The sequence below is a fragment of the Hahella sp. HN01 genome, from assembly GCF_018986435.1.
GTDB lineage: Bacteria > Pseudomonadota > Gammaproteobacteria > Pseudomonadales > Oleiphilaceae > Hahella.
This window is the reverse complement of record NZ_JAHMIN010000003.1, coordinates 1-57,671: the sequence shown is the minus strand read 5'-3', so window position 1 is coordinate 57,671 and position 57,671 is coordinate 1. Positions and strand designations below refer to the sequence as shown.

At 53.9% G+C, this 57,671-nt stretch carries 50 protein-coding genes and 1 other RNA gene (1 of these 51 running past the window's edge); 10 read left to right on the top strand and 41 right to left on the bottom strand.

Features of this window, described 5'->3' with window-relative positions; translation table 11 throughout:
• From hrpA to KP814_RS04065, 3 genes are all read right to left on the bottom strand, one after another.
• Positions 1-2,045, bottom strand: the 5' portion of a protein-coding gene (gene hrpA, locus KP814_RS04075; protein ID WP_216735552.1) for an ATP-dependent RNA helicase HrpA. The gene continues 1,828 nt to the left of window position 1, outside the view; 2,045 of the gene's 3,873 nt are visible here — the first part of the coding sequence; the start codon lies at positions 2,043-2,045; the stop codon falls past the left edge of the window.
• Positions 2,046-2,305: 260 nt separating this feature from the next.
• The gene (locus KP814_RS04070) at positions 2,306-2,695 is read right to left on the bottom strand and encodes a VanZ family protein (RefSeq protein WP_216735551.1); all 390 of its coding nucleotides are present in this window, start codon (positions 2,693-2,695) and stop codon (positions 2,306-2,308) included.
• A 101-nt stretch (positions 2,696-2,796) separates the two neighbouring features.
• Positions 2,797-4,485, bottom strand: coding sequence for a long-chain fatty acid--CoA ligase (locus tag KP814_RS04065; RefSeq protein WP_127971610.1), 1,689 nt, complete (start codon positions 4,483-4,485; stop codon positions 2,797-2,799).
• 617 nt (positions 4,486-5,102) lie between these two features.
• On the opposite strand from KP814_RS04065, the gene KP814_RS04060 reads away from it, so the two are divergent.
• Positions 5,103-6,029 carry an alpha/beta hydrolase gene (locus KP814_RS04060; RefSeq protein ID WP_216735550.1) on the top strand — a complete coding sequence of 309 codons (927 nt, stop codon included), beginning with the start codon at positions 5,103-5,105 and terminating at the stop codon, positions 6,027-6,029.
• Positions 6,030-6,140: 111 nt separating this feature from the next.
• Positions 6,141-6,620, top strand: coding sequence for a MaoC/PaaZ C-terminal domain-containing protein (locus KP814_RS04055; protein ID WP_216735549.1), 480 nt, complete (start codon positions 6,141-6,143; stop codon positions 6,618-6,620).
• Positions 6,621-6,718: 98 nt separating this feature from the next.
• On the opposite strand, the gene KP814_RS04050 is transcribed toward KP814_RS04055, so the two are convergent.
• From KP814_RS04050 to KP814_RS04000, 11 genes are all read right to left on the bottom strand, one after another.
• Positions 6,719-7,720 carry an AgmX/PglI C-terminal domain-containing protein gene (locus tag KP814_RS04050; protein ID WP_216735548.1) on the bottom strand — a complete coding sequence of 334 codons (1,002 nt, stop codon included), beginning with the start codon at positions 7,718-7,720 and terminating at the stop codon, positions 6,719-6,721.
• Between the two features lies 1 nt (position 7,721).
• Positions 7,722-8,219: a biopolymer transporter ExbD gene (locus KP814_RS04045; RefSeq protein ID WP_216735547.1), complete on the bottom strand. Its 498-nt coding sequence runs from the start codon at positions 8,217-8,219 to the stop codon at positions 7,722-7,724.
• A complete protein-coding gene (locus KP814_RS04040; RefSeq protein WP_216735546.1) occupies positions 8,216-8,731 on the bottom strand; it encodes a biopolymer transporter ExbD in 516 nt (171 codons plus the stop codon). The genes KP814_RS04045 and KP814_RS04040 overlap by 4 nt, the downstream gene beginning before the upstream one ends.
• Positions 8,732-8,740: 9 nt before the next feature.
• The gene (locus tag KP814_RS04035) at positions 8,741-9,409 is read right to left on the bottom strand and encodes a MotA/TolQ/ExbB proton channel family protein (protein ID WP_127971622.1); all 669 of its coding nucleotides are present in this window, start codon (positions 9,407-9,409) and stop codon (positions 8,741-8,743) included.
• 29 nt (positions 9,410-9,438) lie between these two features.
• The gene (locus KP814_RS04030; RefSeq protein ID WP_011396488.1) at positions 9,439-9,720 is read right to left on the bottom strand and encodes a hypothetical protein; all 282 of its coding nucleotides are present in this window, start codon (positions 9,718-9,720) and stop codon (positions 9,439-9,441) included.
• A gap of 11 nt (positions 9,721-9,731) precedes the next feature.
• The gene (locus KP814_RS04025) at positions 9,732-10,325 is read right to left on the bottom strand and encodes a tetratricopeptide repeat protein (RefSeq protein WP_216735545.1); all 594 of its coding nucleotides are present in this window, start codon (positions 10,323-10,325) and stop codon (positions 9,732-9,734) included.
• On the bottom strand, positions 10,303-13,104 hold the full coding sequence (locus KP814_RS04020) for a tetratricopeptide repeat protein (RefSeq protein WP_216735544.1): 2,802 nt from the start codon (positions 13,102-13,104) through the stop codon (positions 10,303-10,305). The genes KP814_RS04025 and KP814_RS04020 overlap by 23 nt, the downstream gene beginning before the upstream one ends.
• Positions 13,101-14,855 carry a lipopolysaccharide assembly protein LapB gene (locus KP814_RS04015; protein WP_216735543.1) on the bottom strand — a complete coding sequence of 585 codons (1,755 nt, stop codon included), beginning with the start codon at positions 14,853-14,855 and terminating at the stop codon, positions 13,101-13,103. The genes KP814_RS04020 and KP814_RS04015 overlap by 4 nt, the downstream gene beginning before the upstream one ends.
• A gap of 25 nt (positions 14,856-14,880) precedes the next feature.
• Entirely contained in the window at positions 14,881-15,405 is a 525-nt protein-coding gene (locus KP814_RS04010) for a hypothetical protein (protein ID WP_216735542.1), read from the bottom strand.
• A 253-nt stretch (positions 15,406-15,658) separates the two neighbouring features.
• Entirely contained in the window at positions 15,659-16,837 is a 1,179-nt protein-coding gene (locus tag KP814_RS04005; RefSeq protein ID WP_216735541.1) for a VWA domain-containing protein, read from the bottom strand.
• 54 nt (positions 16,838-16,891) lie between these two features.
• Positions 16,892-17,734: a MoxR family ATPase gene (locus KP814_RS04000; RefSeq protein ID WP_127971634.1), complete on the bottom strand. Its 843-nt coding sequence runs from the start codon at positions 17,732-17,734 to the stop codon at positions 16,892-16,894.
• 163 nt (positions 17,735-17,897) lie between these two features.
• On the opposite strand from KP814_RS04000, the gene cysK reads away from it, so the two are divergent.
• A complete protein-coding gene (cysK, locus tag KP814_RS03995) occupies positions 17,898-18,863 on the top strand; it encodes a cysteine synthase A (protein ID WP_216735540.1) in 966 nt (321 codons plus the stop codon).
• A gap of 66 nt (positions 18,864-18,929) precedes the next feature.
• Here the strand turns inward: cysK and KP814_RS03990 are convergent, their stop codons facing one another.
• The 11 genes from KP814_RS03990 to KP814_RS03940 form a co-directional block, all read right to left on the bottom strand.
• Positions 18,930-19,733 carry a class II glutamine amidotransferase gene (locus KP814_RS03990; protein ID WP_216735539.1) on the bottom strand — a complete coding sequence of 268 codons (804 nt, stop codon included), beginning with the start codon at positions 19,731-19,733 and terminating at the stop codon, positions 18,930-18,932.
• Positions 19,734-19,746: 13 nt separating this feature from the next.
• Positions 19,747-21,993 (bottom strand): vWA domain-containing protein, encoded by a 2,247-nt coding sequence (locus KP814_RS03985; RefSeq protein WP_216735538.1) that lies wholly within the window; start codon positions 21,991-21,993, stop codon positions 19,747-19,749.
• A 202-nt stretch (positions 21,994-22,195) separates the two neighbouring features.
• Positions 22,196-22,567: a hypothetical protein gene (locus KP814_RS03980; protein WP_216735537.1), complete on the bottom strand. Its 372-nt coding sequence runs from the start codon at positions 22,565-22,567 to the stop codon at positions 22,196-22,198.
• 36 nt (positions 22,568-22,603) lie between these two features.
• Positions 22,604-23,083: a YcgN family cysteine cluster protein gene (locus tag KP814_RS03975; RefSeq protein WP_371824029.1), complete on the bottom strand. Its 480-nt coding sequence runs from the start codon at positions 23,081-23,083 to the stop codon at positions 22,604-22,606.
• On the bottom strand, positions 23,040-23,360 hold the full coding sequence (locus tag KP814_RS03970) for a YcgL domain-containing protein (protein ID WP_216735536.1): 321 nt from the start codon (positions 23,358-23,360) through the stop codon (positions 23,040-23,042). The genes KP814_RS03975 and KP814_RS03970 overlap by 44 nt, the downstream gene beginning before the upstream one ends.
• A gap of 54 nt (positions 23,361-23,414) precedes the next feature.
• The gene (rnd, locus tag KP814_RS03965; protein WP_216735535.1) at positions 23,415-24,611 is read right to left on the bottom strand and encodes a ribonuclease D; all 1,197 of its coding nucleotides are present in this window, start codon (positions 24,609-24,611) and stop codon (positions 23,415-23,417) included.
• Positions 24,604-25,209: a recombination mediator RecR gene (recR, locus tag KP814_RS03960; protein ID WP_216735534.1), complete on the bottom strand. Its 606-nt coding sequence runs from the start codon at positions 25,207-25,209 to the stop codon at positions 24,604-24,606. Before recR ends, rnd begins: the two co-directional genes overlap by 8 nt.
• A gap of 20 nt (positions 25,210-25,229) precedes the next feature.
• Positions 25,230-25,556 (bottom strand): YbaB/EbfC family nucleoid-associated protein, encoded by a 327-nt coding sequence (locus KP814_RS03955; RefSeq protein WP_011396473.1) that lies wholly within the window; start codon positions 25,554-25,556, stop codon positions 25,230-25,232.
• A gap of 4 nt (positions 25,557-25,560) precedes the next feature.
• Positions 25,561-27,774, bottom strand: coding sequence for a DNA polymerase III subunit gamma/tau (gene dnaX, locus KP814_RS03950; protein ID WP_216735533.1), 2,214 nt, complete (start codon positions 27,772-27,774; stop codon positions 25,561-25,563).
• Positions 27,775-28,001: 227 nt separating this feature from the next.
• Positions 28,002-28,098, bottom strand: an RNA gene (gene ffs, locus KP814_RS03945) — signal recognition particle sRNA small type.
• Between the two features lie 104 nt (positions 28,099-28,202).
• On the bottom strand, positions 28,203-29,675 hold the full coding sequence (locus KP814_RS03940; RefSeq protein WP_127971652.1) for a RimK family protein: 1,473 nt from the start codon (positions 29,673-29,675) through the stop codon (positions 28,203-28,205).
• 220 nt (positions 29,676-29,895) lie between these two features.
• Here KP814_RS03940 and KP814_RS03935 point away from each other — a divergent pair, with 220 nt between their 5' ends.
• Both KP814_RS03935 and KP814_RS03930 read left to right on the top strand, forming a co-directional pair.
• Positions 29,896-30,999 carry a peptidase C39 family protein gene (locus KP814_RS03935; protein ID WP_253938151.1) on the top strand — a complete coding sequence of 368 codons (1,104 nt, stop codon included), beginning with the start codon at positions 29,896-29,898 and terminating at the stop codon, positions 30,997-30,999.
• A complete protein-coding gene (locus KP814_RS03930; protein ID WP_216735531.1) occupies positions 30,992-31,801 on the top strand; it encodes a TlyA family RNA methyltransferase in 810 nt (269 codons plus the stop codon). The genes KP814_RS03935 and KP814_RS03930 overlap by 8 nt, the downstream gene beginning before the upstream one ends.
• Before the next feature lie 60 nt (positions 31,802-31,861).
• Here KP814_RS03930 and KP814_RS03925 read toward each other — a convergent pair whose 3' ends face one another.
• The gene (locus tag KP814_RS03925) at positions 31,862-32,335 is read right to left on the bottom strand and encodes a YbjN domain-containing protein (protein WP_216735530.1); all 474 of its coding nucleotides are present in this window, start codon (positions 32,333-32,335) and stop codon (positions 31,862-31,864) included.
• A 225-nt stretch (positions 32,336-32,560) separates the two neighbouring features.
• Between KP814_RS03925 and KP814_RS03920 the strand changes: the two genes are divergently transcribed.
• Positions 32,561-32,740 carry a hypothetical protein gene (locus tag KP814_RS03920; RefSeq protein ID WP_011396467.1) on the top strand — a complete coding sequence of 60 codons (180 nt, stop codon included), beginning with the start codon at positions 32,561-32,563 and terminating at the stop codon, positions 32,738-32,740.
• 146 nt (positions 32,741-32,886) lie between these two features.
• On the top strand, positions 32,887-34,101 hold the full coding sequence (locus KP814_RS03915) for a lytic murein transglycosylase (protein WP_216735529.1): 1,215 nt from the start codon (positions 32,887-32,889) through the stop codon (positions 34,099-34,101).
• A gap of 93 nt (positions 34,102-34,194) precedes the next feature.
• Here KP814_RS03915 and KP814_RS03910 read toward each other — a convergent pair whose 3' ends face one another.
• The 11 genes from KP814_RS03910 to KP814_RS03860 are packed head-to-tail and all read right to left on the bottom strand — an operon-like array spanning position 34,195 to position 46,683.
• Positions 34,195-34,521, bottom strand: coding sequence for a hypothetical protein (locus KP814_RS03910; protein WP_216735528.1), 327 nt, complete (start codon positions 34,519-34,521; stop codon positions 34,195-34,197).
• Between the two features lie 11 nt (positions 34,522-34,532).
• Entirely contained in the window at positions 34,533-35,141 is a 609-nt protein-coding gene (locus KP814_RS33320) for a tetratricopeptide repeat protein (protein ID WP_216735527.1), read from the bottom strand.
• Complete coding sequence (locus KP814_RS03900; protein WP_216735526.1) at positions 35,125-38,016, bottom strand: tetratricopeptide repeat protein; 2,892 nt, start codon at positions 38,014-38,016, stop codon at positions 35,125-35,127. Before KP814_RS03900 ends, KP814_RS33320 begins: the two co-directional genes overlap by 17 nt.
• A complete protein-coding gene (locus KP814_RS03895) occupies positions 38,013-39,935 on the bottom strand; it encodes a lipopolysaccharide assembly protein LapB (RefSeq protein WP_216735525.1) in 1,923 nt (640 codons plus the stop codon). The genes KP814_RS03900 and KP814_RS03895 overlap by 4 nt, the downstream gene beginning before the upstream one ends.
• A gap of 37 nt (positions 39,936-39,972) precedes the next feature.
• Positions 39,973-40,569: an AraC family transcriptional regulator gene (locus tag KP814_RS03890; protein ID WP_216735524.1), complete on the bottom strand. Its 597-nt coding sequence runs from the start codon at positions 40,567-40,569 to the stop codon at positions 39,973-39,975.
• Between the two features lie 54 nt (positions 40,570-40,623).
• Positions 40,624-41,760: a DUF3570 domain-containing protein gene (locus KP814_RS03885; RefSeq protein WP_216735523.1), complete on the bottom strand. Its 1,137-nt coding sequence runs from the start codon at positions 41,758-41,760 to the stop codon at positions 40,624-40,626.
• 1 nt (position 41,761) lies between these two features.
• Positions 41,762-41,983: a DUF4266 domain-containing protein gene (locus tag KP814_RS03880; RefSeq protein WP_216735522.1), complete on the bottom strand. Its 222-nt coding sequence runs from the start codon at positions 41,981-41,983 to the stop codon at positions 41,762-41,764.
• Positions 41,984-41,990: 7 nt separating this feature from the next.
• Positions 41,991-42,500, bottom strand: coding sequence for a TlpA disulfide reductase family protein (locus KP814_RS03875; RefSeq protein ID WP_216735521.1), 510 nt, complete (start codon positions 42,498-42,500; stop codon positions 41,991-41,993).
• Between the two features lie 53 nt (positions 42,501-42,553).
• The gene (locus KP814_RS03870; protein ID WP_216735520.1) at positions 42,554-43,249 is read right to left on the bottom strand and encodes an outer membrane beta-barrel domain-containing protein; all 696 of its coding nucleotides are present in this window, start codon (positions 43,247-43,249) and stop codon (positions 42,554-42,556) included.
• Positions 43,219-43,965: an SH3 domain-containing protein gene (locus tag KP814_RS03865; RefSeq protein ID WP_216735519.1), complete on the bottom strand. Its 747-nt coding sequence runs from the start codon at positions 43,963-43,965 to the stop codon at positions 43,219-43,221. Before KP814_RS03865 ends, KP814_RS03870 begins: the two co-directional genes overlap by 31 nt.
• Before the next feature lie 6 nt (positions 43,966-43,971).
• Complete coding sequence (locus tag KP814_RS03860) at positions 43,972-46,683, bottom strand: hypothetical protein (protein WP_216735518.1); 2,712 nt, start codon at positions 46,681-46,683, stop codon at positions 43,972-43,974.
• A gap of 441 nt (positions 46,684-47,124) precedes the next feature.
• Here KP814_RS03860 and KP814_RS03855 point away from each other — a divergent pair, with 441 nt between their 5' ends.
• From KP814_RS03855 to KP814_RS03845, 3 genes are read left to right on the top strand one after another with little or no spacing between them, the layout of a single operon-like run.
• Complete coding sequence (locus KP814_RS03855) at positions 47,125-48,363, top strand: hypothetical protein (RefSeq protein WP_216735517.1); 1,239 nt, start codon at positions 47,125-47,127, stop codon at positions 48,361-48,363.
• Positions 48,364-48,421: 58 nt separating this feature from the next.
• Positions 48,422-50,893, top strand: a complete 2,472-nt coding sequence (locus KP814_RS03850) for a LamG domain-containing protein (RefSeq protein WP_216735707.1) — start codon at positions 48,422-48,424, stop codon at positions 50,891-50,893.
• A 45-nt stretch (positions 50,894-50,938) separates the two neighbouring features.
• On the top strand, positions 50,939-52,489 hold the full coding sequence (locus KP814_RS03845; RefSeq protein ID WP_216735516.1) for a general secretion pathway protein GspF: 1,551 nt from the start codon (positions 50,939-50,941) through the stop codon (positions 52,487-52,489).
• An 86-nt stretch (positions 52,490-52,575) separates the two neighbouring features.
• Here the strand turns inward: KP814_RS03845 and KP814_RS03840 are convergent, their stop codons facing one another.
• The 4 genes from KP814_RS03840 to KP814_RS03825 form a co-directional block, all read right to left on the bottom strand.
• A complete protein-coding gene (locus KP814_RS03840) occupies positions 52,576-53,568 on the bottom strand; it encodes an FAD:protein FMN transferase (RefSeq protein ID WP_216735515.1) in 993 nt (330 codons plus the stop codon).
• 184 nt (positions 53,569-53,752) lie between these two features.
• Positions 53,753-55,804, bottom strand: a complete 2,052-nt coding sequence (locus KP814_RS03835) for a methyl-accepting chemotaxis protein (protein ID WP_216735514.1) — start codon at positions 55,802-55,804, stop codon at positions 53,753-53,755.
• Positions 55,805-56,080: 276 nt separating this feature from the next.
• Positions 56,081-56,491: a hypothetical protein gene (locus KP814_RS03830; RefSeq protein ID WP_216735513.1), complete on the bottom strand. Its 411-nt coding sequence runs from the start codon at positions 56,489-56,491 to the stop codon at positions 56,081-56,083.
• A 620-nt stretch (positions 56,492-57,111) separates the two neighbouring features.
• Entirely contained in the window at positions 57,112-57,372 is a 261-nt protein-coding gene (locus tag KP814_RS03825; RefSeq protein ID WP_216735512.1) for a hypothetical protein, read from the bottom strand.
• Between the last annotated feature and the right edge of the window lie 299 nt (positions 57,373-57,671).

Below are 57,671 nucleotides of genomic sequence, written 5' to 3'. Positions count from 1 at the left end.
ATCCAGCCGGGCTCCATGCGAGCGACGGTGCGGGCGAACAGGCGACTGGTTTCCACCACTTCCGCCGACATAATCCAGTTCGGCGCCTTTTTCCGTACTTTCGACCCCGGAAAGATCACAAACTTGCGCTGACGAGGACCGGCGTACTCGCCCTTTTCGTCTTTCTGACCAATTTGGGTAATCAGCCCCGCCAATAGAGCCTGATGCAGTTCGTCATAAGCAGCGGGCTCCGTGTTTTCTTTGTAGCTTTGCTCATGGCAGAGCAACAACAGCTGGCGATGAGTGTCACGCCACTCGCGCATTCTCAGGAAAGACAGGAAGTTTTTCTTGCAGAAGTTGCGCAGTTGATTCGCGCTCAACTCCTGGCGCTGCGTCTCATAACCGTTCCACAGGTTCAGCAGGCTGACGAAGTCGGATTGCTCATCCGCCCATTGCGCATGCTTTTCATCCGCCGCCTGCTGGAATTCCATGGGACGCTCCCTTGGATCTTGCACCGCCAGGGCGGAAACAATAATCAGCATCTCTTTCAGGCAATGCCCTTCCGCAGCGGCCACCAGCATTCGCGCCAGACGAGGATCAATGGGGAAACGCGCCAGGGTCCGCCCTATCGCCGTCATCTGCCGTTGCGCGTTTACCGCGCCCAGCTCTTCCAGCAGCTTGTAGCCGTCATTGATATAACGCTTGTCCGGCTTCTGCATGAAAGGGAACTTCTGGATATCGCCCAGACGCAACGAAAGCATCTGCAGGATGACCGACGCCAGGTTGGTGCGCAGAATTTCCGGATCGGTGAAGGGGGCGCGACCGACGAAGTCCTCTTCCGAGTACAGCCGGAAACACACGCCCTCCGCCACACGACCGCAGCGACCTTTACGCTGCTCGGCGCTGGCCTGCGAAATCGCCTCTATCGGCAGTCGTTGCACTTTGGAGCGGTATGAATAGCGGCTGATACGCACCTGCCCCGGATCGATCACATAACGAATGCCCGGCACCGTAAGGGAGGTTTCCGCCACGTTGGTGGAGACGACAATGCGACGCCCGCCATGGGACTGGAAAATACGGTTCTGCTCCTGATTACTGAGTCGCGCGTACAGGGGAAGGATTTCCGTATTACGAAATTCTTCTTTACGCAATCTCTGCGCAGTCTCGCGAATCTCCCGCTCTCCAACCATGAATATCAGGATATCTCCGGGTGGTTTGCGCTGCTCACGCTCCATCTGCTCGATTTCCCGAATCACATGCACAACGCCATCCTGCAGACCGATATCCACCTCGTCGTCCATAGTGATCAAGGGACGGTAATGCAGCTCTACCGGATAAGTGCGGCCAGACACTTCCACCACAGGCGCTCCATTGAAGTGTTCGGAGAAGCGTTCCAGGTCAATCGTGGCGGAGGTGATGATGATTTTGAGGTCGGGCCGCTTGGGCAGGAGGTTTTTCAGATAACCGATCAGGAAGTCGATATTTAACGAGCGCTCATGGGCTTCATCGATAATGATCGTGTCGTAACGATTGAGGAAACGGTCATTCTGGGTTTCCGCCAGCAGTATGCCGTCGGTCATCAACTTCACCAACGTGCTGTCGTCGGTATGATCAGTAAAACGAACCTGATACCCCACCTGCTTACCAACTTCGCAGCTCAGCTCCTCGGCAATGCGGTTAGCGACGGAGCGCGCCGCCAGACGACGAGGCTGCGTGTGGCCGATCAAACCGTCCACGCCACGCCCCAGATCCAGACAGATTTTCGGCAACTGCGTGGTTTTACCGGAGCCGGTCTCACCGGCGATGATAACCACCTGATTTTCAGAAATGGCTTTTTTGATCTCTTCCAGCTTATCGACAACTGGCAGATTATCCGGATACCGCACTTGCGGCATCGCTTGCAGGCGCGTCGCCCGAATTTCCATAGAACGCAATGTCGCGCGCCAGAACTTTTCAACGTCCTTTTCCGCAACAGAACCCTTTGCGATTTCCCGCCATTGCCTCTGCAATCTAAAACGATCTTTGATTAACACCAGGGACGGGTCAAAACGAGACTCACTCGACATGTAATATACTTTTTAACCAATACTAATTCAGGATGCGGATGTTAGCGGGAAATGGGTTAATAGTTAAGCGGTAAATGGGATAGCGTAACCACGCAACAGCTTGAAATTCAGGCAGTCATACTCGTAATTTGCACTCAGAAAACTAACCACTGGCGCGACTATCCACGACATCAAGTTTCATTATTTTATTAATGACACCGGTTGTTCTCTTCACTCTTCATGAAGAATTTAAAACGTGCGGCGCAAAGCCCAATACAATATTAAGATTCAGCCGCCTTATTGGCGGACAGCAATAGGGTCACCCAGGAAAAAAACGCAATGCTGGCCACATCCGCCATGACATCGGTGATGTCCAGCGTGCGGGACGGAAAGAATGCCTGCGTCAACTCTTCCCCTATTGCGAATGTAAGCACGCAAAGCGCGCCGACATAGAGAGGAATCGGGCCCAGTTTCAGGTGTTTGGTTTTGAAGGCGAAGTTAGCGGCCAGGGTAAGAACTCCGAATAAGCAAAAGTGCCCCAGTTTATCGCCATAGGGAATGGATTGGACGAAGTCGAAGAAAATGCTCGCTCCACCAGTATCCGCCAGATAGATAATCCATAGAATAAACGCCAGAAACCCAAGGGCGAATAGACTGACCGCTTTCTGCATAATCAATTAACAACGCTCTACAACTGAAAGAACCCGCCTTTAATAACACAAAAAGCGGGCTCTCGCCCGCTTTTCAGCTTTCTTGAACTCGCTGCGCAGAGTTACGCCGCTTTGTCTTTCTGCTTTTTGATTTCCTCATCGCGCAGCTCCCGGCGCAGAATCTTACCGACATTGGTTTTCGGCAATTCATCGCGGAACTCGATGGTCTTGGGCACCTTGTAAGCGGTCAGGCGCTCGCGACAGAACTCTTTCAGCGCGCTTTCAGTCAGATTGGGATTGCTCTTCACAACGAACACTTTCACCACTTCGCCGCTTTTCAGGTCAGGCACGCCAATCGCCGCGCACTCAACCACATCCGGATGACTGGTGACTACATCTTCAATTTCGTTGGGATAGACGTTGAAACCAGACACCAGAATCATATCTTTCTTACGATCCACAATGCGCAGGTAGCCGTCGTTCTGCACCATGGCGATATCGCCGGTTTTCAGCCAGCCGTCTTCAGTCATGGTTTTGGCGGTCTCATCCGGACGCTGCCAGTAACCTTTCATGACCTGAGGGCCTTTAACGCACAGCTCGCCGACTTCCCCAACGGTAAGGTCTTTACCTTCGTCATCCATGATCTTCACCATGGTATTGGGAATCGGCAGACCGATAGTGCCGATTTGAATGGCGTTCATGGGGTTGATGGAAACCACCGGCGAGGTTTCTGTCATGCCGTAGCCTTCCGTCACATCACAACCCGTGACTTTCTTCCACATTTTCGCCGTATCGCTGGTCAGCGCCATGCCCCCTGCGGCAGTCACTTTCAGGGAAGTAAAATCCAGCTCCTGGAATTTTTCATTGTTGCAAAGCGCCACGAACAGCGTATTGATGCCCAGGAACGCTGTGAATTTCCATTTGCCCAGCTCTTTGATAAAGCCGTCGAAATCCCGCGGGTTGGGAATCAAAATACTGTGGTTGCCGGTATCCAGCATGACGCCGCAATTCATAGTGAATGAATAAATGTGATACAGCGGCAGCGGAGCAATGACGGTCTCGATGGCTTCACCCAGACGCACCGTCAATAACGGCTTCAATTGCGCCACATTGGAAACCAGGTTGCGGTGGGTCAACATCGCGCCTTTGGCGACGCCGGTCGTGCCGCCGGTGTACTGCAACACCGCGATATCTTCGGGGTTAACGTCCACAGGCTTGAAGGTGTAGCGCGCGCCCATGGACATGACTTTAGTAAACGGGACCGCGTTGGGAATATTATAGGGCGGCACCATTTTCTTGACGTACTTGATCGCCGCGTTCATCACCATGCGCTTAATAGGCGGGTGCATGTCTGGAATCTGCGCCACAATGACGTGCTCCACGCCGGTATGCGGAAGCACTTCCTGCGCCTGCGAAGCCATATTGGCCAGAACCACCAGCGCCTTGGCGCCGGAGTCGTTAAACTGATGCTCCATTTCCCGCGGGGTATAAAGCGGGTTAGTGTTAACCACGATCAGTCCCGCCCGCATGGCGCCGAAAACAGCGATCGGATATTGCAGCAGGTTAGGCATCTGGATAGCGATACGGTCGCCGGGCTTCAGGTTGGTTTCATTCTGCAGGTAGGCGGCGAATGCGCGCGTGTGCTTCTCCATTTCGCCATATGTCATGGTGGCGCCGACGGCGGTAAACGCAGGTTTGTCCGCGTATCGTTTACATGCCTGTTCGAACATGTCGACAACCGATTTGTATTTCCCCAATTCAACTTCGGATGGAACTCCGGGGGGATATTTATCCTTGAAAAAATTATCCATACCGCTATCTCCTGGCCAACGCTGTTAATAGGCAATCTGATTTATATTTGTAATTGTCTTCGGCAAACGGGACTGACTGAGAGATGACCGCGTCGCCCGAGGCGACGGCTTCAAGGATGACGGAGCAATGCCGCAGCTAACTCGACGCTTATGCGCCCGGCGCTCGAACCTGCGCCGTAACCCTTAAAATGAGTGAATTCCACTGCACAGAGCAACGTCGACTTCCGCACCCGGCGGTTTCGACGCACTCCACATTAGAAACTCTTACTCGCGATCATATATAAGCCAATCATCGAATCCCTGACGACCACTACCCCATTCTTACTTCTGTCATCGGGCGGCGCTATTTTCAGGAGAGTCACCCGGTCGGGTGATTACCCCATTAAGCCGGAACGGTATAGTGGGCTCGTTTTTTATAGTGCGCGATAGAATAGCAGCTTTATTTTGGCTTATGTAGACAAAAGTCTTACTTAATTATCGGAGTTTCCCTGGTTTCCCTGGGACAATACAGAGCGGAAATACCGCGACAATAATCGTTGACGCTGATGCTGACGGTAGCTAAATTGTTGCGAATCAGCGGATAAAACACTAATAAAATCCAATAACTAGCAAACATCATGCGCAACCTGGAAGATTTCCTGACCAGCACGGACGGCCATAAAATCGGGTACTACAGATGGATACCGGACTCCCCCGTCATACGCGGCGTTATTCAGATTTCCCACGGCATGGCGGAGCACGCCGGACGCTACCGAAATCTGGCTGAGCACTTCTGCGCCCAGGGCTACGCGGTCGTCGCGCATGATCACCGCGGTCATGGCCGCTCTATCGCCAACGGCCAGACCGGTCATTACGCTGATCGCGACGGCTGGGACAAAGTCGCCGCAGACCTGCTGTTTATGGCCAACCAGATAAAAAGCTGGCATCCAGACGTTCCGCATTTTCTCTTCGCCCACAGCATGGGGTCTTTTATCAGTCTGCAATGCCTGATCGTGCATCGTCCGCCCTTTCACGGCGTTATTCTTTCCGGCAGTAATTACGGCGCGCCATTGAAATATCTTGCGGCGGCGGCCATCGCCAGGGCGGAAAAGCTACGCTTGGGCGCGCGCAGCGCCAGTCGCCTGCTGGATCAGCTTTCATTCGGCTCATTCAATCATCGCTTCGCTCCTAATCGTACGGAATTCGACTGGCTTTCCCGCGACCCCGCCGAAGTGGACAACTACATCAAGGACCCATGGTGCGGCTTCATCTGCACAACCGCCACCTGGATCGCGATGCTGGATGGTCTGCGGCGCATTTTCACGTCCGCCAGCTTCTCCCGCATCAACCCCAATCTGCCTATCTATCTGATCGCGGGAGATAAAGATCCGGTTGGAGAGTTCGGCAAGGGGGTAAAAAGACTGGAGCGCCACTTACGCGAGGCAGGCGTACGCGACCTTAGCTGCACGCTCTACCCCGACGGACGCCATGAAATGCTCAACGAGATCAATCGCCAGCAAGTGCTGAACGACCTGTCCTCATGGGTGACCGCGCACACTCCGTAACAGACGCGTTAGAGAAATATGGATTACACTAATATATAAAGGAAAGTTAATCCCTGCGTCGCCACTCTCCGGCGTGCGTTGTCAGCAACCCAATCAAGTTATCAGTTCACTATGGACGCGCTAGAAAACATTACCTACGACGAACTTCATGTGGGCGACTCCGCCACTTACACCCGTACACTGACAGAGCAGGAAATCGTTCTGTTCGCCGCCGTTTCCGGTGATATCAATCCGGTGCATCTGGACGCCGAGTACGCGCAGTCCACCGTATTCAAGGAGAGAATCGGCCACGGCATGTGGTCCGGCGCATTGATTTCAGCGGCTTTGGCCACCGTTATTCCGGGTCCCGGCACCATTTACCTGGAACAGCACCTGAGCTTCAAGCGTCCGGTAAAGTTAAATGATGTCCTGACGGTCACCCTCACAGTAACGGAAAAGCTGTCGAAGAAACGGGTCGTGCTGGATTGCGCCATTCACAATCAAAATGGCGTATTGGTGGTGGAAGGTCAGGCGAAGGTCATCGCCCCAGATGAGAAAATTTCACTGGAAAGGCCCACACTACCGGCTATATCCATCAGCGGCGAACAGTGATTCGTTAATTAAGAGCGACCGGCTTCATCAAGTCCGCCGCTCAATTTTCTCCATAAAAAAAAGCGCCCACTCAGGGGCGCTTTTTTGTTTGCTCAGGCTTACAGCAAATCAATGGGATATCTGATCGCCTGTTTGCTTGCGTTGGATTTGGCGCCGAAGTTCAGCAGCCTCAAGTAAGAGCAGATTTTCTTTTCGAAGTCCTGATTATTCAGGTTACTCTCCACAATCTTGCACTGCGACACACTGCCATTTGCTTCCACTGTCAGCTCAGGCACCAAGGTTCCTTTAAGCGTTGGATCTTTGCGAAGCGCACGCTTATGCAAGGTAGACAGCTGCCCTTTGGCCGCATCAAAGACCTTCCTGATCTCCTCAGCGGAACGCGTTGTGCTACGCTGATTGCCAGAACCGGAGCCAGACGTTTTCTTGCTGGTGGAACCACCGCCGCCCGGCTGGGCTTTTTCCTGCACTTCCGTCACCTTACGCGAAGCCAGCGCCACCTGTTGGGTAGACTTATCCAGCTTGTTGGCGTCCACGCCCCCACTCCCTGAAGTGGAAACATTGTTCACCAACTTATCCGACGCCTTCTTGCTGATCGGAGTCGCCGTATACAGCGGCTGGTCTGACGCATCCGCCGTGTCCGCCAGCGCTCTCATATCAGAGAGCTGATCGCTCAGCGCCAACAAACCAGAGCTTTGCGCTTTCTCGCGCGCCTGATCTACCGTCTGCTGCTTGGGTTGCTCCGCCTTCGGCGTCACCTTTCTCTCAGGTTTCGGCTCAGGCTTGGGCTGCGGTTTGGGTTCTGGCTTTGGTTCGGGTTTCGGCTTGGGCTCTTCTTTCTTCTCTTCCTTTTTCTCCGGCTTCGGTTCCGGCTTTTTGATTTCCGGTTTTGGCAGTTCCCGTTTTTCAATCACTACCCGCGCCAGCTGGGGAGGCAACGCCTCCAACTCTTCACGGGACTTCTCGGGCAAATCAACCAACGGGATAATCACGCCCGCCACCAGCATAACCAACATGGCGAACGCGAGAATCAGAAAGAAACGATCTCGCTCCCTAGCGTCAACGTTCCACGGCAAAGGAGAGCCGGCGCGTGCTTTCACCATGCTAGGCCTCCTTCTCGGTAGTGCGTCTTACCGCCAGTGAGATACTGCTGTAGCCCGCTTCCACACAAGTGGACATGATTTTCTTCAGCAACTTATAAGGCAGCTCTTTATCCGCCATGATGGTGATTGGTCTGCCTTCAGGCGGCGCCGGCGTGTTGACGCGGGACACCTGATAGTCCAATTCCAGCTTGAGTCCGTTAATCAACAACGGGGCCTGATTAACCGCGGCGACAACCTTACTGACCACTCTGCCGCCGACAATAATGTCGTCATCCGTCACCGTGACGGTCAACTGATCAGTGGGCGGCTGGTCGGCAATGGACACGGGCAACTCTACAGCGCTGTTTTGCTGCAGCACCTGGACATCGGATGAATTCACCATCAGGAAGAACACCAGAATAGTGAATATATCCATCAGCGACACCAGATTCAGCGACGCTGTTTTATGCATTCTTCGGTAATGGCGTTGATAACGCTTGGCGCGGCCTGACTGCTTCATTGCGCGCCTCCTGCCGGAATGATCTCAGGCGCATCGGCAATGGAGATATCCGGGAACAACTCCGCGTTAACAACGCTGCCCGCCACAACGGTTTTGTAGGAACGCACCTTATCCATCACACTAACCAGTGTTTGATAGGACGTGCTTTCCTGAGGCAACAACGTGATATCTTTCTTATCTGGAGGGACCCGGGCTTTAATGTCCTGCATAGCCAATGCGAGCGTCTTATAATCGTGCTCGCCACCCGCCTGTTTCGGGATCTGCATGATGACCCCGCCCTTGTTATCCGCAATCACCAACTGCTCTTCCAGGATCATGACCTGCAATTGCAGCTGGTCTTTATTGTCCTGGGCGGAGTTGGCGGCGGACTCAGGGAAGTTCAGGTTCAGAACGCTGGTTTGAGAGAACACCAGATTGATCAGCAGCACCGGCACCAGGACGATCATGAGATTCATGAACGCCGTGATGTCCAGGTCAGCGACAGCCTCCGGACGACGGTGTTTACGACGCATCGGTCTGTCCTATGTTCTTTCTGGTGCGGCTTTCGCTACCGGGGCGGCCTGGGCTGGTTTCTCCGAAATCAGGTTCATGATCTTGATGCCAGCCATTTCAAAACTATCCACGATTTCGTTGGTTTTGGTTTGCAGGATGGCGTGCACCAGCAGTAAAGGAATCGCCGCGATCAAGCCGAATGCGGTGGTGTTCATCGCCACCGAAATACTCTTCGACAACAAGTTGGCCTTCTCCGCGGGGTCCGCGTTGGCGACCGCGGTAAAGGCGGCGATCAGACCGATGATGGTCCCCAAGAGTCCCAACAACGTGGAGACGTTGGCGAGCGTCGCCAGATATTGCGTACGCTTTTCCAGACGAGGCAGAACTTCCATCAACCCCTCTTCCATCGCGTATTCAATCTGATCCCGCGGCTGACGGTTCAGCAAACGGGTCAAACCCGCTTCCACGATGGTGGACATGGCGGTCTTGGATTGTTTGGCCTGCTTCAGCGCGTTGAGGTAATCCTTGCGCCCGATCATCATGATCAGTTTGTTGAAGTCCGCGCGGTTGCTCAACTTGGCGACGCTGAGATAGATATATCGTTCAACAGCGATTGCTACGCCGATCACGAGGACAATGGCGATGGGATACATGAAAACACCACCATCTTGAAAAAAGCGAACGACAGTCTCGAACATATCGCGCTGACTCCTTAATCACTTCTAGGTTATTGCTGGTCTAAATCGCCTATCTTAAGGTTTTTACGATAGTACAGACTTTGCCGAAACGCCTGTCTATCTAGCGGTCTGAGCGCGCCGTCCAATTCTTTTTCCGGCTCCGGAACTTCAATCGCCGGACTATCCGGCGTTCCCCAGGGCACCAGGTACAAGACTTTAGGTTGCTCCTGCTCGCCTCTCAACGCCGTTCCTTCGAGCTCGATCAACTCAGCCGCAAAACCTGCGTTACTGTAGAGACCGCAGAGGCATAAGGCAAGTATTTGAAATCTCATACCTTCTCCGCCTATTGGATACGCCGCTCAAGGTCGGCGATCCACATCGCCACTTGCTCGTCGGGAGCGGATCGAAGTTCCTGGCAGCGCTGGTAATGCTCCAACGCCCGCACGTAATCACCCAGATACATGTCGTAAAGTATAGCTATATTACGATGATAAACCGGCTCATTCGGCTCCGCCTTCAGCGCTCTTTCATAAAACGCCAAGGCATTCTCAAAATCACCCTCCTCCCGCGCTAAAACTGCCAACTGATTCAAAGCTCTGGCGTCTTTGGGGTTTACATCCAGCGCCTGAGCGTACCATGTCCTGGCGGACGGCAGATCGCCCTGCTTTTCCGCAATGACTCCCAGATTGAAATAAGGCGCGCTGAGACCCGGTTTATCGGCAATGACCTGCTTGAACAAATTCTCCGCCAAAGCGACCTGATTATTGTTTAACGCCGCCAGCGCCTGATCGTACTTCATCTGAGCCTGTTCTCCGGCAGGAGAGATATCAGCGGCAGCGTCCTTGCGCATCGGCGAACCCGCGCAACCAACCAGCAACAAGGCCGCCGTTAGCGCCAAACCTGTAACGCCGTGTTTATTGCAACGTTTGCGCGACATCCACCTTTACCTCTTGCTTGTCATATCTGGCGGGCATAATTTCCCGCAACGCCAGATAGCTTTTCTTAACCCACTCGTCGTAAACCCCTTGCTGGGTCCGGCTTGCATTGAGCTCGAGAAACTCAATGGCTTTTTCTTCAAAGGGAAACGCCTGCTCCTCCAACAGCAGGCTGTATTGCTCCCGCTCCAGATCACTCAGATTACCGGGGCGATTGGATTCCATAATGTCTCTACCCAACTGGCGATACACTTCGCCCATCATGTAAGTCGCCGCAGTGGCGTATTCGCTCACGCCATAACCGTTGATGCGATTGAGGCGTTGCATGACTTTTTTCAGCGCAGCTTGCTTGGCCGCCAACGACTTGCTCAACGGCAAGGTCAGGCGCACGTCGTCAAACGCCGCCTTTTCTTTTTGCGCCAGCGTCCAGCTGGCTTCCGCCGCCAAAGATCGACTCGCGGGAGTCCGATCTGCGCCGCCGCTCTCCTCAAACTGAATCAACTTCTCGCGCCATTGATCCGCTTGTTGCATCTGCGCGCTCTGGGAGTAGTAATCAATTAATGCGTCCCGCACCTGGATAGCGGTCTCGAACGGAGCCGGAAACTCGTTCGCATATTGCAGGTACACCTTGGCCGCCTGCTGCTCCCGACCCGCGTTTTCCATCAATTCCGCCGCCTGCAACAGCGCCTTGCGCTTACGTTCAGCGTCTTTTTCGCCCGCAGCGATACGCAGCAACTCATCCGCAGCGGATTCTGGACGCTGATGCTGTTGATAGGCGTAGACCAGTTTCTCGCCAATACCCGTCGTCAGCTTGTGGTCGGGATAGCGCTGACGGAAGTCATTCAACAGAGCAATGGCCTCTTTCCAGCGTCCAAGGTCAATCGCGCGCATGCCCGCATCGTACTGGGCGCTGACGCGCACCTGGGATTCCGGCGCTTCGTCGATGACTCTCTTGTATTCAATAAACGCCGCGGAGACCTCTCCACGCGCTTCCGCCTGCTCGCCCTGGCTGTAAATGCTGGCGGCGAAATTCTCCATCAGCACGTCATAATCCGGCGCCTTGCGGGAGCGCAACGACAGCGCCTGCCGGTAGGCGTGCTCGGAGTCCTGATATTGGCTCAATGCAAAAGCGGAGTGACCGGCGACGGTCCATGCCGCATTACGGGTCGCCTTATCATCTGTAAAAGAAGCCGTCTGGGTAGCGGCATCCAGGGCTGCGCCGTACTGCTCCATGGCGTAGAGTTCATTCGCCGCGAACAACAGGCTTTCTGTCGCGCGAGAATCCCGGGGGAAAGTTTTTGCAAACCGCAGCAGCGCATCCACACGGCGGCTGCGCAATGTAGCGTCTTCCTGATTAGCGTCCACTGCTTTGCTCAAAGCGTTAACGCCGGCATAGGCCGCCTCATGACGTTGAGGAAAGTCAGGATAGAAATAGCCCGCCTTGTCATAGGCCCGCACCGCAAACTCCCATTCCTCCAGCAGAAAATACGCTTCGCCCTGCAAGTAAAGCGCTTCAGCGGTTTTCCCTTCGGAGGGAAAGATCTCCTCCATACCGTCAAAATACGCCACCGCGTTCTGCAGGTGTGTACGACGCTCCACCCCTGCCGCCTTCAAACCGAGGGCGTATTCTCTTTGCCCCAGATCATCCAGATATTGATAGAGAGAGGGACGCAGGCGGGTTTTGGCGGTCTCTTGTTGTGAGTTCCAATAGTTCGACGACAGTCCCAGCTCACGAGTGAAACGGGCTTTCTCCTCCCATGCCAGCGAAGGCAGGCCGCCCTGGTCGTACGCGGCGATAATGCGGTCATGGAAGTCACTACGATCCGTAGCCGCCGGATAGGCGGCGATATAAGCCTGCGCGCTGGCGGCGGCGTCCTGATAGCGCTCGCGCTGCAGGTAGTAGTCGTATAGCGCCGCATACAGTTTAGGCGCCAAGGGACGATAATCGCCCAGTGCAATAGCCGCTTTCAGCGTTTCCGGCCCTTTACCGTAGCTGGCCATGATGCTGACGATGCGCAGGGCATCATCTCCCGCTTCACGAACGCCGGGCGCCATCTGCCCTGCAGGAGCGGAATTGGACTCCAAGTGAGACAACACTTGCAAAAAGGTCTGCAATGACGCGCTGAAGTTTTCCTGCTTAAACTGGGTCCAGCCCAGCATGTATCGAGCTTTGGAAGCCAGGTCGCCATCGCCGCGTTCCGCCAGCACCCTGCTGTATGCGGATTGCGCTTTGATATATTCGCCAGCGCTGTAGCGTAACTCGCCAATGCGGAACCACGCCTCGGTCGTATAACTTGAGCGCGGATACTGTCCTACCAATCGCTCCAGACTGGTCAGCGCTTTGTCGGTACGCCCCAGCATGCCGCAGGCGCGCGCCAACTGATAAAGAATACGATCGTTGTCTTTGTCTCCCGGTTGACGCTGCAACAGGGATTCGTAGCTCTCTATCGCGATACTCCATATTTCGTCGTCGATCAGCCCCTGGGGTTTGGCGTCGTAGAACAGCTCTTCCAGGTTGATCAGCCGATGCAGCGCCTTGATGCGCACTTCCGGATCGGAGGCTTCGCGGATCAGGCGACTGTATCGCAACGCCACCTCATTCAAAGGCGTTCGCGGCGCTACCCGATAGCTGAAGTCGATATAGGCGGGTTTCAGTTCGCCGATGGTCTTGTCCGCCTCGTCCTTCTCCACGATGACGATCGGCGCCAGCGTGTCCGCCAACGCCTTCAGGGGAATAAAGCCAAGAAGACTCACACTGAGCGCAAGGGCCGCGGCTCTCATAACACCCCCTCCCCGGCTGTCGCCGCATCTGGCGCAACAGGCTGCTTCTTACGCAGCTCCGCCACAGCCAAATCGTCATACAAATTCACCAACGCCAATTGGCTACGCACATGATAGCCGTCTATTTCGCGCCAGTGCTGCTGCAACAACTTGACCGCCAGTTGTGACAGTTTCTTATCATAATCGTTGATTTTCCCCGCCAGTTCTCGATGCATGGCGGAGAACTCTTTTTGCAGAGTTTCAACTTTGCGTAGTTGCGTCTTGTAGAGATCGCCGCCCTGGCGCAGGCCGCCCTGAACACTGACAAAATTATCCTTGAGTTGATTTAACTTCTCGTCCAGCTCGCGCAACGCCAGCAGTTGCAACGCCTTTTGATCGTCGGAAGCCTGGGCGGCGGACTTGGCCAGCGCATTGCGTTCCGACACCAGTTGATTGAGTTGTTGCGGACGCATTTTTGCAAGCGCTCCAGCGGCGCCCTGCTTCGCCTGACGCGCGCGGCGCTCCAGGGCGGCGGAGAAGATCTCCATGCGTTGCGCGCCATTTTGCAGCGACTGCAGTAAACCGTGCATTTGCAGCAATTCTTTGGCGAAGGGAAAGAAATCAGGCTTATCCATCAAATAATGAACAAAGGCGATCTTTGGCGTATTGGTGAGCAGATCCGTAGCCAGATACCATTCCACTTCGCCGTTCTGCAATGGCGCCTGCAGCAGCAAGTCCAACACGCCTTTAGCGTTGATTTCGGTCACGACTTCATCGACCTGACGCTTTTCTTTCTCATACACGGCGATGGCTTCCAGGTACGCGTCAATGGCGGTGGCTCGCAGCTTTTCCTGCTCATAACCATAGGCGATGGCCTGGAAGGTCTCCGCAACGCCGGAAGACGTGAGGGCGAATTTTTTAGCCCGATGCCAGGATTGAATAGCCGTGCGATAACGTCCCAGTCCCGCGAACGCCATGCCGTAGTCATAGATCGCCGCCGGCGCTCCCGGACCGGAAGCATGAACGTTTTTCAGGAACGACAGGGCTTTGTTGTAATCCTTGTCCAGCAAAGCGATATGGCCCGCCGCCAACAGGACACGATCACTCAACTCGCGCCCTTCATAACTGTCATCAGCCATGGCTGCAGCGACGCGAAGCGCGACCAACGCGCGAGAAGAATCAGGATCATCCGCGGCGTAATTCACTCCCAGGTTATAATAGCCATGCGCAGCCCACAGACTGCCCTGGGAGGCCTCACCAAGAACCTTGGCCGCCTCCTGCGGGCGCCGCAGTTGCAGGTAGCTGTTCGCCATATAGTAGAGGGCTTCGTCTTTGCGATCCCGGGCCATCCCTTTCATCGCTCCGGCGAACAACTCCACTGCCTCTCCCCACTCGCCATCGCGATAGGCGAGACGCCCCTTGATCATTTGCGCCTGCTGTTTAACCTCGGGTTCTCTGGCGGTAAATTGCAAATGCTCTAGGAGCGACTCCGCATTACGACGCATACCGAACTCCAGACCGGATTCGATGGCGAGAATATGGTTCAGGTTATGATATTGATTATCCACATGATTGGAGCCAAGGTGCTCGTTCTCCAACAGCACCAGGGATTGTAGAAAGTCATTCGTGTAGTAGTGAAACAGAGCTTCCCGGTGCAGTAATTCGTCGGCGGCTTCTTGCGCCCGCACAGCGCTGGCGAGCATGCACAGAGCATTCAGAATCAGCAGCAGGACGGACATTCGATGCATGGTTGGCGTTACATCCCCTTTCATGACGTTCGACCGTAATCAGCAGCGCCTAGCGCAGCTCTCTGATCAGAAAACGGGGCGTTCTGACGCCATCGCCCTGCACCCGCAATTCCAGGTATTTAGAGCCGTTTTCTTTATTGAAAGACAGTGTCGCCGCTTTTCTCAGGTATTTGTCGCCGGCGCTGCGTCCATTGAAAACCGCCACCGCCTTGTGCGCGCCCGCAGGCAGATTTCCCATAAACAGACGTTGCACGCCGCCGCGCTGCAATGCCTGCAGTTCACGTGCGGAGTAGAGGTAAGTGGTCGCCATGTCGCCGTCCAGAGTGAGCTCGACGGAATCCAGCTCAAAACCGACGTTTTCATCTACGGCCAGAAAAAACACCACTTGCGTGTCGATGGGATACAGGACTTCTTCCTGCAGTTTATATAGCTCGCGGTTGAGCTCGATGACGCGCTGCTTGAGGGCCTCCATATCCCGCTCGGTCGCGGCGCTATGAGCCTGGGAGGAAATGACGAATGTCAGTATGTGCAACGCTGTGATGATTATTCTTGGAATTATTCGCAAAGCCTTCATCCTCAATACCCTTGTGAGAGCCGAACTCTCGGGTGAACGCAGAAAGAGACGAAAGCCATGGTAGCACCGGGTCGCCGGCGATAGTGTGAACTCGATTCACCAAACTACACAAATGTTTACAAAACGAGACATGGTTAGCGTTCGCCACTGACGCCTGATTCGCCAGCGCAGCGCAATAAGGTAAGCAATAGAAGAGAAAGTAAGGAAAGAAGCGCCGTCCAGCAACGGCGCTTAGAAAAGATCCTGAGGGGAGCTACTTACTCAGGTACTTCATACCCTGCTCCAGCCCATCAATGGTGAGCGGATACATATGCTGGTTGACCAACTGACGGGTGATTTCCAACGAGCCGCCCATGCCCCAATAGTCTTTGGGATAGGGATTCAGCCAGATCACCTTGTCGAACTTATCCGTCACCCGTTGCATCCAGACCGCCCCGGCCTCTTCGTTCCAATGCTCAATACTGCCGCCGGGATGGGTGATCTCATAAGGCGCCATACTGGCGTCGCCCACAAAAATCACCCGGTAATCCGATGCGTATTTATGCAGAATATCCCAGGTTGGAATGGTTTCGCTGACGCGGCGGATATTGTTCTTCCACACGCCTTCATAAATGAAGTTGTGGAAGTAATAGTACTCCATGTGCTTGAACTCGCTGCGCGCGGCGGAGAACAGCTCCTCGCACACGCGAATATGCGGGTCCATGGAGCCGCCAATATCGAAAAACAGCAACACTTTTACAGAGTTATGGCGCTCCGGCACCATCTTGATATCCAGGTATCCGGCGTTATTGGCGGTGCTGCGGATAGTATCCGGCATGTCCAGCTCTTCCGCCGCGCCCTGACGGGCGAATTTGCGCAGACGACGCAACGCCACCTTGATATTGCGAATGCCAAGGGTGATGGAGTCGTCCAGATCTTTATAAGTACGCTGCTCCCAAACCTTCACCGCACGGCGATTGCGGGAGCCGTTCTGCCCGATGCGAATGCCTTCCGGGTTATAGCCGTTCGCTCCAAATGGCGACGTGCCGCCAGTCCCGATCCATTTATTGCCGCCCTGATGACGCTCTTTCTGCTCCTCAAGTCGCTTTTTGAACGCCTCGATCAGCTCTTCCAGGCCTCCCAGGGATTCAATCTTGGCCTTTTCCTCATCGGTGAGCTGCTTTTCAAATTCCGCCCGCAGCCAATCTTCGGGGATCAGCGCCTCCAACACCGCATTCAGGTCTTCCAGTCCTTTGAAGTAGACGCCGAAAGCCTGATCGAACTTGTCGTAGTGCTTTTCATCTTTTACCAGACAGGCGCGGCTCAGGTAATAAAAGTCATCCATATCCGCAAACGCCAGCCCCTGTTGCAGCGCCTCCAGCAGGTCGAGCAGCTCCCGTAAGGACGCCGGCACCTTGTTCTTGCGCAGCGTCAGGAAGAAATCAATCAACATATATGTGTCCTCCTTTGCTCGCGGACGCTGCATTGCGTCCGCTCATTGCTGCGATCAGCCTTTTCTGCGCGTCATGAACGCCAGTTTCTGCAAAAGGTGGACATCCTGCTCGTTCTTCACCAAGGCGCCGTACAAGGGAGGAATCGCCTGACTGGGATCGTGGTTGCGCAACACATCCTCTGGGAGATTGTCCGCCATCAGCAGTTTGAGCCAGTCTATCAACTCCGATGTAGATGGTTTCTTCTTCAACCCGGGCACTTTGCGCACGTCGAAGAAAACATCCAAGGCGTCCTTCACCAGCGAACGCTGAATGCCCGGGTAATGGACGTCGATGATCGACTCCATGGTGTCTTTGTCAGGGAAGTTGATGTAGTGGAAGAAGCAGCGACGCAAGAAAGCGTCTGGCAGCTCTTTTTCGTTGTTGCTGGTGATGATGACGATAGGCCGAGTAGTCGCACGGATTCGCTCCTGCGTCTCGTAAACGTAGAACTCCATTTTATCCAGCTCCAGCAACAGGTCGTTGGGGAACTCGATATCCGCTTTATCGATCTCATCGATCAGCAGCACGGACTGCTGCTCAGACTCAAACGCCTCCCACAACTTGCCTTTCTTGATGTAGTTGCGAATGTCGTGAACACGATCGTCGCCCAGCTGGGAGTCACGCAGGCGCGAGACCGCATCGTATTCATACAATCCTTGCTGGGCCTTGGTGGTGGACTTGATATGCCATTGAATCAGGGGCGCCCCCAGGGCTTCCGCCAGCTCTTCCGCCAGCATGGTCTTGCCTGTACCGGGTTCGCCTTTGATAAGAAGCGGCCGCTGCAATCGAATGGCCGCGTTGACCGCCAGCTGCAGATCGTCAGTGGCGACATAATTCTTGGTGCCGGAAAACTTCATGTGTGAAACCTTGTAAGTTGTGTGAATGCATAATTATTAGAGGAGTTATAAGCGGATATATTACCCGAAAACATTCAAATATTTCATGCCAGCCGCTAAGCTATCTCTCACGCTCGTATTGTTATGGCCGGGGAAATCTACTTAATCTGCAAGGAGATACGTAATGAACGTCTACGAAGACAACTCCATGTCCATCGGCAACACGCCGCTGGTGAAGCTGAATCGCGTCACCAAAGGCAATGTGTTCGCCAAAATTGAAGGCCGCAACCCGGCCTACTCTGTGAAATGCCGTATCGGCGCGAACATGGTATGGGATGCGGAGAAATCCGGTCGTCTCAAGCCAGGCATGACCCTGGTTGAGCCCACCAGCGGCAACACCGGTATTGCTCTCGCCTTTGTCGCCGCCGCACGGGGATATAAGCTGATTCTGACCATGCCCGCCACCATGAGCCTGGAGCGCCGTAAGGCGATGAAAGCGCTGGGCGCGGAAATTGTGCTGACCGAAGGCCCCAAGGGCATGAAAGGCGCGATCGAGAAGGCGTCGGAAATCGTCTCTCAGGACCCGCAGCAACACTTGATGCTGCAACAGTTCGACAACCCCGCCAACCCTGAAATTCATGAAAAGACCACCGGTCCGGAAATCTGGCGGGATCTGGAAGGCGCAATCGATGTCCTGGTCGCTGGCGTCGGCACCGGCGGCACCATTACCGGCGTCTCTCGCTACATCAAAAACACCATGGGCAAAAACATCACATCCGTGGCCGTGGAGCCCACTGCCTCCCCTGTGATCACTCAAACTATCAAAGGCCAGGAATTACAGCCCGCCCCTCACAAAATCCAGGGCATCGGCGCCGGCTTCGTACCGAAGAACCTGGATTTGGACATGGTGGATCTGGTTGAGCAAGTCACTAACGAAGAGGCCATGGAAATGGCTCATCGCCTGATGCGGGAAGAAGGCATCCTCTGCGGCATATCCTGCGGCGCCGCGGCGGCCGTTGCGGTTCGCTTGGCGGAGCGTGACGAGTTCAAGGACAAGAATATCGTGGTTATTCTGCCGGACAGCGCAGAACGCTACCTGTCCACGGCGTTATTCGACAACTTCTTTACTGAAGCGGAAAACGTGCAGTAGTTGGACAACGCCGGCCTTCGCGCCGGCGTTTGAGCTTTTACTCGCGGGATTCACTTTCATCTGCTTTTAAGTATCGGCGGGCTTCACCGCCCCTTCTTCGTACCATCTGGCGGCGACAGCGCCGTCCCGAAAAGCGATTAATTCCCCTGGGCGCATTTGTCGCCACTCTTCATCGACGGTCAGCGGCTCCGTGACAATCATGGTGACTTTGTCAGTGGGATTGGTGTGCTCTTCGAAGTTCACCCGAATCTCGCCGTCTTCCAAGGAAGCGCAGCCGAAGGGCGCCTGCCGGGTGATCCAGTACAATTTGGTGGAGCAATACGCGAACAGATACTCCGAGTTGGTGAACAGCATGTTGAACACGCCTCTCGACGTCAGCTCCAGACAATTCCGATACAGCCTTCCGCCCAGGCACTCCAGGCTGTTGAAGTCATTACAGCCGCTGGCGACGTCTTCCAGCAGCCAGCAAAACGCATGCTCGCTATCCGTCTCCCCCACCGGACGAAAACGTCCCAAAGGCAGGTCCTGATAGGATTTCAGTTGTCCGTTATGCGCAAAACACCAGTAATAGCCTCCCAGTTCACGGATAAAAGGGTGAGTGTTTTCCAGGCTGATGTCGCCGACATTAGCCTGCCGGATGTGGCTGATAACCGTACGGCTTTTAATGGGATACTGACTGATAAACCGCGCGATTTCTGAGGTAGCGCTGGGATTGGGATCACGGAACTCACGCAGCCCCTTGCCTTCATAAAAGGCGATGCCCCAGCCGTCTTTATGCGGGCCGGTCTGGCCGCCGCGAAACATCAGACCGGTCCAGGAAAAACAAATATCCGTCGGCGCATTCGCGCTCATTCCAAGAAGTTGGCACATGTTCAGAAGTTAACTACTTTTTGTCTTCGTCTTCCGATCCAGCGGGGAGGTCGTCAGTATCGGATATATCAAAATCTTCCAGGTTGAACTCATCATCCATATCCCTGGCTTTCTCATTGGAAGCCAGAATCTCGTCGGCGAGCGACTCTGCGTCCGTATCTTCAGCGTCGAATGAACTCATGGGCGGCTCGGCCTCCTCCTCTTTTTTCGGCTCCGCTGCTTCCTCCATGCCGAATTCCATGTCGTCCGCCTCATTCATCATAGAGGGTTCTTCAGCGACATCAATAGGCTGTTCCAACTGCTCTATCTCGTCTTCCAGATCATGCCCGGACTCTTCCAGGGAAGGAACGTCATCGGAATCATCCAGCTTGGTGGTCTCTACCGGCTCTCGAACTTCCTTTTCAATGCGGCGTTTGCGGTAGATCCAATAGCCGCCTCCTACCGCCAGCAACAGTAACGTGGCGCCGCTGGCTGCGATGATAATCCACAGCATGGCGTTGGAGCCCTTTTCCTCCACCGCCGCATCCTGCTGCTCCGTCGCCGCCTGATCCTGCATTTCCGGTGTAATCGGCGCTACGATGCTCTCTTCTTCGGGCTGCTTCGGAGGCTCTGGGGCTTTAACGGTTTCCTCCACCAGCGTCTCATTCATTTGTTCCACGCTGCTGTCGTTCACCAATGAGCGATATTCATTCGGCGACGCTTCCTGGCGAGGGAACTCCGCCATCACACTGTCAGGCTCGAAACGGAAAGCGGAGCCAGAACGGGTTTCCCCTTCCACCCTCAGCATGACTTCATATACGCCATCGCCCCGGGTAGCGTCGACTTCCAACTCCCAGCGCCCCGTTTCCGGGGTAAAGGGAATGGATTTAATCAGATTGCCGCCGTCCGGCCCTTTGATCTTGGCGATAATTGAGGTTTTCGCTTCGTTGATATTTGGACTGAGGGGACTAATGACAATTTTGTAGCGCGTATCCGCCCCAGCGCCGGTGGCCTCAAGATCCACCGCCATGGGCGCGTTCAGAGAGATCAGCTGCCGAGATTGCCGCTTGAATGTGCGACCATCGGCCTGCACCAGCACTTCGTACCTGCCGACTTGTTTGAGCTTGGTGATACTTTCACGAAAGACGCCATCGGCTGGAGGAGCGCCTTCTTTGGAAATCCGCTTGGTGCCGGATTTGTTGTCCTCTGTCCGAATGGTGACGTCCACCGCGACCAAGTCCAGAAAAGTCCGGTTTTGCACCAATTCGCCGTCTTCAAAAAAGCCGATCTTGAGCTCCAGCTGGTCTCCCGCGTAGAAGTTCGCCGGCAGCGGGTCCACCACCATTTTCAGATTGCTCACGACCGTCACCCGGCTGCCCGGGGCCAGCTCCGCGTCCAGCTTCCACTCCCCTTCCAGAGGCCGTTGTACGGTCACCAAATCGTAACCCGCCGCCTTGAACCACTTAACATAGTCAGGACGGTCTTTTTCAGTAAAGCGCTTGCCGGTAGGCTCGACAATGGCGGTTTCCGCATTTTCGCTGGCGCGAAACACCAGGGCGGTAAACTCTTCGATGCTGGAGTCCACATCAAATGCATTGTCTTCCAGAGGCACCTCTTCAGCCGGGGCCGCTCGCTCGAAGGCTTGCAGAAAGACGCGACTCAACTGATCAGACGTTTCCGCAATCGCGTTGATGCCATTACTGCCAATAGAAAGCCGTTGCAGCAGCATCTGATCCGCATTCTTGGATAGCGCAATGGTGTGAATTTTGGCGCCGAAGCTCGCGATTCTTTTCAGCACCTGAGTCAGAACGCGATCCCGCTCCGCGACGTTTTCCCCCGGCTTTTGCGAGATATCCACCACGCCGTCGGTGAGCAGAATGAAGTGCGTGTTGCTGTAATCCTTACCTTCTACAAAGTCCTCGGAAGCTTTCTCCAGCGCCGCGCCGATATTGGTATATAACGCCGTCGAGCTGATTTCCTTGGCTTTGTCCTTGGCCAAGCGACGCCAATTGGGATCGACGACCTGATGCGGGGCCAGCTCATTCACATACTGCCCGAATGTCCATACTCCCGCCGAATCGCCTACAGGCAACAGCTCCGTCACCAGATTAAGAGCCGGACGCCGCAGGTTTTTCGGGTCATTCTTTTTCATGCTGCCGGAAATATCGATGAGCACGCGCACATCCGCAGGCGGAGGCAACTCCATCTGCGCGGAGGCGACTCGCCACAGCATCAAGCTACAACACAGGCAAACGAGAATCTGGCGGAAAAGCAATATCATATTCGAGCGTATTCCAAGTTGGCGCAGGCGAATGAAGCCGCTCAGCAGCCGTCTCCGCTGGAAATATCGACCGCTGGCGGGCGCAGCGCGGCCGTGCCCGCGGCCATCCTTACTTCAAGTTATAGCAGGTTTTGTTGCAACAACAATAAAATACGCAGGAATTGCTTAAAAAAGCGAAGGGACTTAATTGATTTTTAAGTAATTATGTACGCCGTCTAGGCTTAGCTGGCGCGGGTTTGGCGGTAACGAAGAGCTTGCCAAGCACTACTTGCAGCGCGAACAGCAGACCGATGACGCACCAGGCGGCCAACATCAGCAGGCCGGCTTGCAAGGCGGCGTTGTCATCATGCTGGAGCCAGTTGTAGGCGGCGACAATATGGGCGGGCGCCCACAGGCCGTCTTTGGGAACGGACATCGCCGGCGTAAACAGCACCACCGCCAACAGGCTGCGCAGGAAGAGTTGCACGGGACGGGGACCACAACGATTGAACAACGGCATCATCAATGCGTATAAAGCCAGCGCCGCAACGAGATAAGCAACCCAACCGGCGATATAACCAAAATCTGTCAGCATAATTTTCTACTTTTCAATAACAGTTGCTTCAAGCGTTCAAATCATATCGATAAGAATCAGCTCTTCCCAATCATCCGGGTCGATATCGTCTTCGCTTATCGTTCTGTGCCGTACGGACTGACCCGCCGCTTCCACGGAGCACGCATCTCCGCTAATCAGAGGATGCCACGCTGGCAGCGTCTGGTTTTCAAAGCGAAGACGATAAGCGCAAGTCTTTGGCAGCCAGTCACTGATTTCGGGAAGATTTTCCGGCGAGATAATCAGGCAATCCGGGTTCTTCGATGCGCGCGCAGTATAGCAATTACACTGCACCCTTTCAGCATCCAGATAACGGCAGGCGACGGCGGTGAAGTAAAGCTCATCGCTTTCCTCATCCTGTAACTTGTGCAGGCAGCACTTGCCGCAGCCGTCGCATAGCGACTCCCATTGCGCGTGACTCAGCCCATCCAGTGGCTGCTCCCACCAGCGCGACTCAGTCATCCTGATCTTTGCGTCCCACAGCAGGACGTTGTTCACGCGCGCGCACCACATCCATCATGTAATCGTCCTGAACGGAGGGCATCTGCAGATAAAACCCTTTTTCATCGATGGCGCTCATGACTTCCGCCGCGTCCGCTCTGGCCAATGGCTTGTCTTTCGTCAGCAACAGATCAAAAACATGCTGCGGTTTGCCAAAAAGTTGCAGTAACGCTTCCGGCAATGCGCCGACGCCCTGTTTTTTATCCACATAGACATACATTTCCTCTTTCTTGGAGCTTCTGAAAATGGAAATCAGTCTGCGATCCGGAGTCATAACCTGTTTTTACCTCAATACCTAACTTCACGCTTTGCGCAATAATCTGGGGTCTTACGACGATTGCCGGGGCGGGACGGACTTGTCGTCCTGCAACCAGCGTTCAAGCGGCTCAGCGCAGATACGGCCGCGCCAGCCCTGCAGCAACTGCGGTTGCGTTCCCGCGCCGCCTTGGATATGCCAATACACAAACTCTTCCAGCAATCCCCGACTGGCGAGCAAGCCCACGTTGATGCGGTGCTCTCGCGCCAGCTTTTGCGTCAGTTTTTTTACTTTCTTCACCAAGTCCTGATATTCCCGCGGAATCGGCGGACGTATCATTTCAAACCCGGTCTCAGGCTCATCGCCGTCAGACTGCATATGCTCACGCACTATCCCCACCAGTTCCGCGCCGTAGCGACGCAGTCCAGCGCCCTGGATAGAGGTAATGTCCGTGAGCTGCCCCAGGCTTCGCGGCCGACGCTGAGCGATAGCGATCAACTCATCGTCAGGACAGATTTTCTTGCGTGGAATATCCCTTCCTCTCGCTTCCTGTTCGCGCCATGCCGCCAGCTTCGCCAGCAATTGCTGCGCGCCTTTGCGCAAACGCCATCCGCCACGCAGCTTCAAATAGTAACGCCCGACATCCTGAACCCCGGCGGCGGCCAAACGCATGGCCTCACCTTCCTCCAGCGCAATGTCATACTTGTCGGACTGTCGCAACCCTTCTTCCAGCTTCTGATAGAGCGGCCACAACACCACGACATCTTCCTGGGCGTATTGAATCTGCTTGTCTGTGAGCGGGCGCTGCGTCCAGTCTGAACGCGTGGCGTGCTTCTCAAGCTCAATCCCCAGATTCTGGCGCACCAGCGACTGCAAGCCTTCGTTCAGCTCACCATCCAGCAGCGCATTGGCGACCTGGGTGTCGATCATGCCGCAGGGCTGCGACAAGCCAACGCAGTTAAACAGCTCCAGATCCTCGCTGCAGGCATGCACCACTTTAAGTATGTCGCGGTTCTCGAACAGTCGACTGACTCCGCTCCAATCGGTGATTTTCAGCATATCCACCAGATACACGCACTGGCGATCATATAGCTGCAGCAGCGCCGGCGCGGGATAAAACGTGGTTCCACGGATAAATTCCGTATCCACCGCCAGCCAGTCGGTCTTTTCCAGGCGCTGCAGCGCGTCCTGCAACGCAGCGGGCGTGTCTATCCAGAGACTTTCATAATCCGGCGGATATATAGCGGAGAGTAGCGTATCGTTAGGCAAAAGGTTTTCGACCTTGCAGTGCGTGACTTAACGTGCCGCTGTCGATCATGCCCAGCTCCCCTCCAAGAGGAATGCCATGGGCGATTCGGGACACAGGAATGTTCAAGTCTTTGGCGATGTGGGCGATAAAATGCGCCGTCGCTTCGCCCTCCACGGTGGGATTGGTGGCCAGGATCAGCTCGCTGACGGCGCTTTCCTGCAATAGCTGCTTGAGCTTATCAACGCCAATGTCTTCGGGACCAATGCCGTCTATCGGCGACAAGTGCCCCATCAGCACGAAGTAACGGCCGCTATAGTCCGACGTCTGCTCGATCGCCAGCACGTCCGTCGGCGACTCCACTACGCAGAGAACGCGATCATCCCGTTTCGGGCTTTCGCAAATCGAACACAGGTCCGCCTCGCAAAAATTCTGGCAGCGGGAGCAACGTCTCACCCTGGTGAGCGCATCGCTGATGGCGATAGCCAGGTCCGCCGCTCGGCCCTGATCTCTTTCCAGCAGGTTAAGCGCCATGCGAGTGGCGGACTTCGCCCCCACGCCGGGAAGATACCGCAGACAACGGACCAACTGATCGATAGCAGGCGTCAGACTGGAAGACATATATGGATACTACCCCGTCATTAAAACGGCATTTTGAAATTAGGAGGAATGCCCAGACCTGCAGTCATGTTCGACATCTTATCCTGGTTGTTCTTTTCTACTTTACGCACGGCGTCATTCACCGCCGCCGCCAGCAGATCTTCCAGGATTTCTTTCTCTTCCTGCATCAAACTGGCGTCGATCTCCACTTTTTTCACATCATGGCGGCCATTCATGACAATTTTGATCAAACCGCCGCCGGACTCTCCGCTCACTTCCGCATTAGCCAGTTCTTCCTGGGCTTTCTGCATTTGTTCCTGAATCTTTTGGGCCTGTTTCATCAAGTCGCCCATGTTACCTTTAATCATATGTCTACTCCTGAAAAATAGGCTCAATACTGTTTTCGATGACCGCGGCGCCGAAGCGTCCCGCCATCATCTGAATATTGGGATCACTGCGAATGGCCGTCTCCGCCTGCTGTTGCAACTCAGCCCTGCGTCGCTCCGCATACTGCAGCGGCGTCAACCATTTCGATTCGCCGGCTGAAACTTCGATTTTAACCGCTTCGCCCAGGAATTCCGACACCGCCACGCGCAAGCGCTCACGTTGCGCCTCATTGAAAAAGTCGAGATGTTCGCGATCAATCGTGAATATGACCAGGCCCGGCGTCACCGCTTCCAGTGCGCAACGTTGCGCCAGGGTAGCGGTCATCCCGCTAATGGCGAGGCGTCTGACGGCATCCTTCCACACCATTCCCTGCATGGTCGGCTCGCCCTCCAATGGCGGCGTCAAAGGACCCGCTGGAGGTTTCTTGACGCTGGCCGGGACCACAACAGGAGGGGCTGAATTGATTGACTCAGCGACCCCGGGACTTGCCTGCGGACCCGGGCCAGATTCAGTTACTGGCTTTGGGTGCGGAGCTACTGCCTCCCTTGCCTGTTGTTTCTGCTGCGTCTGGGTTGGCGCAGTCGCCTGAGGACGCTCGCCATGGGGCTGAGGGGGCGTCGCTGGCGCACCATGATTTCCCGCATTGTCATAACCAGAGTCCTCCGGATAACCGGAAAAACCGTAATCCGCATCAGAAGGCCCCGGATCATCGGCAAAGTAGGCGTCGTAATCGTCAACTGGCGGCGGCTCCGCTTCAGAATGCCTGGAGGTTGACCGTTCCACAGGCGTTACAGGCGAATCATCAATGACTGGCGCATCCACCTGATTATGTGGTTCCGGTTTCGGCTGCTGCGACTCTTGTTGAGGGCTCCCCTGTCGGGCTGGCTCTTGTGGCGATGGCTCAGCGGGCGCTTCTGGGGCCTGCTGTTGCAGCTCCGGCTCCGGTTGTGGGGCCACAACGACTTTCTCCGGCTCTGGCGCAGCTTCTACGGCTGGTTGCGGCGCTGCCGCCGCCTCAGTCTGGGGTGGCCCGGGTTGAGCGCTTTCCTTATCGTCTTCAGCCGAGGCTGTCGCCGAAGCCGTGGACGGCGCTTGAATCTGCCTGGCTGATTTGATGTTGGGACGGAAGGCGATCATTCGCAACAAGGCCATCTCAAACCCGGTACGCGGGTCGGGCGCCAAGGCCAGATCTTTGCGCCCCATCAATGCAATCTGATAGTAAAGTTGAGTGTCTTCCGCCGTCAGCGTTTGCGCCAGCTCAGCGACCTGTTGTTGATCGCCAAAACTGTTATCGACGCCGCCAGGCACAGCTTGCTCCACCGCCACGCGATGCAGCAGTTCCGCCAACGCCTGCAACACATAAGCGTAATCCGGCGCGAACTGGGCCATATGATTGACTTGCGCCAGCATCGCAGCACAATCCTGAGCAGCGATTGTCCGCAGCAGGTCAATAACCACATGCTTCTCAATGGTCCCCAGCATTTCAATGACGTCTTTCGCCGCCAGCTTGCCATCGCCAAAAGCGATGGCCTGGTCAGTAAGACTCATAGCGTCGCGCATGCTGCCTTCCGCAGCGCGCGCCAGCTCCCACAAGGCCGCTTCTTCCGCAGGCACATTCTCCGCCTGCAACACATGGGTCAAGTGGCTGACAATACGTTGTGGCGACAGATTCTTGAGGTTGAACTGCAAACAGCGCGACAGAATCGTGACCGGCAGTTTCTGCGGGTCTGTGGTGGCCAGCAAAAATTTAACGTGAGGCGGCGGCTCTTCCAGGGTCTTCAACAGTGCGTTGAAACTGGAGTTGGAGAGCATGTGCACTTCGTCAATGAGATAGATTTTATAACGGCTGCGGGTGGGCGCGTACTGCACATTGTCGAGCAGCTCGCGCATGTCCTCGACCTTGGTGCGCGAGGCCGCGTCGATCTCGATAAGGTCGACGAATCTGCCTTCGGCGATTTCACGGCATACGCCACACTCTCCGCAAGGGATGGCGCTGACGCCTTGTTCGCAATTGAGGCATTTGGCGAAGATTCTCGCCACCGTGGTTTTACCCACACCGCGAGTGCCGGTAAATAGATACGCGTGGTGCAGACGGTCCTGATTCAGGGCGTTGGTCAGCGCTTTGAGTACATGCTCCTGCCCCGCCATTTCCGCGAAATTGCCGGGACGCCATTTTCTGGCTAGAACCTGATATGCCATGCCACTCCTATCGATTCATAGGGATTACGATATTGCTTCAACTTGCTCACCCGGCCCGCCATAGCCTGTACGGCGCTCTCTTTGGAAGAACTAAAATTCAAACGCATACATTAGCACGCAAGGGGTTTTCTGTCACCGAAACGACATTGCGCAGACGCAGGAAGACCGTTACAGGAAACGTGAAATTAACAGGAAAATTAGATATGGGAGGGAGGAGTTGGAGGTAGCCCTACCAGCCACACCCCGGCACACATATCCACCGCTGTGGCTGCTCCCTTCCGGGCCTGACCAGGTTCACGGTTTCTTGTTGCGAGGGGACCGGCAGAGCCACCATAGCAAGTCAAGAACAGCTGTTCTTCACAAGTGGCGCGCATCATAACAAAGTCAGATGGCGGGCTCAAGCACGAAAATGACAGAAATTCCGTCGCTTAGGAGTTGTGTTTCTTTTCTGCTCGACGAATGAACTCTTCGAGGATAATACGGTACAACTCATCCCCCAGATATTTATCCTCGACGCCAGACTCGATGCTCGGGTTATCGTTGACTTCAATCACCGCCGCGCGATTTCCCTTCTGCTTTACGTCCACGCCATACAAACCGTCGCCAATCAGCCCAGCGGCTTTTACCGCGGCATTCAACACCACTTTGGGCACTTCATACGTCGGCAATGTCGCCCAGGCGCCGGCGGCTGTCGAACCTTCACCGTGCTTGTAGATCTGCCAGTGGTTACGAGCCATGAAGTACTTACATGCGTAGAACGGCTTGCCGTTCAGCACCCCGATACGCCAGTCGTAATCCGTGTACATGAACTCTTGCGCCAGCAACAATGCGGATTGCTTGAACAGCGTCTGTGCTTTTTGCTCCAACTCTTCCGGCGACTCCACTTTCACAACGCCACGGGAAAACGAACCATCCGGAATCTTCAGCACCATAGGCAGACCCAGTTCCTGCGCCGCCGCCAACAATTGTTGCTTGTCGCCCTTGCTGACGATCAACGTCTTGGGCGTCGGCACTCGATTAGCCCGCAGCAAATCCGCCAGATAGACTTTGTTGGTGCAACGCATGATGGAAGTGGAGTCATCCATCACGATCAAGCCTTCCGCTTCCGCCTTTTTGGAGAATTTGAAAGTGTGATGATCAATCGCAGTCGTTTCGCGAATGAACAACATATCGTATTCAGGAATGCGCTGATAATCCTTGGGTTCAATCAGGTCCACCGCCACGCCAAGCTGTTTGCCTACTTTGGCCAACTTCTTCAGGGCGGCTTTGTCGCTGGGCGGCATTTCCTCTTTGGGATTGACCAATACCGCCATGTCATAGCGATATTTTTTGCGTTCCTTCGGCTTGCGCCACACCTTACGGCTGAAGGCATCCAGTGAGTTGGCGAACAGCGTCTGCTCCTGATCGTCGAAGCCTTTCGGGCTTACCGGACGCATAGCGGACAATTTCCAGCCGCCTTTCTGTTCGATTTCCACTTCCACCACCGGGCAAGGCAGCTTCTCGAACACCAGAGCGCCCAACGGCTCCAGATCCGGGTCACTGGTTTTACCGAAGAAGCAGCGGAAGGTCAGTTCCTGATCCGGCTTGTTAGCCAGCTTCTTCAGCGCCGACAACGCGGTGTCGTCATCCAGATCAAGAATCAGCGAATACAGGGAGCGCTTTTCAATCTCGTTCAACGTACGCACGGAAGGAATGACGTGGTGCCCACGCGCTTCAGCGAGCAATGAGCAATAATAGCCTTTGCTGAGATACTTGTAGCTGCGGCAAAGGTTGATCAGTCTGACGCGATCATTTTTGTTAATGGGTAGAGCCAGGTAGTCTTCAAATGATATTACGTCTTCACTTGGATAATAGGGGGTCCAATCCTTTAAAGACTCAACGACTATGTAAAGACGAGACATACGGCTTGGGGTTCCTCCGGGAGCTTGGGGATAGGGAGTTATAGCGCTATTAAATGACGAACGTTCATTTTAGACTTGCGCATCTTTGCTAAGTCTTGCTTAACTTAATTAGCCTGTCCACTACATATTTGACCTTACCCCCAACTATTTCAAAAGCATGAATAAAAACCAGCCACAAACTGTAATACGCTCTTTGGCGCCCCACTATCGGGAAGCCCACATGGAAGATCTCGATGAGCTGGTGGAGCTTGAAAAATCATGCTTTACCACGGACCGGCTCAGCCGCAGAAGCTTTCGCCATATGATCAAATCCGAGTCCGCCTCGGTAGTGCTTTGCGAAATGGAGGAGAAGCTGTGCGGCTATGCGATTACGTTATTCCATCGCGGCACCAGTCTCGCCCGCCTCTACTCTATCGCCATCGTACCTGAGTCGCGCGGCAAAGGCGTTGCGCGGGCGTTGATGGATATGGCTGAGCAGTCGGCGATCTCACGCCGCTGCATATTTATGCGCCTGGAAGTACGTACGGACAACCAGGAAGCGATCGGCCTATATAGAAAGCTGGGCTATCGTCAGTTTGGGGTTTATCACGATTATTACGAAGATCATCGGGACGCCTATCGTTTCCAGAAGCAGATCATCCGTTTTGCTCCGCTTAATCAAACGCTGCAGATTCCCTATTACAGCCAGAGCACGGATTTCACCTGCGGCCCCGCTTCGCTGATGATGGCCATGGCGACCCTGAATACCGAATACATTCCCCGCAACTGGGAAGAGATACAGATCTGGCGTGAAGCCACCACTATATTCATGACCTCCGGACACGGCGGATGCGGCCCTCACGGACTTGCGCTGGCGGCCAACAAACGAGGCTTCAAAGCGGAAATTTACGTCAACTACGAGGGGCCGTTGTTTCTCGAAGGCGTCAGACGCACCGAGAAAAAAGAGGTATTAAAACTGGTGCATAAAGATTTCATGCACCAGCTTGAAGAAACCGATGTGGTCATTCATAACACCGTGCTGACCCAGGAAATTCTGGAGCAGGAAATCAAACAAGGCAAACTGGCTTTGGTGTTGATCAGCACCTATCACTTCGACCAGAAAAAAGCGCCGCACTGGGTGATGATCAGCGCCGTCGACTCGGATTTCGTATATATTCACGACCCGGATGTGGATGAAGAGTCGCACCGGCTCGCCATCGACAACCAATATATTCCCATCGCCCGCGCCCAGTTCGATCGCATGTCCCAGTTTGGACAAAACCGTCTGCGTACGGGCGTAATTATTTCGCAACGCCCCAAACGCACAAGACGAAAAAATGCCTGATATTTCCGAACGCTTCTCCACTTCCCGCGCGCAAGCGAGCCGAATTGACAAACTACTGGTGGATCAGGGCTATTGCCGCTCGCGCAATCAGGCCAGGGAGCTGATCAGTCTTGGCAAAATCATGCTGCAAGTCGGCGCTGGCTGGGAGGCGGTGTCCAAACCCAGCCAGACGGTGCTTAGCGACGCCAGAATAAAGGTTCTCGATAACGAGCTGCAGGAATACGTTTCCCGTGGCGGCCTCAAACTGGCCGGCGCTATTACGCAGGTGGGCGCGGATTTTCAGGACAAAACGGTGCTGGACGTGGGCCAGTCCACCGGCGGATTTACGGATTGCTCACTCAAGCAAGGGGCCGCCTTGGTGGTCGGCGTGGAAGTGGGTCACGGACAGTTGACGCAGTCTTTGCGAGACCATCCTCAGGTCCGGGTATTTGAAGGGATCAACGCTAAAGATATTCCCCTCTCCCTGCTTGAATTGACGAGTAATAAAGCAGGCTATGACTTTGCGGTCATGGACCTGAGTTTCATTTCACAAACGCTGGTGCTGAAATCCGTCGCCGCCCTACTCGTCGATGGCGGCTCGTTGATCAGCCTGGTGAAGCCCCAGTTTGAAGTCGGCCCGACCGGCTTGGGTAAAGGCGGCATCGTGAAAGACGCAAGTCTTTATACTGAAGTGGAAGAGAAGATCAAAATGGCTTGCGCGGACGCAAGACTCAGAGTGATGGATTACTTTCCTAGCTCCATCACAGGGGGAGACGGTAATCGGGAGTTCTTCGTCTTCGCCCGCAAAGCGGCGAATTCCTGACGAGAGACAATGCAACCGCGCGCCTGCACCCGACCATGCCGGGACTGCGCGGAGAAAGGATCAATGCAGAGCGCGCTCCATCGGCGCAGGGGGCGCGCCAGCGTCCGCCGTGGCGACAAAGCCACAATCGAGAATTTCACGCAGAATATCCTGCTTGGCTTCCAGGGCGTTTCTTAAAAATACTCCCAACTGCTCTTTGGTGACGCCAGCGGATACCCACAGGGTATCGCACATAATCACGCGAGGTGCGCCATCATCCGCCAGGTCGGCGAACGTCTTGATATTGGCGTATGCGCCATTCAAACGCGGTAATTCAGCAACCAGATTCAACAAAGCGGACGCTCGCAACTCCACTTCGGTAGTAAAAATCAAACATTCCTGCTCCAGAAACACCCGACTTTCCAACACCCCTTCCTGACTTTGCAGGTCGGCGATGTGCACACCCTGGCACTGCCCGCAAAGGTAGTGATCAACTTCCAGGTCTTTTAGCCATTTAAGCAGGCTATCACTATTAATAAACTGAATATGGGGCATGTAAACACTACTCTTACGCTTAACGTGGTGGCCTTCAAAGCCGCGGATTATAAAGTAACCATCCCTATATGAGTAGACCTTAACAGCCTATATCGGCCCCCGGCCGCCGAATGACGACAACGGAACCCGGTTAATCAGCGAGCATTTTCATTGACGGGGTTTGGCGCCACGCGTCGCTTTCATTGATACAACTGCATTAAAGACAGTGATTCGGGGGATCAAACCATGAAACTTATCAAAATGCTGCAAAAACTCAGCGCCAAACCCGCTGAAGAAACTGAATCCAACTACAGCCGTAAAGCAGTCAAAGATGTTGATCCACGGGACCTGACCGGACAATGGGGTATGAGCGCGACCGACGCGCTGCAAGTCAACTTCGTCACCCGTGAGTGCGGTAAACGCTAATCAACTGATCGCATCTACATCGTCCTTATTCCTTTCTAAACAATATTTAACGGCCCGGCGCACGTCGCTCCGGGCCGCAGCTATTGACTCCCCCTGCGCCTCTTGCGAAAGTTTTGCTTTCCCCAGTTCCCGATGAAGGATGCTCTATGCCTGCAGTAACCCGGTTCTGCAAACAATCCCGTCTATTACTAATAACTCTTGGTCTTTCCCTGCCATTCACCGCCCACGCCGACTTCGCAGAATGCGTGGCGGGGCTGCAGGAAAAAGCGAAACAGGAAGGGATTTCCGAGAAGGTCGTCAACGAGGCTTTGGGCCAGGTCAAGCTCAGTGAACGCGTCATGGAACTGGACAGCAAGCAACCTGAGTTCATAGATACGTTCACTAATTACCTTAATCGCCGCGTTACGGATGAGCGGGTGAACAAAGGCCGTGAAATGCTGGCCAAACATCGCCCCCTGCTTGATCAGATAGCCAAAGAGACGGGCGTTCCCGCTCAATATCTGGTCGCATTCTGGGGATTGGAAACCAACTATGGCGGCTACACTGGCAAGATGCCCATTATGGACTCCCTCGCCACCCTCGCCTGCGACCCACGCCGCAGCGGCTATTTCACCAGCGAGTTAATAGCTGCGCTGAAAATCATCGAGAAAGGCGATGTGACCGTGGACAAAATGCTTGGCTCCTGGGCCGGCGCCATGGGCAACTTTCAGTTCATGCCTTCCGTTTATCTCCAGTACGCAACCGACAAAGACGGCGACGGCAAGCGCGACTTGTGGGGCAGCCTGCCTGACGCCGCTACATCCGCTGGCTTATTCCTGAATGGACTGGGATGGCAGAACGGCTTTAAATGGGGTCGCGAGGTCAAGCTGCCGGAAAAATTCGCCTATGGCGAAGCAGGGCTGAAGCGCAGCAAAACTCTGTCAGAATGGGGCAAGTTAGGCGTCCTGGATGCAGACGGGCGCAAAATGCCAGATCTGGACCTGCAAGCGTCGCTGCTTATTCCCGCCGGGCATCTTGGCCCCAAGTTTCTGGTTTACGATAACTTCAAAGTCATCATGCGCTGGAACCGCTCTGAATCCTACGCCATTGCAGTGGGCCACTTGGCCGACCGTATAGCCGGCGCAGGACGTTTGCGGCAAACACCGCCTGATCTGCCGCGCCTGCCTTTGACCGCCGTCGCCGACTTGCAACAGAAGCTCACCGATAAAGGCTTCGACGCGGGCAAACCTGACGGCATTATGGGACCGGCCACCCGGGATGCTATTCGCGCGTTTCAGGAAAAGCAGGGCATGATCGCCGATGGCTACCCCAACCCGGAGGTCCTGCAGGCGCTGGATATCAAACTTCAGTCGGAATCCTGAGCGAACGCCCGCCCAGCAATCATGGGCGGGCGCTTATCCGCTGACGCGGCGATTTGGAAATGAGGCGGGGTCAGCTTCCCACAAAACGCCAACTTACTTGGACGTTTCAGGCTGCGCAGCGGCTTCTTCTCTGAACATTTCGTAGTAATCCACCTGCCGCACAAATTCTTCGCGGTCAATCGGCTTCAATACTTCATCATTGATCAATGATGCGGCGGAGTCGCCCAAACCGGCGAGCTTACGAGGCTTCCTCCAAGGCACAATATAAAGCACCTGAGGCTGCTCCTGATTTCCACGCAATGTGGCGCCATCTACGGTAATGACTTCGGTCTCCGCCCGCGCTAACGGGCTGACAACCCAAGCCGCTGAGATAAGAGACAGACTGATAATAAAGTTCTTCGGCCGGGATTGACGGCTCATACCCCGCCCTCCTACTGTAAACGGCTCTGCAGATCCACAATCCAACGATTAACTTCATCGTCGGGCTGCGCCTGCAGGCTCTGATAAATCTGATATTGCTCCAACGCTTCCTGCAATTTACCCATGTATAAATCATAGGTAATCCCGAGATTTAGTCGGGCGGGCGCATAGGAGCCGTCAACGGCGATCGCCTTACGGTAGTACTCTTCCGCCTCTGCGAACTTACCCTGGCGACGGGCCAGATATCCCAACAGAGAGTATCCCTCGGGATTCAATCCGTTGACGCTGACCGCCTTCTCGAACATCGCCTGCGCCTGGTCAGGCGCATCTGTATTCATATAAATGATGCCCATATTGATGTATGGGCCGGACAGCTGGGGATAATCTTCACTCACCGCCTGAAATTTTTTCAGCGCGGAGCCGAAGTTACGGGCTTTTTGCTCACGCAACGCGGCTACGTACTGACTACGCGCACCCTCAGGAACCTGGGAAGCGTCAGCGCCGCCTGTCACCCCACCGCCAGACGGTTTCTGGGGCGAGCCGGAGCACGCCGCCAGCAACAGAGTTAATGCCAGACCACCAAGGCGAATACTGCTTTTACGACTAAAGAATGTTTTCACTGAACTCTGGAATCTCTTCTGATTTTTTATAGCGCGCAGGGAATAGCTTTTTCAGCGCCTCAAAGCTGTTTTTCACCCACTCATCGTAGGTTCCGCTCCAACTCCGTTGTGCGTTCGCCTCATGCAGTTCAATCGCGTTTTCCTCGAAGGGATACGCCTGCTCCTCCAGCAACAACTGGTATTGCTCCAATTCCAGTTCATTGAGATTGCGAGGACGCTCAGAGTCCAGCAGGTCGCGGCTGAGTTGAGAGTAGATCTCCCCCATGCGATAAGACGAGCGCGTGGTAAATTCCGCTATGCGATAGTTTGCTGTTTTCTTGTAAGCGGCCATCGCCCGCTTCATCGCCTCCTGCTTGGAGCGCAAAGAGTTTTGCAACGGCGCGGTCAGCTTGATGCTCTTGAACTGAATGAAAGCGTCATCCGCCAGCACGCTGGAGGATTTCGCCGCGAGATAGCGCATACGGTCAGAGCCTTTCGACCCGGCGGCGTCATAGCCTTGCACCACCTTCTGCAACCAGAAACGCTGCTTGATCGGATCATTCGCCTTAGCGTACAACTCGCTCAGCGTATAACCTGCTTCCGCCGCCATATCCGCCGGTTCAGGATAGCTGTTGGCGTAATCCCGGTAGGTGTCGATGGCTTTCTGGGTTTGCCCACTCTTCTCGTATAGCTCCGCTGACAACAGCAGCGACTCGCGTCGGGTTTCGCCGTCAGGATGGCTCTGCGATATCATCGCCAACTCCCCGGCTGCAGCGTCCCATTGCTCCGTATTGCGATAAGCCATCGCCAGTTTGGCGGGCACGTCCTTCGCCAGTTCATGTTTCGGATAACGCTGACGGAAGCTGTTCAGAACAGAAATCGCCCGATCCCATTGTCCCTGCTGCAGCATATAAGTAGCGGCGTCATAATCCGCATTCGCGCGCACCGACGCGGTAGGCGCCGCCTGTCCAACACGTAAAAATTGATCAATAGCGCCATTGACGTCATTGGCCGCCAACATCAGCTCGCCCTGTTTATAAATACTGGCGGCGAGCAGTTCGACGATCTCGCCGCGACGCTTATCGCTCGCCGGCATAAGCGCCAGCACGCGGGAATAGGATTTTTCCGCTTCCGCATACTGCTTGAGCTCAAACTGGCTGTGACTGATGATCAACCAGGCGCCTAACAAGGATGCATTGTCCGGCGGCGGCGTGCGTTGCGTCAGCCGTTGCGCCACATCGATCGCACGCGGGTAATCCTTCATGGCGAACAGCTTTTCCGCCGCCGAAGCCATTACAGCGCCCGCCCTGGGGTCAGACGCATAGGATTGGGCGAAACGAATCTGGCTTTCAATTTTGCGCAGCTCAATCTGCTCGCGCTCAGCTTCAGCGGAGCCTGACGCCAATTCATCAAAAGCAGTGATCGCCGCATAGCCCGCTTCCGCGCCTTTGGCGAAGCCCTTATATTCATACGCCGCCTTTTCGTAGGCGACGATCGCCTCTTCGTATCGCTGCACGGCGAATAAGGTTTCGCCGCGCAGGAACACCATTTGAGGCGCTTTCGGATCTTGTGGGAAGGTATCCACAAACTCCTGATAGTAGGCGGCCGCACTGGCGTACTCATCGCGCAAGGCGGAGCGCGCCTGCTGTGCGCTTATTTCCTTGCCATCCAACCCTTTCGCACGGCCATTACGGGCCGCAGCGACATTTCGATCCAGCGTTTGCGCCGCGGCATGATGGTGTGTAGCCAACTCGTCGATATACACGCGCAGTTTTTCCGCCGTGAAGGTTTTCACCTTCTCATCCTGCTGCCGCCAATAGAAGTCGCTGGTGACGCCGTAGTTCTTCACGAACGCCGCCTTTTCCGGCAACACAGAGCTGCCGAAGCCCGCGACGATGAGCGTTTGAATGACGCGCTCCTGGTAATAAGGCGACCATTTGCTGAGTGGATGCAGTTCGATAAAGCGGCGATAGACGGAAACCGCATCCGTATAACGCTCCTCTTTGACCAGCAGCTCGCCGTATTGCTGATAAATCAGGTGTTCATAACTACGCGCGCCGACTCTTGCAAACAGGCTCGTAACCGTATCCACCCCATCCAGATAATTGAAGGCGAAGCCCATTACCCGCAGTTGGTCCTCCACCAGAGTACGAGACTCTTTGGACAAGGCGTCCAGGTCGTCAGACTCCGGCATCACCAGATCCAGTACTTTGACAAAGCTGTCCAGAGAGGTTTCGTATTCTCCTTGCTTGAACAGGCTCCAGCCATGCATATAGAGCGCCTGTTGCTCAAAGCCGGTTTTAGCGCCGCCGCGAATGACCGACTCAAAAGCCCGCTGAGAGGCGTCATAGTCGCCATTGGTGAACAGTATCTCGCCGCGCCGGAATTGCGCTTCATGAAAGTAAGATGAGCGCGGGTACTCTTTCACCAAGCGGTTCAGCGCTTTGAAGGAATCATCGCGACGCCCTTCCAGATCATAGGCTTTCGCCAACTGATAGAGCACTTGGTCGTTTTCCGCCCGATTAGGGTATTTCTTCAACAGCCCTTCGTAAGCGGAGATGGCAACCGCGAAATACGCCGCGGAGCCTTCCGAGTAGTCCACCACTTCCTGAGTCACGGAAGACTCTTCGTTGCGGATCATTTGCAAATCCGCCAGTCGATATAGAATCTTGGTGCGGGTTTCAGGGTCTTCGACAACGGTCAATAAATCCGTGTAGTTGGCGATGACCTCATCAATATTGATGTTCACCGTTTCTTCGCCCTGATCCTCAATAATGGCGGGCTTCAAATCGGCGATCGTCGGCTGATCCGCAGCGCGGCGACTTTCCTCGGAACCGGAAAACAACGAGCAGCCGCTCACCACAACCGCGATGGCGGTTAACGTCAACGCCCTCATAAGCCGCCCCCTTCGCCGTCGAGAAGTTCATCGGACAAACGAGTACGCGCCAGTTTGGCGGACGTCATGTAATAGTTGACCTGATCTCTCTGCCGCAACAATTCATCTCTCGCCATGTCGCTGACAGTGGTTTTCGCCCGGGTAAGCGCGCGGCGCACCTGATCGTTCAATTCCAGCAAGCGGGGTTTGGCGCTATCCACTCTTTGCTCAAGCGTTTCCAACTGTTCTGACTTGGCGATGAGGTTGTTAATTCTCACACTGCGCAGAGAATATTCTTTCAGCGCCGTATCCAGCGCCGCCAGTTCCTGCTTGGCTTCCCAAAGCCGCTGGGGAAACTCTTCGCTGACGGTCCAGTTCAGGAAACCTTCCATACGACGCAATTTCTCTTCATATTCGGGTACATCTTCAGCCCAGTCGGGATCTTGGCGCATCAGTTCGATTGTGCGTCTGGAGCGTTCGATAATGGCTCTATAACCCAGCTGATCTTCTGTAAGGAAATAGGGACCATCGCCAGACGCCTCGCCCTCTGCGATGACCTGCGCCAACGCGTCGCGTTGGGCGCGAATGCGGTCAGCGTCCAGAGAGGTCATTTTTTCACGGGTTTCCCGAATACGCTCTTCCCGCGCAATCTTTCGGGTGTCAATCATCACGTCAAAGCTGTCCACTTTGCGCAACCATTCGTTCAAAGTGTTTTGCAGTATGGTCAGCTCACGCAGCTCTTTGAGCACGCGCTGGAATTCTTCCTGGGCGACCAGATGAGCCAAACTGTAAGTAGCCGGACGCACATCCAGACGTCCGTATTCATCTACGCGAATGTTGTCATCGTCCAGGCGGGTAATATGCAGCTCTGGATCGCCGCCAAATTCGAGACTGTCGAACAGACGATCTTCGTCCAGCTCAGCAATATTGGTTTCCAGCAGACGCAGGCTTTCCTGATATTGGGTGACGGCATTGGCGTATGCATTGAGCGCCTTCACTTTCTGCCCAAGCTGCTCATAGACATAGCCGATGGCGAAGTGAGATTCCTGAATGATGGGATTGGCGGCCTGCTTGCTGCTCAGGGTCTGTAGTGACTGGATCGCCAGACCGAACTCGCCTGAGTTGGAAGCCGCCAGGGCGTATCCGAACAGCGCCTGATCCGACCAGGGACCACTAATGCGCACCTTGCGAAACTCCGTCATGGCGCCGGCGTAATCGTTTTGCTCCATTCTGAGGACGCCGGTAGTGAGACTGATTCTGTCGCTCAACGCGTAAAATTCATTTGGGTCGTCCTCGTCCTGCGGCGTCGGCGCGCTAACGCTCGCCAATCGGCGCAGCGCCGCATCCAGATCGCCAGCCTTGCGTTGATTCAGAGCCAGGTTGTACTCCAGATAGGCGCGCCAGTAGGAGTCTTTCGGCAACGGCTGTAAAAATTCCTCCGCTGCGTTCAGATCCTCCAGCCCCAGTGCCGTTTGTCCCTGGAGGTAAAAATACTCTTCCAGCAGCTCCGAATCGGAATCCTCCAACAGTTCACGATCCACCCGCTGGAACGAAGACTTGGCGTTCTCCCATTTCCGCATCTGGTAATACACTTTACCAAGATAAAACCAGGCCTGGTTACGGACTTCCGGGGTCACCTTGCCTTCCAGCAGGTTTTCAAAAATACGCTTGGCTTCATCCACCATGCCGTAAGAAAGCAGCATGCCTCCTTTCAGCACCTGAGGATGGTCGCCATGATGGGTGATATTGTTACGCAGCTCACCGATCGATATATCCGTGAGCGCGCCGTAATAACGCTGCTGATAGAACTCGAACAGCACTTTACCGTACTGCAAATCCAGCGCCCGCTCAGGCTTTTTCTCATCCGCAGCGAAGACGCTTTGCCCCAGGCTCGCCAGGACGAGAAGAGACGGTATTGTTTTTCTAAGTATTCTTTTCATTGCCTCAGTGACTACCGGCTACCAGACACAGTTAAAGTTATTCCCATTCGACAACGGTGAATTCAGGTTGGTACTTCTTAGTCGAGTCGGTAATGCGCAACTCCAGCGTTTTGATGTCCGAGCCCTTCTCAAATTTTTGCGTAGCGCCGCGCTTATAATCGCGGTTATCGGGCCCTACTCCAGTGAAAAATGCGGTGATTTCATGTTCGCCGGTCTTAAGGTTGCCAATATGCAGGCGCTGCATGCCGCCCTTATACAGGGCCTTGGCCTGGCGCTGCGTATACAGGTGGCTGGCCACTGTTTCGCCATCGATTTTGACTTCCACTGCATCCAGCTGGAAAAACTCGCCAACGTCGACGGAAAGAAACACCACAAACTGCGTGCTGGCGGGAAACAGCAGGTCTTCCTCCAGAATGAACAGGTCGCGATTCAGTTCAATGGCTTTCTGTTTCAGTGACTGCACCTGATCCACGATAGGCGTATCGGGGTCCACGGCAGCCATGTCTGTGTCGTCCGCCATCTGCATCACATCAGCGGAAGCGGCGTCTTCTGCGCCCTCCTCCGCCCGCACCATGGCCGACAACAGCAGCAAAATCAGGAACAATGCATGGGCCAGGCTGTTTTTGTAATTCATACTTTCAATCCCAATTAAATTGATCGCATCCCGTAATGGATAACCTCACCGCTATCAGTAAGACGCGGTGACGAAGAAGCGAATGACGGTGGCGTCAAATTCGTACAAAGGTTCCTCTCCCGGCGCAAAACCGGTCCGCGTCACGTCGCGGAAATCCTCGTACGCGAATTTCATGTAGTCGACAAACAGGTTGATGCTGCCTTTTTCAATAAACGAAAAGCCTTTATTGAACTCATAGGTCAGACCCACGCCAACGCTGTCGCCGCTATAGGTGCTCAACTCTTTGTCGCGCCCCATAAAAGTACGAACATCCTCGCCTTCAAACAGGTCGTCATAAAACTCTGCTTTAGTTTGTTCGTAGTGACGAAACTTGAACTCGGTAATGAATTGATCGCCAAACGGGTGCACATAGGCCAACTCGTAGTTATAGCCCTTGATGTTCCATGAGTCGGAAAAATACCGAACCTCGCCTTTGACGGCCGCTCGATATGGCAGGTAATACATGCCCCGCAGCGCCACGGCGTTACTGGTGCGCGTTTGGGGATACTTTTCTATTCTGTACTCGTAGCCTTTGGGGCTGGTGGTGTCCAGGAAACGGTAAACCCGGTATGGGTTATTCAGGTAACCCTCATCCGTGATCGTTTCGATATCCAGGTTAAGCAAGGCGTTCTTGGTTAACACCTGACTGACCCCAAGACGATAATGCTGCCGGTCCACTTCCTCATCAAGGGATGGGTCCAGCTTGCTGCGCACATTATCCCAGCCTTTTGAGTAACCCATGGTCAGGGTGGTCAGGTCGCCGAAAAAATCCTGACTGATATTGAAGTGGATCGACTCGGCGTCAAAGTCATTTTCCTGGCTGTTGGTATAGGCGAAGCTCATGATGGACTTGTTGTACAGATAGTCCACGCCGAGACCAGCTTCTGTCCGCTCCTCCTCATAGGGCGTCGCTCGCGCCAATACGTCAACGGAAGCGGAGCTGACCGAGTCGACATAATAGTTCGCGCTCAACGAGACACTGGCGTCGAAGTTCTTTCTGACCAGAACGGAGGGGCCGTCAATTTCCATGCCCCCGCCTTCGTAGCGGTGGTACATGGCCTCCGCTTTCTCTTCCGGCAACACGGCGGCGCTGGCGGATAACGCCGTCGCCAACAAACTGAATATCGCTGCAATGCGGTGAAAGTTTTTCATATCAGTTACAGCCGCAGCCTCCGCCGGAGCCGCCTTCAGCGCCGCGCGCGCCTTCCCGGGCCTGATAAACGTGATGCATGTAAGAACCGGCGATACCGATGCGGCCAAAGCTCATGATCGGGTCAGCGAGGTTATTACGCTCATAAGGCATAACCCAGGGTTCGAGACTGCTGCAGCCTCCCAACAGCATGGGAGCCAGCAACAGGAATATCCACTTTTTCATTGTTATTTTACTCGCGAATCAGCGCTTTAACTTCTTTAACGTAATGATCTTCAGTACCTGGCTGGTAGCCTTTGTGCAGGTAACGCATGTTGCCGTTTCTATCCACAATGACCGTCGTCGGCATCGCCTTCACGTCGTACATGCGGCTGACCTTGTTCTGGTTATCGTAAAGAATCGGGAAAGAGACTTTGGTGTCTTTCAGGAACTCATTAGCCAGAGATGAATCCTCATCCACATTCACCGCAAAAATCGTGAAACCGAATTTTTCGTACTTTTTGTAAATGTCTTCCAGTATCGGCATTTCCTGACGACAGGGACCGCACCAGGAAGCCCAGAAGTTGATGAGCACCACTTGGCCGCGATACTCCTGCAGGCGCAGGTTCTTGCCGAGAGAGCTTTTCAGGGTAAAGTCACCCGCCGCGCCCTTGATCTCCGCAGCGTTCGCGCTGACGGTAAGAGTGCTGGCGGAAATCATCAGACAAAACGCCGCCACACTTTTAAAGAATTTGTTTTTCATAGCTCAGACTCCTCAAACTACTCTTTCTTCGACGCCGATTTCAGCGACCGTCATTAAAAGAAAACGGACAGACCCGTCGTCATTTCCAGGTTATGGGTTTTCTTATCCTCGCCCAGGATATCGGTATCGAAAATGTGGTCTCTCATGCCCAGATGCAGGGACAGCCAATCAGTGCCCAGCATCTGGAATCCCCAGCCGAAATTGGCCGTCAGACGATCATCGCCGGCGAACTGGGTGCTGCCCAATCCGCCCACGACATAAAAATTAGTATTGAAGGCGTACTTGCTGCCAAGGAATATTTCCCCCGGAAAAATGTTATACCCGAGAGAAAGGTTGTAATAGGTCAGGTCGCGCTCGTCGTCTTTCAGCAACTTGGCGGAGCCGCTCAGCTTTTCATAGCTGGTCTCGCTGGTGTCAGTGACGCCATAGTTAGCCTCAACGAACAGATCTTCATTGATATGGTAGGCCAGGCGGGCGCCAATCACGAAGTTAACGCCAAAGTCCTCTACACTCATCAATCCGGTAAATACGCCGACTTCAAAGTCTTCGGTGTCGATCAGATCTTCCTGCACGCGACGCGGCGTCACCTCCGGCTCGATCAGCGGCTTAACGGCGGTTTCAGACTCAGCGTCCACCTCCTCAGCCATTGCCTGCCCCGCTCCGACAGAAGCCATCGCACACGCCAATACCGCACTGGCGACAGGACGACGCCCGTCGTTTAGAAAAATACGCTTAATCCAATTTTCCATTCTTCTGCTTCTTCGTTTTCGTCGCGGTCAGTGAAGACCACGTAGTCTTTGTATTCCATACGGATAAAATAACGATTGGTCATGTACCATCTGACCCCAAGCCCGTAATGTACGGCTTCCTCAACCCTGTTGTCTTCATTCACCAGCGTTGCCTTCGGCTTAATAAATGCGGCGCCGGTTCCCAGCGTAAAGAAAGGAGAAATCCGCCAATGGGGAAAAGGCTGGTGCACGATATTCAGGTCCGCGATCATGATCTGGGAAAAATCCCCCAGGACTTGAGAGGCCCAGAGCTCCGTCGATAAATTGGGAGTGAACAGATAACCCACATACATGGAGTTCACCGCTGCGCCGCCAAAATCGCCGGTAGCGACCCCGCCTTCCCAGCTACGAGAGGAAAAGTCGTCAAAGCGGGGCTCTTTGAAAGCAACCTGCTCGCCGCTTCCATCCAGAGTCATTTCCATTTGCGCACGGCTGGCCCAGCCTTCCTGTCCCTTGGCGTTGCGCACTTTGAACCACTCGGTTTTCCGTTTGAGAATTTCAATCTGCTCGTCCTGCTCAACGACGAAAAACACCGGGTAGCCCCGGCCCGGTCCCGTACGGAACTCGAGATAGGGCTCGGCGACTTTTACAGTCTGATATTCGTCTTCAGCAAAACTTTTCAGTGAAAAGCAACAAAGGATAACCAACAAAACCGGGAATATTCTTACCGCTAACAAGTGTCTTTAATCCTGTGGAACGTCAAATGGGTTGTTGTAGTACTGCGCTCCAATATCCAGCCACTCGGATATCAACTTCAACTCGACCGGGTCAAGCCATCCTTCATGGCTTCCCCCTGTCTGGAAAGGCGCGAAAAAGCGAGTGCTGGCCACAGCTCCCTGCGGCGTCATTGAGCGATTGACGGCGACCGTAGTCGTCACAGGTATCGGATTGCCGTCAGTGTCAAGTTTCAGGCTGCCATCAGCATTAGTCTGAAATACTGGGTTACCCTGGTCATCCAAAACCGGAATTTGGCGATCCACAAGCGATCCTCCAACAATTTCCTGCTCGGAGTCGTTAAACAATAACTCGCGATATGACTTCAGATGGTCAGCCTCGTCAGTGGACGTCCCGTCGCTTAAATCAAGCTGCGCCGCAGGAACTTGCTGCAATTTAACATCCATAGGGTCAACATCTTGATGACAACTATTACAAGTATGATCAGCCAATACAGTCGTCCCATCATCATCCAATACTTGACGCACTTTCCCCCACAAAGGATGAATATGAGTCGCATAATTGATAACGACGCGGCACTTGGCGTCCTTTGGCGTCGCGCAAGCAGCCGATACTGGCGCAGTCGTCGCCAAGTCGGCATAGGCGTAACTGAAACTCTCCGCTTTTGCAGTAATATTAGCGTCGGTCCACTCATCGTCAAATACAATGTCTGGATTCAAGTAACGCAAACCGTTGATTCGGGCGAAGGTTTCCGCCATGGATTCACCCATATTGGCGAATAACGCAGGATCAGTGTTCAAAAATGGCGGTCCATCCGTAGGGGCGCCCACATTTACGGACGGCGCCTGCGCTCCCGGACGACCATGAGGCGCTTCGCTGTTGGCGGTGTGACAACCTAAGCACTCCAACGTCTCCCCCGGCCTCACTTGCAACCAGTTCTGATGGCGCGGACTGGTGCGTTTTCCGGCCTTGTCAACAATACTCACCGCAAACGCCACATTGGCGGGCACGGCGAACTTAACCGACCCATCCGGCTCGATGGGGACATATCCCAGTATCTCGCGCATTAATTGCCCTGCACTGGCGCCGAACGCGGTCCCGGGAACATCGGCGATATCACTGTCGGGCATAGAAACCGCTTTGACCACTCTCAGGAAACGGGCCGGTCGATTATCCGCTGACGTCTGCACCGGGTCGGCCATGGCGCCAATGCCGGCGGGCGTCGTGTCTGTTCCGTCAATGTCATAAACGCTGCGAATATGTACAACGCCATATCCCGCTTTGCCCAGATCGGATTCAGGTCCGTCGCCATCAGGGATAAAGTCCGCTCTGGTACGACTCTGCAGCACGACAGCATCAGTGTAATAAGTATCCTCGGTGGGGATGATAACGGGCAGCTGAGTGCCATCCACCGCATTGTAGATCCACAGACCATATAGAGGAGGCGCAGGCTGGTAGTCCGTGCTCTCCAGACGATCATTGGTGCAGGGAACAATATCATTATCCGCATCCAGCAAGCGGCACTGGCTCCAGCTCACTAACAGGCGCCCAGTGCCATCCCACATGGGATATGCTGAATTAAAGGTTCCAGCCAGCGTTTGCACTTCATCGTCAGTGGAAACGTCACTAGGCGTCAAAGCCGTCTGACCGTTGGTCAACACATCGCGATTTTCGTATGTAGGCTGGTCGTGCTCGGTAAAGTTCGCCGCATCAATGGCGACCAGCGCCCCGCCATACCGACTGCTCACATAGGGACGCAAACTCACCATGATGCGCCCATCCTCCAGCTCAACAGGCTTAAGAAACTGCACCGCCTCAGTGCTGGAGCCTGTGTCGTGGCTGTGGCGACCGTATAAATATTCAAATCCCGTCCCATCAGGATTAACCCGATAGAGATTCATGGAATTATTGCCGCCCATGTTGTCCCAGCGGGTAAATACTATTTTGCCGTCCTGGGTCACTATTGGGTCCAGATCACTGCTCTGGTTAAATGTGATCTGTTTGATTCCATCAGTATCCGGATCAATGACATGTAAAACCATTGCTGGATTGCCACGATCTTCATTCAATGCTTCAAACTGGGGTTTACCTTCGTCCAATAAAATCGCTTGCGACTGTCGTTGACGCGTTGAGGTAAACACAATGCGGCCGTCCGGCAAATAATGGGGGGCCATGTCATCTCCCGCTTCCGCGACATTGTCGGATGCGATAACCCTCTCCAGCGTCCCTGCAGCGACGTCATATTCCCAGATATTCCAGGTAGGCTGCTCATCTTCATCCGCATCTTCAATTTCCGGCGCCCGCATGGCGAATATAATTTTGGAGCCGTCAGAGGCCACATCAACATCCTTCACATCGTAAAGAAGTTGGCCTTCATCATTGAGGAACTCCGGCCCTTGAAACGCCTGAGAACTGATATCTCTCGCCGTCGCACTGGGGGACGCCTGGCTTCGGATGTACAGGACAGCTCCTGGACGAAACTCAATTGGAGTGCGGGCGTCCTGACTCACCAGAGCGCCGTCGTCATTACGAACAAGGGGACGTTTTACGTAAGCGATGGGAATATCTTGAACTACGGGGTCAGGGCCTTGATTAGCCCCGCCTATGCCGCCGCCGCAGGCCGCAAGCGCAGCGGATAATATAGATAGCGAGAATGCTCGGAGTAACAGGTGACCTCCGGGCGTAAGGGTATTATTGGGCGGCGTTTTTATCTTTTTCATAAGCATTCACAGTCAGTAATGCCAAATGGCCATCAGACCAATTATTTTAAATTAATGTTACAAGCCGGTGAGCTTAATTTATCCCCTGCCCGGCGCCAATACTTTCGGCGAATTCCATTCAAACGCTTGTTTAGTTATAAAACCTTGAGTAAATACTAAGTGGAAAATACTTAATATCCCTCCCTCCTGAATTATGTCTCGGACATTTATAGAAGCCAGGAGGGATTTGTAAGTTAGTGTAATACCGTGCGGGCCAGCACAAAACTCCGTTAGCCTCTTCTACTACACTATTTTATAAAGAATTATGACCAGTTCTGTGTATAGGCCATTTTTCATAGAACATATGAACATTTAATATTTGTCGTTTTATCAATTAATATTAATTATCACCTAACCATTCGTTTAAGCGCACTGCACGAGAGCTGCAGGAGAATATAAAATATGAGTAGTCTAACTCCCATAGATAATAAGCGCAGACAGGTTAAGCGTTGCGTTATATCTCTACTCTCACTGGCTATAACCCTATCTACTGCAGCAGAGGCAGGCCCCAGGGAACAGGCTAAGAGAATCCATGATCGTATCGCGGGGGTGCCGCCCAGCGAGGCGGTCCTTAACGACATGGCCAGCGATATAACCTCCGGCGACCCCATCGCCGCCGCCTATACCGCTATGGAAAACAAAAATTTTTACGACGTGACCCTGAAAAATATGGTTGCGCCCTGGACCAATGAAGCGCAGTCATTATTTGTTCCCTTGAACGACTATACCGCCACCGTCGTCGGTATGATTCGGGATGAAGATGTTCTGGGGATAGACTTTCGGGAAGTGCTTTACGGCAATCATCTGTATGTCGGCAAAAGCAGCTTGGGCGCCCCCGCCTATTCTTTAGCAAACAATGCCCATTATGAGTTTCTGGAAACCCAGCGCGTCAGCCTGAAAGACGACTTGGTGCACACCACTCAGTCGCTGCCTGCTGAAGCCACCGCCGGCGTTATGACGACCCGCGCGGCGGCCAAAGCTTTTTTCAGCGGCGGCACCAACCGCGCCATGTTCCGCTTCACTTTAATGAACCACCTGTGTAACGACCTTGAGCAGGTGAAAGACATAACGCGCGCGCCTGACCGCATCCGCCAGGACGTCTCTCGGAGCCCAGGCGGCGACAGCCGGATCTTTCTCAACAACTGCGTGGGCTGCCACAGTGGGATGGACCCGATGGCGCAGGCATTCGCCTACTATGAATATGAATACGATATGGACGCCGACCCCGATGGTGAAAACGGCGCGCTGGTGTACAACACGGAAGGCATGACCGATCCAGACACTGGCACCCGCGTACAAGGCAAGTACCATATCAACTCCACCACATTCCAATATGGCTACGTCACCCCAGACGATCATTGGGATAACTATTGGCGTGAAGGCCAGAACAGCCTGCTGGGCTGGGATAAAGGCCTGACCGGCTCCGGCCAGGGCGCAAAAAGCATGGGAATGGAGCTTGCTCATTCAGAAGCTTTCGCGCAATGCCAGGTAAAAAACGTCTTCCGCACAGTTTGCTTGCGGTCGCCGATCGATAGCGCAGACAGAGATCAAATCGGCGCTATGGTTTCTTCTTTCAAAGCCAGCGGCTACAAGATGAAGCGTGTATTCGCCGAGTCAGCCGCATATTGCATGGGCGAGTGAGGCGGTTTATCCGTCTCGCTAAACAAGAATTCTGAATCGGATTACGACTGTGAATACCATGAGCTCACTACAACAGCAGATAACAAGAGCGATCGCCGTACTGATCGCCGCTATCAGTATTCTGCTCAGCGGTTGCGGCGGCAATAGCGGAGCCTCCAACGAGAACTTACCCAACACGACGCGCCCGGGGCAAGGCAGCACTTATACTGGCCCGGCCCCGGCCACTGACGACGTACAACAGTTTAAACTCAGTCTGTGGGACAAACTTTCCCCGACTAACCGTTGCGGCGGCTGCCACACTACCGGCGGCCAATCCCCGATGTTCGTGCATAAGGACGACATCAACATCGCCTATTCCGAAGCCAATAGAATCGTCAACCTCAGCGATCCCTCCCAATCGCGCATGGTTTCAAAAGTGCGCGAGGGGCATAACTGCTGGGAGAGCAGCGTCGATTTTTGCGCCAACATCATCACCAAATATATCAGCGACTGGGCGGGCGGCGTTTCCGGCGACACCAAGACCATCGACTTGATCGCTCCGGCGGATAAAGAGCCAGGGCAAACCAAGAACTTCCCAAGCGACTCTGGACTGTTCAGCTCCACCGTATATCCACTGCTGACCACTAATTGCGCAGGCTGCCACCGTGAAAGCGCAGCCATTCCACAGTCGCCTTACTTTGCCAGCGCCGACGTGGATTCCGCATACGCAGCGGCGAAGAGCAAGATGGATCTGGGCACGCCCGCCAACTCTCGTTTCGTTGTGCGTCTGAGAGATGAATTCCACAACTGCTGGTCCGGCTCCTGCGCCAGCGACGCAGCCAAAATGCTGGAAGCTGTTGAGACCTTTTCCGGCAGCATTGACCCTGACCAGGTCGACCCTGACTTGGTCGCCAGCAAGGCGCTCAATCTGACCGATGGTCTGGCTGCGAACAGTGGCGGCCGTTATGAGCAGAATGTCATCGCTTTGTACGAATTCAAAACAGGCCAAGGCGTCACCGCTTATGACACTAGCGGCATCGAACCCACTTTGAACCTGACCCTAAGTAACGACGTCGAATGGGTCGGCGGCTGGGGCATCAAACTCAGCGGCGGGAAAGCGCAAGGGTCCACGACCAACAGCAAGAAATTACATGACCTGATCACTGCAACAGGCGAGTACTCCATCGAAGCATGGGTGGCTCCTGGCAATGTAACTCAGGAAGGTCCTGCGCGCATCGTCAGCTATTCCGCTGGCGTCAACGCTCGTAACTTCACTTTGGGACAGGTTCAGTACAGCTACAGCCTGCTGAATCGCACCAGCGAAACGGATCAAAACGGCGAGCCCGCACTTGTTACAGACGACGGCGACCAGGACCTGCAGGCGACATTGCAACATGTCGTAGCGACATACAGCCCCGCTAACGGTCGCCGCATCTATGTGAATGGAAAGTTCACTGGCGATGAGGATATGACTACCGCTGGCAACCTGAATGACTGGGACGACACCTTCGCCTTCGTATTAGGCAACGAGGCCTCAAACAATCGCCCCTGGGACGGCACTATCCGGATGGTGGCGATTCACAACCGCGCGCTGACGGAAACACAGATATCCCAGAACTTTGAGGCTGGCGTCGGACAGAAGTTTTATCTGCTGTTCGGCACTTCACACCTGATCGACGTCCCGCAGAGCTATGTGGTGTTCGAAGTCAGCCAGTTCGACAGTTACAGCTATCTGTTCAACGCGCCGTTCTTTATCAGCCTTGACCCGAACGCAGCGCCTTCAAGCATTCCCGTCAAAGGCATGCGCCTCGGCATGAACGGCCGCGAAGTCACCGTTGGTCAGGCCTACAAGAACATGAACATCACACTTAACGAAACCAGCTATACCCCTGGTAGCGGACAAGTCATGTCTGACAGAGGCACCATCATCGCGCTGGAGAAAGGGCCAGAGGAGGATGAGTTCTTCCTGACCTTCGAGCTGCTAGGGTCCAACAGTCACGTGTTTCTTGAAGCGGAACCAACGCCTCCTGGCGCTCCCGCCGATGGCGATCCGGTTCCCGAAATCGGTCTGCGTAACTTTGACGAAATTAACGCAACTATGTCCGCTATTACTGGCGTCAGCGCATCCTACCCTGGCGTCAGGACAACCTTTGAAACGGTGAAACAGCAGTTGCCTACCGTCGAGAATATCAATACGTTCCTGGCGTCGCATCAAATGGGGGTTACCCAGTTGGCGATCCAGTATTGCGACGCCCTGGTGGAGGACAACACGCTGCGTAGCGCCTTCTTCCCTGGCTTCGATTTCAACGCCAGCGCATCCAGCGCCTTCTCCGGCGCAGGAAGAGACCTGATCATTGACCCACTGTTGAATAAAGGCATGGGTGTAAACTTGGCGTCACAACCAGATGGCGCCGATGTGAGAGCCGAACTGAATCAGTTGATCGACAAACTGGTTGCATGCGGCGGCGGATGCTCCGCAGACAGAACCGAAACAGTTGTCAAAGCAAGTTGCGCCGCTGTATTGGGCAGCGCAGCAATGCTGGTGCAATAGAGTTTTACGATCAACGGCAAAAATTTCGATAGAGGTGGTTTTATCATGGCAAGAAGACGTGGACCTTACGGCCTCGACGAGCCGCTGTTTCACCCGGACCACAAGCGCCCGGTAACACGTAGGGACTTTATCGCCCAAGGCTTTATGGCTGGAACGGCTTCGGTGTTCGGTACATCCGTACTTGGCCTCTTCGCCAATCCGAGACAAGCGAACGCTGCGCTATCTTCAGATCTGGAGTCTCTAAAAGCGTCCTGCGGCATTGCCGTACAGGGCGCAGGGAAGATACCTTTTATCTGTTTCGATCTGGCTGGCGGAGCGAATATCTCTGGCTCCAACGTGCTGGTAGGGCAGCAGGGCGGCCAGATGGACTTCCTGAGCACGGCAGGCTACAGCAAACTCGGCTTGCCAGGGAATATGACTCCCGCGATTAGCGGATTCGTCAATCAAGAACTAGGGTTAGCTTTTCATTCCGATAGCGCATTTCTGCGTGGAATTCTGGAGAAAACTCAAGCTTCGACGCGCGCATTCATAGACGGTGCGGTTATTCCCGCACGTTCGGATAATGACACTGGCAACAACCCGCACAACCCGATGTACGGGATATACAATGCTGGCGCAGATGGCTCGTTGGTGTCTCTGATTGGCTCCAGCAGCTCGGATTCCGGCGGCAATTCCATGGCCCCGGCAATGCTGATGAACCCCAAAGTACGCCCCACCAAGGTCGACCGTCCCAGCGACGTGACGGGCCTGGTGGACGTAGGCGACTTGGTCGGCTTATTAGACCAGTCGGACGCTGTAGCGGTAATGGAGGCGATTTATCGCATCAGCGACAAGAAAACCGGCGTTGTCACCACCGATGAGGTCGTTAAAAAGCTGGTGGACTGCGGCTACCTGAAGAGCGCGGACTTAGCGGATCGTTTCGGCAACCCCGCCTCGTTGAACCCTGCGCTTGATACTGACATCGTCGGTCCTTCCGGCATATTTACCCAAGCGGAATTTGATAGTGACGGCGAGTTCAGAAAAACCGCATCAGTGATGAAAATGGTGCTGAACGGCTATGCCGGCGCCGGCACCATCACCATGGGTGGGTTTGACTATCACACTGGCGACCGCGCCACAGGGGAACGACGTGATCTGCGCGCCGGCCGCTGCATGGGCGCTTGTCTGGAATATGCTGCGCGCCTGGGTATGCCTCTGATGATGTATGTCTTCAGCGATGGCTCACTGGCCAGTAACGGTCGTATTGACGACTCCGTGGATGGACGAGGCAAAGGAGAATGGACTGGCGATAATTCTTCCACCGCCGCGTCCTTCTTCCTTGTATTCAATCCTGGTGTACGCCCAAAGCTGAAAAACAGTAGCGCCAATGTGCGTCAGATTGGCTACATGCGCGCAGACGCATCTGTGGAGACAGCTTCCAGCCCCGCCGCCAACAACGTCAATCTACTGGTTAATACAGTAGTGCTGAATTATATGGCGTTGCACAATGAGCAAGGTAACTTCGCAACCACTAAAGGTTTTGAACAGCACGGCCTGGGCGCCGATCTGGACAAACTAATACCTTTCGAAATGATTGTGAACGGTAAAATAGGCTAAGATCCACGTGGAAACTATAAAAAGGGCCCAATCAGGCCCTTTTTTTATGATTGACCCGTCCTGAATAGAGTTGACAATTCCAGCAGCTAGTCAGCCGTCGGCGGTTGCAGCTCCGATGAATAATGCATTTTGCGATTGCGATCGATAATAATCGCATCGATGCCCGGCAGCTTCTCAATCAACTCCAAGCCCTTTTCCGCGCCGAGAATGAAGACAGTTGTGGAAAGCGCATCCGTCGTCGTCGCGTCCGGGCCGATAATAGTGACGCTTTGGGATTCTTCCGCTGACTTTCCTGTTTTTGGGGAGATGATGTGATGAACCCGCACGCCATCGTGCATAAAGAAGCGTTCATAGTCTCCAGAAGTGGAGATGGCGGTATTTTCCAAAGGTATCAGGACTGCATTCTTATCTTCCAGGCGCGGATCTTTCACGCCAACAATCCAGGGTCGGCCATGTTTATCCCCCATTAGGCGACTGTCGCCACCGGCGCTCACCAGCGCATATTGAATGCCCAGCCCCGCCAGTTTTTCGATGGCCTTGTCTACCGCGTAGCCCTTGGCGATGCCGCCCAGATCAATGGTGACTCTCGGATCTTTAAAATGAATGCTGAGCGCCGCCGGGTCCATTTCTATCCATCGATAATTAATCGCCGGCAGATTTTCCTCTATCTGTCTGGCATCGGGCTCCAGCCCTTCGCGGTAGTTATAGTATTTGCCGATGGATGCGAAAGTGATATCAAAAGCCCCCCCGCTCAGCTCAGACACCCGCTGCGCTTTTTCAATCAGATGGAACAGCTCTGGCGTGATCACCACCGCCTGTTTAGCGGCAAGCCGGTTCACTTTGGATACTTCGCTACTGTCGATGTAGACGCTCATCAGCGCTTCAAGTCGATCAAACTCCTGATCCACTGCCGTAAACGCTTTTTCCGCCGCATCAGCGCCACCCTCGTCCACCCACACCTCAGCGCGAATTTTTGTCCCCATGCCATTCCAGTCTTTACTGAACCATTCGGCGGAAGCGAATTGAACAAAGGAAGTAAGCAGCAAGACGCCGCTTATCAGAGCAAGTGGTTTCTTCATGGATTAACTACCGAAGCGGATTTGTCGCAGAGGTATACCCCAGCCGGCAGTTAAATACAACCAGCCATCACAATGTCAAAAGGCTTTGTGATCACACACATAGACAAAAGGGGATGACGACAAAAACTCGCGCTGACGCCCCACTAAAAATAACCAGGATCTGACTGTGGGGCTTGAGCAAATTTTAGATGCGAAACTTGCGCACCAATTGCGTCAGCTGTTCACTCAGGTTGCTTAGACGCTCGCTGTTCTCCGCACTGCGATGGGCTTCCTTGTCGGTCTCCAGGCTTATCTCATCCACCAGCCGGATACGATCATTCACCCCATGGGCGAGTTGCATTTGAGCAGTCGCTGCAGTGCTGATTTCGCTGTTCATATTGCGCACTCTTTCAATGGCCTGCGCCATTTCGTCCAGATGCGCACCGGTGGCGCGCGCTTCTTCCACTGTGGCGTTGCCTTTCACCTGACTTTTATTCATAAAACTGATGGCTTTTTTCGAGCCTTCCTGCAGCTTCTCCGTCATCGCCTGAATATCAGCAGTGCTGTCCTGAGTCCGCGAGGCGAGAGAGCGCACTTCGTCCGCCACCACGGCAAAGCCTCTACCCTGCTCCCCCGCCCTTGCGGCTTCAATGGCGGCGTTTAGCGCGAGTAGATTGGTCTGCTCCGCAATGGAACGAATCACGCTGACAACGGAATCGATTTGCTCAATCTCAGAACCCAATTCCTTAATAATCTCCGCTCCCTGGCTAATGTCCGTCGCCAGTCCTTCAATGGACTCAATGGAGTCCACCACCAGATTTTTAGTTTTCTCGCCAATTTGATTAGCCTGCTCCGCGAGCAAGATCGAGTCTTCGGAAAACTTCGAAACGGTATCCACCGATTGCGACAGGGACTCCATATCTTCGCGCAACACTACTGACTCGTTACGCTGACGCTGACTGACGTCCGAGGTATTGTGGGCGCATTTGTCCAGTTCACTGATGTTATCTTTCATACTCGCACTGGCGGATTGGATGCTGACGATGACATCCTGAATCTTGCAGATAAACGCATTGAAGTAAGACGCCAGCACTGCGATCTCACCCTTGCTGCCGACCTCCACACGTTGCGTCAGATCGCCTTCCCCTTCGGCGATATCCATCACTCGCCGCGTAATAGCTTTGATAGGCTTGATCACCACGTTAAGAATAATGATCGACACCAATACAAAAGAAATCAGCGAGCCGATAGCGCCGAAACCAATGGCGCGATTCACCCCATCCACGACCTGATTAGTCTCCTCGCTGGATTGAGCGACCAGATCTCCGGTGATTTGGTTAATCCGGGTAATCGCCGCATTCATATCCGCGATGATCGCATCGCTGTCGTTGGCGAGCTTGATGGCCTGATCCCGATTATTGAGGCGCAGCAGGTAAGCGTTAAAGATGTCATTTTCCTCCTGCAACTTTTTGATCCAGCCGTTATATTCACGATAAATGTCCTCAATATCCGCCAGCGTCGCTTCATCCTCCACCATGCGCTTGAGAGTCTCTAACGTCGCTACGCCCTCTTTGACGCCATCGTCGAATTCCACCTGCAGCTTCTTCATTGCATTGCGGTCTTTTTCTGAGGTGTAGCGCGTCACCGCTATCTGCAGGCTCAAAATTGTTTGCTTTAAATTCTGCGCTTCGATCACCACCGGATAATCGCTTTCGAACATGTTGATAAGGGAAATCATATCCGCCAGCATTTTGGAAATTTTATCCCCTTCCGCCCTGAACGCAGCGAGAGCGGTAATATTGCGCTGCTCCAGCTCAATAGCGTCGGTCTGACTCTTGACGATGCTGTCCACCAACCTGTCCAGTTGGTTGCGATGATCAATCAGCAGATCCACTTGCTCCCGGGTGCTCGGCGACAGCTCCGCCAATAATGAAGCGTTCTCCATAAACCCGGGGGTAAGCGCCTTGATGGTCTCGTGTTTGGCGCGGATCTCGCTCGCCTGATTGACGGACAGAATATTATTCACGCCCTTGGTGGTGATCAGATAGTTAACCGCCAGTTCGTCGGCCAGGTCGCCGGAACGATTAACGTTTTCTATCAGGTGCGTAAACCGGTCCCGCACCGATGACATACCGCTCCAGGTAAAAGAAAAAGCGCCAGAGATTATCACCGCGGTGATTAGCAGCAACGCCGCGACGCGGAAGCCTATGCTATTGAAACGTAAGGAGAAGAAACGGGAAAAAGCGCCAACCGCCATAACTACCACCTACTAACGCCTGTCGAGCCCTTTAAAAGCATAGATCACAGGTCAAATATCAACCATTTTTAAGCTGTAACAGAATCTTAATAAGTGTTAGCGGCTTGATCCGCATCATAAAGTGCAGGCGCCGACGCCCGCGCTCAGGAAGCTAGTTATCAGCCAGTCAGGGAAAATAAGGAGGGAGTTTGCGGGCTCTAAATTTGGAGAGACATTAAAAAAGCGCCTCGATTGAGACGCCTTGCATGAGGTATGACGAGACTTGCTCGCGGGGGATCAATCCCCGCCCAGGTTGCGCAAAGAACGCAGGAACAAACCTAAACCGCCTACCGCCAGAACCAATATCACAATCAATTCAAAAGCAGTCATGGAGCGCATGCTGAAGTGGATGGAGGAAATAACGCCAAACACCAGCGCCGTCAGCGAGCCAATCGTCAGTATCCAGCCAAGAATGTTCTTCGCACTGAAAAAGATCAGGCCTACGCCGAACATGAATGGAATCATCACCATACCGGAGGTAATACCCCAGTGGCCGCCAAACGCATTGAAGCCGTATAAACGCATGCCCATGCCGAAACTTGATGAGACGACGATAGAGTTGAACAACATGTACAACCCGCCGCACAGCATGATTAATCCGACAAAAAACTGCCCTACTCCACCGGAGGTTCCGCCAGCGCCTTTCATTGTTCACTTACTCCTGCATCGTCATTAAATATCGCGCCATACGGCGCAAAAAGCTGGGCAACTATACAATAAGCGTAGCACTTAGGCATCATTCGTAGCCTGAAAAACACCGTCTCCGCACAGATTTCGGCGAAAAACTGAGGGGGTTTTCCACCGCAAGAACATGCACTTTTAAAGTAACCAGAACGATATCGGTCTATTACCTCTTCCTACGCGCCAAATTCCTAGCTGTCCCGGACTTCTCCCTCCCTGGTCTGACCCAGGCGATGTCGCAGGTAGAGTCGGCGGTCATCTGTTTATCTCGTTGGTTATCGGAGGTGAAGCCGCTTTGGATAGGAAGTCCAAAGCTGTTTTTGGAGATATCGGACATTTTATAGACACTGACCACGTTGAATTTACTCTCAAGATATTTCCGCGCCAGATCGTCAATAACGGAAGGTTGGTGTTGCACGATTTCCTGGGGGCAAGATCAAGATGACCACTTATAAAAAAACTTTCTTCTCCATGGATAACGTCTCCTTGTAAACAGTAGCTTCAAAAGGCCTCCTAGGGAACCTCTGAAAAACTATCTGCGTAACCATCAACCATAGATTTCACGAAAATATTTATCAAAGCCAAAATCAATAACCGTTCCAAGCTTTTCCGCAATTGGAGATTGCCAAATACTCAGTCCTGATGGCAGGAGAAAGGTTAGTTTTCTCCTTAAATATAACTTTAACATCGACTTTAACTATGGCTGATGTTGAACCACTAAACCTATCCCCAAAGGTCGGCTCATAACCCTTAATATTATCTATAACCTCACAGCATTTCGGGTTTAATGTGATAAACTGATCCACTCCCTGATAAAAAACAACATCATGCTCATCAACGTTATCCATACTCAACAAGCAACTTCCTTCCTCATCGTCACAAGTATAATTCATAATCACAGGCGGATAATTATTGAGCACATATTTTACAGCCAGCCTAATTCTTTCTTCATCTGAAAAGTAACGTTTTTCAGCATAACAGAACCCTGAATAGCTTAGTGTAGTGGTCTAATAGTCCCGGACACATTAATAAGAGACAATACCCGTCAACGATTAAGGTGTCAGCATGAGTCAGAAAAAGTCGTATAAACAGTATACAAAAGAGTTTAAAGAAGAGGCCGTTTCCTTGGTCCGCGACCAAGGTTATT

Excerpts from the sequence above, each read along its gene's own strand:
- KP814_RS04070 (WP_216735551.1), bottom strand. The coding sequence starts at position 2,695 with ATGCAGAAAGCGGTCAGTCTATTCGCCCTTGGGTTTCTGGCGTTTATT.
- KP814_RS04065 (WP_127971610.1), bottom strand. The coding sequence starts at position 4,485 with ATGGATAATTTTTTCAAGGATAAATATCCCCCCGGAGTTCCATCCGAA.
- KP814_RS04060 (WP_216735550.1), top strand. The coding sequence starts at position 5,103 with ATGCGCAACCTGGAAGATTTCCTGACCAGCACGGACGGCCATAAAATC.
- KP814_RS04055 (WP_216735549.1), top strand. The coding sequence starts at position 6,141 with ATGGACGCGCTAGAAAACATTACCTACGACGAACTTCATGTGGGCGAC.
- KP814_RS04050 (WP_216735548.1), bottom strand. The coding sequence starts at position 7,720 with ATGGTGAAAGCACGCGCCGGCTCTCCTTTGCCGTGGAACGTTGACGCT.
- KP814_RS04045 (WP_216735547.1), bottom strand. The coding sequence starts at position 8,219 with ATGAAGCAGTCAGGCCGCGCCAAGCGTTATCAACGCCATTACCGAAGA.
- KP814_RS04040 (WP_216735546.1), bottom strand. The coding sequence starts at position 8,731 with ATGCGTCGTAAACACCGTCGTCCGGAGGCTGTCGCTGACCTGGACATC.
- KP814_RS04035 (WP_127971622.1), bottom strand. The coding sequence starts at position 9,409 with ATGTTCGAGACTGTCGTTCGCTTTTTTCAAGATGGTGGTGTTTTCATG.
- KP814_RS04030 (WP_011396488.1), bottom strand. The coding sequence starts at position 9,720 with ATGAGATTTCAAATACTTGCCTTATGCCTCTGCGGTCTCTACAGTAAC.
- KP814_RS04025 (WP_216735545.1), bottom strand. The coding sequence starts at position 10,325 with ATGTCGCGCAAACGTTGCAATAAACACGGCGTTACAGGTTTGGCGCTA.
- KP814_RS04020 (WP_216735544.1), bottom strand. The coding sequence starts at position 13,104 with ATGAGAGCCGCGGCCCTTGCGCTCAGTGTGAGTCTTCTTGGCTTTATT.
- KP814_RS04015 (WP_216735543.1), bottom strand. The coding sequence starts at position 14,855 with ATGAAAGGGGATGTAACGCCAACCATGCATCGAATGTCCGTCCTGCTG.
- KP814_RS04010 (WP_216735542.1), bottom strand. The coding sequence starts at position 15,405 with ATGAAGGCTTTGCGAATAATTCCAAGAATAATCATCACAGCGTTGCAC.
- KP814_RS04005 (WP_216735541.1), bottom strand. The coding sequence starts at position 16,837 with ATGTTGATTGATTTCTTCCTGACGCTGCGCAAGAACAAGGTGCCGGCG.
- KP814_RS04000 (WP_127971634.1), bottom strand. The coding sequence starts at position 17,734 with ATGAAGTTTTCCGGCACCAAGAATTATGTCGCCACTGACGATCTGCAG.
- cysK (WP_216735540.1), top strand. The coding sequence starts at position 17,898 with ATGAACGTCTACGAAGACAACTCCATGTCCATCGGCAACACGCCGCTG.
- KP814_RS03990 (WP_216735539.1), bottom strand. The coding sequence starts at position 19,733 with ATGTGCCAACTTCTTGGAATGAGCGCGAATGCGCCGACGGATATTTGT.
- KP814_RS03985 (WP_216735538.1), bottom strand. The coding sequence starts at position 21,993 with ATGATATTGCTTTTCCGCCAGATTCTCGTTTGCCTGTGTTGTAGCTTG.
- KP814_RS03980 (WP_216735537.1), bottom strand. The coding sequence starts at position 22,567 with ATGCTGACAGATTTTGGTTATATCGCCGGTTGGGTTGCTTATCTCGTT.
- KP814_RS03970 (WP_216735536.1), bottom strand. The coding sequence starts at position 23,360 with ATGACTCCGGATCGCAGACTGATTTCCATTTTCAGAAGCTCCAAGAAA.
- recR (WP_216735534.1), bottom strand. The coding sequence starts at position 25,209 with ATGTCTTCCAGTCTGACGCCTGCTATCGATCAGTTGGTCCGTTGTCTG.
- KP814_RS03955 (WP_011396473.1), bottom strand. The coding sequence starts at position 25,556 with ATGATTAAAGGTAACATGGGCGACTTGATGAAACAGGCCCAAAAGATT.
- dnaX (WP_216735533.1), bottom strand. The coding sequence starts at position 27,774 with ATGGCATATCAGGTTCTAGCCAGAAAATGGCGTCCCGGCAATTTCGCG.
- KP814_RS03940 (WP_127971652.1), bottom strand. The coding sequence starts at position 29,675 with ATGTCTCGTCTTTACATAGTCGTTGAGTCTTTAAAGGATTGGACCCCC.
- KP814_RS03935 (WP_253938151.1), top strand. The coding sequence starts at position 29,896 with ATGGAAGATCTCGATGAGCTGGTGGAGCTTGAAAAATCATGCTTTACC.
- KP814_RS03930 (WP_216735531.1), top strand. The coding sequence starts at position 30,992 with ATGCCTGATATTTCCGAACGCTTCTCCACTTCCCGCGCGCAAGCGAGC.
- KP814_RS03925 (WP_216735530.1), bottom strand. The coding sequence starts at position 32,335 with ATGCCCCATATTCAGTTTATTAATAGTGATAGCCTGCTTAAATGGCTA.
- KP814_RS03920 (WP_011396467.1), top strand. The coding sequence starts at position 32,561 with ATGAAACTTATCAAAATGCTGCAAAAACTCAGCGCCAAACCCGCTGAA.
- KP814_RS03915 (WP_216735529.1), top strand. The coding sequence starts at position 32,887 with ATGCCTGCAGTAACCCGGTTCTGCAAACAATCCCGTCTATTACTAATA.
- KP814_RS03910 (WP_216735528.1), bottom strand. The coding sequence starts at position 34,521 with ATGAGCCGTCAATCCCGGCCGAAGAACTTTATTATCAGTCTGTCTCTT.
- KP814_RS03900 (WP_216735526.1), bottom strand. The coding sequence starts at position 38,016 with ATGAGGGCGTTGACGTTAACCGCCATCGCGGTTGTGGTGAGCGGCTGC.
- KP814_RS03895 (WP_216735525.1), bottom strand. The coding sequence starts at position 39,935 with ATGAAAAGAATACTTAGAAAAACAATACCGTCTCTTCTCGTCCTGGCG.
- KP814_RS03890 (WP_216735524.1), bottom strand. The coding sequence starts at position 40,569 with ATGAATTACAAAAACAGCCTGGCCCATGCATTGTTCCTGATTTTGCTG.
- KP814_RS03885 (WP_216735523.1), bottom strand. The coding sequence starts at position 41,760 with ATGAAAAACTTTCACCGCATTGCAGCGATATTCAGTTTGTTGGCGACG.
- KP814_RS03880 (WP_216735522.1), bottom strand. The coding sequence starts at position 41,983 with ATGAAAAAGTGGATATTCCTGTTGCTGGCTCCCATGCTGTTGGGAGGC.
- KP814_RS03875 (WP_216735521.1), bottom strand. The coding sequence starts at position 42,500 with ATGAAAAACAAATTCTTTAAAAGTGTGGCGGCGTTTTGTCTGATGATT.
- KP814_RS03870 (WP_216735520.1), bottom strand. The coding sequence starts at position 43,249 with ATGGAAAATTGGATTAAGCGTATTTTTCTAAACGACGGGCGTCGTCCT.
- KP814_RS03860 (WP_216735518.1), bottom strand. The coding sequence starts at position 46,683 with ATGAAAAAGATAAAAACGCCGCCCAATAATACCCTTACGCCCGGAGGT.
- KP814_RS03855 (WP_216735517.1), top strand. The coding sequence starts at position 47,125 with ATGAGTAGTCTAACTCCCATAGATAATAAGCGCAGACAGGTTAAGCGT.
- KP814_RS03850 (WP_216735707.1), top strand. The coding sequence starts at position 48,422 with ATGAGCTCACTACAACAGCAGATAACAAGAGCGATCGCCGTACTGATC.
- KP814_RS03845 (WP_216735516.1), top strand. The coding sequence starts at position 50,939 with ATGGCAAGAAGACGTGGACCTTACGGCCTCGACGAGCCGCTGTTTCAC.
- KP814_RS03840 (WP_216735515.1), bottom strand. The coding sequence starts at position 53,568 with ATGAAGAAACCACTTGCTCTGATAAGCGGCGTCTTGCTGCTTACTTCC.
- KP814_RS03835 (WP_216735514.1), bottom strand. The coding sequence starts at position 55,804 with ATGGCGGTTGGCGCTTTTTCCCGTTTCTTCTCCTTACGTTTCAATAGC.
- KP814_RS03830 (WP_216735513.1), bottom strand. The coding sequence starts at position 56,491 with ATGAAAGGCGCTGGCGGAACCTCCGGTGGAGTAGGGCAGTTTTTTGTC.
- KP814_RS03825 (WP_216735512.1), bottom strand. The coding sequence starts at position 57,372 with ATGGATAACGTTGATGAGCATGATGTTGTTTTTTATCAGGGAGTGGAT.